The organism is 'Camptotheca acuminata' phytoplasma (assembly GCF_041276565.1).
Classification (GTDB): domain Bacteria; phylum Bacillota_I; class Bacilli_A; order Acholeplasmatales; family Acholeplasmataceae; genus Phytoplasma.
Genome location: NZ_JBGGGR010000023.1, coordinates 1 through 43,486, shown reverse-complemented (window position 1 = coordinate 43,486; position 43,486 = coordinate 1). Strand labels below are relative to the sequence as shown.

Sequence of the window (43,486 nt, the reverse complement as noted above, 5' to 3'; positions counted from 1 at the left end):
CCGCTTCCTGATTTTCCTAAAATAAAAACAATCCCTGTGTTAGGTAATTGAAACGAAATATCTTTTAAAATATCCGTACGATAACCTAATTTAGATGTGTAACTTTTATTTAAATTGATTATATTAAACATAAAGACCCTTATATTGCCGAATTTATTATACAGAAATGAATTAAAAAATAATATAAATATATTATATCAATTTTATTATCCAACAAAGATAAAATAACGTATATTAATTCAATGCATATTAAAAAATTATTCTATTTTATATAATAAAAAAAGTATTGAATAAATTATATATAAAAAAACAAGTTTAACATATATAATGTTTCAACTTGTTTTTTTGATAAAATAAATTAATTTTAAAAAAATAATTTTTATACGAATAAAATAATCATTAATATATTATTTAAAAGTTTCAATATTAAATATAATATATTTCAAAAAATCATTTTATTCTAAATTATTAAATACTTTTTGACCGTTTTCTGTAATAGAGAATTTTGTATTAATCATATCAACTTCTAAACGTGCTACATGTTCGCCTGTTTTATCTTTTCTTATTATTTTAATTTCGTTAGCTTGATTATTTGTTTCAACGAATATACTTCCTTCTAAATCAAATGCTTTAGATTCATTGCGCCATGTTAATAATTTCAAAAGATTCACTACCACAGGACGTTGAACGTCTGTTTGAATTTCTTCTAAGGAATAATAATGACGATTAATATTTCTTCCTTCTTTAGAAGATTCTAATAATTCAATATCATTTTGGCCAGCTAGTATTCCTACATAATAAACTTGTGGAATACCTGGTGCAAATATTTGGAAAATACGACTCAATAAATAAGCAGTATCATCGTTTCCTAAAGCGGAATAATAAGTAGTGTTAATTTGATAAATATCTAAATTATTATATAAATTAGAAGAATAAATTTTTTTAACTTTAGCTCCTACTTTATATAATTTTTCAGAAGTATAATCAATCTCTTCATCTGTCAAAATATCACGAGCGTCAACTATTCCTATACCGTCATGCGTATCTAAAGTAGTAAATTGTCTCATAGGAGATTTTCTTAACCAATCTGCTAAACGTTCAGTATTTTTTGAATATATTGTATAAAGAACTATTAAAGGTAAAGCAAAATCATAAACAAAATAACCATGATTACTAATTTTATTCGCGATAGAATAATGTTCGTGAATTTCAGGTAAAAGTTCTATTTCGAAAGGTTTTAAAATCTCATTTACTTCTTTTAAAGAATCCCATATATCAGGTTCGACAAAAAAACAATTAGTACCTGCTTTTTTACCAATATATGCGAAAGCATCTAAACGTAATAAACTTAAACCATGTTTAGCCATGCTTATTAAAGTTTCTTTGATAAATTCTTTAGCGACAGAATCTTTCACGTTGATATCAATTTGATTTTCATCAAAAGTATTCCAAAGATATTCTTGGGTTCCATCTTCAAACTTGATAGGTTGAATAGGAACTTTATCTTTACGTTTATAAATTAAATCAACATCTTCTTGAGTAGGTCTATTTTTACCATATTGACTCCAAAATTTTTCCCAACGAATAAAAAAATTTTTATACTTAGAATTATCATGATTTTTTTGGAAATCTTTATACATTACAGATTCACGAGAAATATGATTGATCATAAAATCAAACATTAAATAATATTTTTTGCTTAATTCTTCAACATCTTGCCAATTCCCAAAAGCAGGATCAACGATACTATAATCTGATGTAGCAAAACCACGATCACTTGTAGAAGGAAAGAAAGGCAATATATGAATCCCTCCGATAGCGTCACCAAAATATTTATTTATAATTTTAGTTAAATCTTGAATATTTTTACCTAACGAATCAGGATAAGTAATTAACATTACTTTATTTTGAATTTTCATTAATAATTTTTCCTTATATCTTAGTTTATAATTAATTTTTTATTAATTATATCCACCATCTCAGTATATTATAAATTGTTTTTTTAAAAAATGATTTTTATATAATATAAATATGAAATTATATTTGAATTAATATTTCATCAAAGCTTCATGATTGGAAACAATTTTTTTAATACCATATTTTTTATCAAAAACTATAGATAAAACATCTTTGTTATGAGCGACAATTAAACCTACTCCAAATATTTTATGTTTTATTTTTTCACCTATTGTAAAAATATTTTGTGTCTTTTGTTCTTTCTTAAAAGAATGCAACAAATTACGACCCAAAAATTTTTTTTGAGGAAATAATTTCATTTCTTTTAAAAACGATATCGGTTCTGTTTGTATAGATGAACCCTGTAAAAATCTTTTTTTAGCGCTTGTAATGTATAAAATTTCTTTAGCTCTTGTGATCGCTACGTAAGAAATTCTTCTTTCTTCTTTGATATTCTCTGGATCATCTTTACGGTCTTTTAAAAAAAAATTTTGTTCCCAACCGATGGAAAAGACAACTTTAAATTCTAATCCTTTAACTTTGTGTATAGTAGACATAAAAACTTTATTTGGTTGTTCTTCTTCTTCGTCATATTGAGATAAAGAAATTTTATTTAATAATATATTTAATTTTTCTAAAAAAGAACCTTCTTTGTTTTCTTTATTTTCATTAACAAAAATTTTTTGTAAATTATCTAATTGTTTACGTATTTTATGATCGTTTTTTTCTTTATTCTCTTCTAAAAGTTCTACATAATGAATATGTTGATCTATTAAAAAAATAACATTGTCTAAATTACATTTATTTTCATCAAAGAAATCTTTTTGTAAATCTTGAAATAATTTTTTAAAATTATCTATAATTTTTTTATCTTTATCATCATGTGGTAAAAATTCGATTGCTTCAAAAAAAGAAACTTGATTTTCGTTAGCTATTTTTTCTAATTTTTGTATTTTTTTAGCCCCTATTTTACGAGGTGGCATATTAATAATTCTTTTTAAATCTAAATCATTTTTAGGATTAATAAGTGTTTTTATATAAGATATAAAATCTTTAACAGTTTTTGTTTGAAAAAAAGATAAAGTATTTTTTATCATATAAGGAATATTTTTAATAATAAAACTATTTTCAATAGATTTATGTAAGATATTCATTCTATATAAAACTGCTATATCTGAAAAATTATAATTTTGACTGTAAACTAATTTTTGAATTTGTTGAGAAATAAAACTAGACTCTTTTTCGTTGTCCATAAATTCTTTATAAATAACTTGTTCTCCTGGCAGAGAATTATTTTTTAAAAAATTTTGGAAATAATTATTTTTTTGATTATAATTATAACTAATTAAAAGATTGGCTTTATCTAAAATATTTTGTGTAGAACGATAATTATGATTTAAAGAAATAGTTTGTGATTTGAAATCTCTCAGAAACAAATTATTACACAAAATATTAGCTCCTCTAAAGCTATATATATTTTGGTTAGGATCACCTACAACAAAAACGGTATTATTCTGTCCTAGGATTTTGATTATTTGATATTGGATTAAATCAATATCTTGAAATTCATCTATCAAAATATGCTGAAATGTTTTATTATAAAAAGAAGTTACAGCTGAATTATGCTTAGTTAATAATTTATAAGTATAAACAATCAAATCTTCGAAATCTAATTGATTTGTTTTTTTTAAATATTCATTATATTTATTAAAAATTTTGGTTTCTTCAAAAATTAAAATTATCTTATTTTTTCTATAACGAGAAAACCATTCTTCATTTTGCATTGTTCGATCTAATTCATTTAAAATTTGAATTTCTATATCTGAATATTTTTTTTTCGAAAATGTCTTTTTCAAGTAATCCACTTGATAAATGTCTTTACTTAAATTTAATTCTTTAACAGCATTTTTAATAATTTGTTTAGATTCTTTTTCGCCTACTATATTAAAGTAACTATTCAAATTCAAAGAAAGATCGGAAATATATTTTCTTAAAATACTTGCTCCTAAAGAATGAAAAGTTGTAATAGTTAAATTAGAAAATTGACTATTTTCAAAAAAATTGGCTAATCTGTCTTTCATTTCTCTAGCAGCGTTGTTAGTAAAAGTGATCGCTAAAATATTTTTTGTATCTATTTTTAAATCGCGTGTTAAATGAATTATTCTGTTGATCAATGTGGTTGTTTTTCCTGTGCCTGCTCCCGCGTGAAGATAAACAGCTTTTTTTTGAGACATAACAGCCTTTAATTGATTTTTATTTAAACTGTTGAGCCATTCTTTTTTCATTTTTAAAATCCCTTTGTTTTTTTTTGGCATTTTTATTTTGGATAATATTAAATTCTAGAATTGAATTTTATTTTCCGAAAATAAAACTTTTATTGATTTTTGCTTTCTAATACTTTGGAAGCGACTTCTGTAAAGAATAAAAAATCTTCTGTTTTTAAAGAACTATTTCCTGCTAAAACACCATCTATTTCTTTTTGTGTTAAAAAAGATTCTATATTATAAACGTTAGTTGAACCGCCATATATAATTCTTACTGATTGAGATATTTTTTCAGAAAACAATAAAGCTATTTTACAGCGAACACCGGCGATAATTTGATTAGCTTCTTCAGGATTAACACTTTTTCCTGTTCCGATAGCCCAAAAAGGTTCATAAGCGATTATAATTTTTTCCATATGTTCTGAAGGAACATTAGCTAAAATTTTTTCTAATTGTTCGTTTAAAACTTCTTTAGTTCTATTTTCGTTTTTAACTGTAATATCTTCTCCTATACAAACAATAGGATAAATATTCAGTTTTAAAAGTTGTAAAAGTTTTAAATTAACCATTTCATCTGTTTCATTGAAATAAATTCTTCTTTCACAATGACCTAATAAAACATATTTGATTCCTAATAATTGGATACTAAGAGGAGAATTTTCACCTGTAAAAGCGCCTTCGTTTTTATGAAAAACGTTTTGAGCACCAATTCTTAAATTTTTACCTTCTATTTGAGTTAAAGAATCTAACAAAATTGTTTGAGGAAAAATGATAGTTTCAATTTTTTTTCTGTCAGGCACTTTATTATTTATTTGATAAACAAAATTTAACGCTTCGTCTTTGTGTTTATTCATTTTCCAATTTCCAGCAATAATAATTTTTTTCATTTCGTAATTTCCTTTTTTCATTATAATAAATAAAATCCGTTTTATTGACGTAAAATTATTTATTTTTTAAAAATATTTTTTATTTATATATTTATTTTTTGAATGTTTTTTTATCTAACAAATATCCAAAAATTAACTATAAGATGACTTAAATCGGCAGTATTTATCCAAAATAAATATTATTTTATTGTAGATTTTAAAATTTAAAATATTATTATAATTATCAACTACTAACAAATAAAAAATCCTCCTAATTATAAAAAAATTACAATATATTTCAATAATGTATTTTTTTTATAATTACATTTTTAAAAAGTTATATAAACCAATTCTAAATTCCATATAAAATTACTTCAATAACCATATTCTTTCTTTTTTAAGCTTAAATAATTGTTCTATCAAATAACAAATTTTTTATTCTATTTTTTTATCATTATCTCATTTTAAATATAAAATTTTATATTTAAAATAATAATTAATCTTTAAATATATTTAATTCTTCTTTAAGAATATTATATTTGTTTTTTGTAAAATGATACTAAATTATTTTCAAATGAAATATTTTATTAAAAATAAATTTTGATAAAACTAATTTATTTTATCATATTTTTATTATATTTAAAATTTTATCAATTTGCAAAAATATTTTTATTTTTAAATAATATTTATCGTCAAAAAACTATTTATTATTCAATTTAAAGAAAAAAATTTCACTTATAATAATAATTTTCGATAAACAAACAAATAAACGATATTGAAAATTTTATTTTCGTTCTTTTTTTATTTAAAAATTAAAACTATATCTTTCTATTTTAATTAAAAAAAATAAATTCAAGAAATTATATTTAAAAAAAGTAATAATTTCTTGAATTTAAATATTGATAACAGAAAAAAATACATTCCAAAAAGTCATTTGAGTAAATCTATTTTATTAATTGAAAAAATATTTTCATAACTCTTTTTTTAGTATATCGAATTATTTTAATTTAAATTCTAACTTATTGATTTTTTGTTTTAATTTGAGTGATTTTTTTTGATTTTGTTGATATCGTTCTTCAGAATCTTTTATTTTAGCTTTTTCTTCTTTTAACAAATTTATTTCTTTAACAAGGTTATAAATATCCATAAATGAAATATATTTTTCCCTTTGATTAAATTGTTGTATATCATTATGTATTTCGTTATACAATGTAGAACTATTATACAACTTATCATTTAAAGAATTCAGTTTGTTTTGTTCTTGTTGCAAATTTTCTTCTGTTCTTTTAATCTCTTTTTGTATATAATCGAAATATAATTTATAAATGTCTGAATCAATAGCTTTTTGGTTATCTAACTCATTCGGCGACAACGACCTTTGAGATGTTTCTAAATTTTCATCAACTTCATTAAATAAAATTGACATTTCGGAATCTTCAGAAATATAATTGTCTCTTTCGTTCGAAAAAGATTTTAATTCATTAAACGATAAATTATTTTGTTCCGGAATAACTTGATAATTTACTAAAGACGACACAAGTATTTTTTTTAAATCTTCGTTTTCTTTTTTATTAGTTGAAATTTTGGTATAAATATCTGATTTTATTTTTTGTATTTCGTCTTTTCTTTCGTCTATATTCATTATTTGGCACAAAAATTTTTTTTCTTTTTCAGAAAATTCATGAAATAAGTTTTCTTTACGTAATAATTCTTTTGTTTTGAAAACTATTTTTTCATCTAAATTATGTAATTGAGTTGTCCAAAAATTCTTATTTATTTCGAATTCATTTATTTCTTTTTTTAATCTTGTTTTTTTCTCTTTCAATTGTGTTAATTTTAAAATTGATTCGTCCATTTCTGATTTTTTATTAATATTTCTTTGTATATCTCTGGTGGATGACTTATGATTATTTATAACTAAAGAGAAAAAAATAAACAATAAAGCGATTAACATAAAAAATAAGATCAATAATGTAATTTTTTGAAACGAAAAAAAATGACTTTTTTGACATTTTTTTGGTTTTATATCTTTCGTAAGCATTTTAAAATTCCTTTTTTTAAAAAGTTGTTTTTTAAAAATATTCACAAATAAAAAAAATATTTTATTTTTTTAAAAAAAATACAATACAACAAAAGAATCTATATTTGTTATTTTTTAAAATTTTTTTATAACCAAAATCCAAAATAAATAAAAATATTTTTTGAAATAAAACTTCTTATTTAAGTCATTTTTATTCTATATCACAGAATATTTTGTTATCTAAAATTGAGTCTATATATTGAGTCCATATTATGTTCTTTTTTAGTCGTTTTTGTTTTTAAATAATAAAACAGTTTTTTAACTTTTGAAAATAAATTTTTAATTATTTCTAATTATTTATTTCGAACTAATCCTATTTTTTCGTTTAAAACAATATTAAAAAGGATATTTTTGTTTTGTTACAAAAGCCAAAAGATAAAATTCACAATTAAGAAAAATTTTCAATAATTTATTTTATCAACAAAAAAAAGAAAATCTCTTAATTGATTTATTTGAAATATTCAAATTTTTCATAATAAAAATATTATGAAAAATTTTCCATTTGTTATTATACTGTTTTTTCCCAATTTTAAACAAAATATATTGAAACTTTGTTTAATAATTATTTATTTTTCAAAATGAAAACTTTATAAAGTATTCCATAAGTCTAAAGAAAAGAAACAAATTTATCCTAAAAAATTTGTTATTTAGGCTTTTTTACTCATAAATTTCAAAAAAAAAAAAAAAAAACAAATTGTGTTTATGAATCAAAATATATACATTTGATATTGAAGAAATTTGAAACAAATTTCAACTTAAACACAAATCGTTTTTTTAAAAAAACGTTATAAATTATTTATTAATTTTTTAAAAGAGTTTCGTTTAAGAAATTAGTTAGATTTGTTGAGTATTTTTTTCTATTCTTTTAATTAATAAATTAGTTAATAAAATTAAAATTAAATAAATGACACTAATTATAAAGAAAGGAGTGAAAATATCAAAATCAAGACTCATATTTTGTCTAGCTATATATAAAAGCTCAATTGTTCCGATGATCGCAAATACTCCGCTTTCTTTCAAATTAACAATAAACTGATTTAAAATAGAAGCATAAGATCTTTTAAAAGATTGTTGAAAAATAATAAATTTAAAAACTTGTTTTTGATTCATTCCTAAAGAATAAGCAGCTTCAATTTGACCTTTATTTAAAAATTTAATATTTTGTAATATAATAGTTGAAATATTAACAGCACTACTTATTGTCATTACAATCAAAGCGGCATATAAAGCATTAATATCAAAAGGAAAAATTTGAGGTAAAGCGTAGTAAGCTAAAATACCTTGAGCTCCAATAGGAATACTTCTAAAAATAACAATCAAGACATCAATTATTTTAGATAAAAACGTTTGTATATAAAAAACTAAATTAGAAACAAAATTAAAAGCTAATTTATTAATTTTGAATTTATTTTTTTTATAATCATAAAAAATCTTAAATTTTACTAGAAAAATACTCAATAAACAACCAAGAATCAAGCCATTAAGAGATAAAAATAAAACATTATAAAAACCCTTAGAATATAACGGTAATTTTTTGAAAATTTTTTCAAAAAAATTGTATTCTTTTGTTTTCATGTCTGCTTCAATTTGTTTAAAAGTGTTATTATGTGTTGTGTTTTTTTTTGCCATTTTATAAGTTTTTTGTGTTAAGTCTGTCCCAGGACCAAAAAACTTTTCAATAGCTCCGTTAACTTTATTTATGACTTCATCTTTCTGTTGCTTGGAAAAAACAATCTTATACTCTTTAATATCGTTTGCATATTTGTCATCTTTTAATTTGATCGCTTTCAAATTAGAATCTTGCAAAGCAACGTATTGACAATAATCAAAATCTAATGTAAAAAAACCAATCTTTTTGTTTTTTAAATCATTCACTCCCATATTAACAGATGCCTGCATATTTTCAGATCTTTTTATTTTATCTTGACCGTCTTGAACAATTCCAGCTAAAATCTTTTGGTCATATAATGACCCCTGAAAAGAAGAAAATTTTAAATTTTCTGGAATATCACTTAGTGATAAGTTAGCAAGTTTAGTTTTTTGAATAAAGTCTTGTAATTTATCATACTCCAAATCGCCTGGTTTTTCTGCTTCTGGTGGTGACAGATTCTCTTTGCGTGTCAAAATACCAAAATAAGGTTTATAATAGGCATCAGACCATTTAAAATCTGGATTGTTTTTTCTTTTATCTGTGAAACTAACAGTAGAAAGAAAAAGATCGATTTTACCTGTTTTTAAAGCTTCCGGAAAACTATCGAAACTAATAGGTTGAATTTTGATTACTTTATTCATTTGTTTAGCTACAAAACGAATTAATTCTATTTCTGTTCCGTCAACATAAAAACCATTTTCTGCAAGAATTGCAGTGTCTTTGTTAAATGGTTCAGAAGAAGAGAAAACCATAGGTGGAAAAGAATCGTTAATTATACCTACTGTCAAATATTTATCTTTGTTTTCAAAATATTCTTTAATTGAAATTTCAGGAAATATAACAGTCATATTCAAATATAAAAAAAATAAAACAAAAGCACCAAGTCCTAATTTTAATTCGTTTTTTTTAAAAAATAATAATATTTTACTAATTCTTTTTTTCATAATTCTTTTTCTTATCTATTTCGATTATTTTTTTATTAAATAATTTAATTCCATAACAATTTACAAAATTAAATAAATAATTATTAAAAAAATGAATTTATTTTTTTATATATTTTCAAACATTAAAAAAAATATCATTCATATCTTGTATATAAAATTAAAAATAAAAAAATTGATTTTAATTTATATTCAAAAAAAATATTGTTTGTTTATTTTATAAAAACGTTACAATTCCAAACATAAATTTATTATTTCGTTATAACTATTAAAAATATAATATATTTTTAGAAAGAATTACCCAAATAAAAATTATTGTATTATAATCAAAAAAAATAATAAAAAAATTTTTAATTCAAAAAATGAATAAATTAAATTATTATTTTTAATTATTAATTTTAATATAACATAAAAAAAACAACAATTGCAAAAAAATAAAAAATTTTATAATATTTCAAAAATATTCCAATGAAAAAACTATCATTTTCAATTCTTATTTTAAAATCAATTTATTTATTTAAAAAAACCAAAAACGAAATATATCACAAACCTAATTTGAAAATGAAACATCTTTATAAATAAACAAACTTTAAAAAAATATCTTGTTTAATATCATGTAAATATCGTTGATTAAAAACTATAACCGAAATAAATAAATAAATAAATTAAATAAGAATATCTTATTAAAATTTATATTATGTAAATTTCATAATAATAACCCAAAAATAATTTATTTTTTTATTTTTAAAATATAAATAGTTTTTTTTGAAAAAAATATTTTATCGAAAATAAAATTTTACATGTATCAAATATTAGTTTTGTTTTCATATAAAACTTATTTTTTGACAAAAGTTTTATTTAGTAAATATTTTCTTTTTTTTGTCATTATTAATTAATCCAAAAAATAAATTATTATGTTTTTTTTATAAAATGTTTTTAAAAAACTAATTAAAAAACTAAAAAAATTTTGATCATGAATTATTTAAACCTTCAAATTAGATAAAATCGCATTCATCGTTTTCAAATAACACAAATTAAAGACTATTATTTATCTAAAATAGACATAATAAAAAGACTTTCTAAACAAAGAAAGTCTTTTTATTATAATTATTTATTAATTTATCAAAAAAATATACTAAAAACGAGATAAAAGATAATTTATCATCAAAACTTATACTTCTTTTTTTAGGTTTGCCTAAAATAAAAGTAAAAAAAAATATTTAAACAAACCCAAACAAATAAATTCAATAAAAGGATTTTAGTAAAACCAAAAAAAGTTAACGAAAAAGAAACATAACTTTAATAAAACTAGCTTTAAATTTTATTTTTAGTTGTTTTTCGAATAACTAAATTAATAAGAGAAACTAAACCTAAATAAATAACGCTAATCATAATTAAAGGAGTTGTTATATCAAAACTCATATTAATGTCTTTGTCAGCCATCCATTGTAAATTTAATAATCGAATAATAGAGAAAATGGCGGTTTGTTTAACATTCACAATAAATTGTTCTAAAATGGAAGGATAAGTTCTTGTGAGCGTTTGTTCCATTACAATAGAAGAAAAAACTTGTTTTTGAGTCAATCCTAACGATTGAGCGGCTTCAATTTGTCCTTCATTTAATAATTTAATGTGGCTAATCATAATGTCGGTTAAAGCAACAGCTGCATTTAAAGCAAGAACAAAAATAGCAGTGAAAAAAAAGAGTAAAAGTAGAATGTAAAGCTAATAACGGAACAAGTTTAAATAAAGCGTAAAAAATTAAAGCTTGTGCCATTATTGGAATAGCTTTTAAAAAACTCATAAAACGATCTAAACCAAAAACAAAACCACGAACCATTACATTAAGGGTTGGATGTTTTTTCTGGCTGAAGAATCTAAAGAAAGTTTTAGCAACTACAAAAAATAAAGAAAAAGCAAATCCAAGTAATAAACTATCAATGGCTACAATAATAGAAGTTACAGCAGGTCTTGTATATTGAGGTATTTTAGAAAAAAGTCTATAACCCATTTTAATCAAAGCAGGTTTTTCATCAAATTGTTTATTAGCTTTTAATATTTGATTATGAATCTCTTTACCTTTATTGAAAAATTTAGTTGTGTAAGTGTTGTCTCTTTTTTGTTTATATTCTTCTTCTTTTTCCTTAGTAGGATTTTCTGATAATACTTCTATTTCTAAAACTTTATTTAAGGCTTGTTCAATTTCTTTTTTAAACTTTGATTGTTTAGCTTCTTTATCAGTTCCTTCTAGTTTCTTTATAAAAATTGAATAAGGACTCTTTTGAAAAGAAATATCTTTAACTTTAAAAGTTTTTATATTTTTATTTTCTTTAATAATCTGTTCAAGTAAAATTTTTTCAGAAACAAATCAATCAGCTGAACCATCCTTAATTAATTGCGCACATAAAGCTGGATCATCTTTCATTAAAGTAGTAGTATCCTCAAAAACTCGTCCTATTCCTTGAGGAGAATTATCATTCCAATACTTTTCTAAAGCTTTATGAGTACTAATCCCTTTAACAGTTGTCATTTTTAATTTAGTGCCGTCTTCAGGAGTTTCCAAATCTGATAGTTGAACCTCTGGTGGCGTATTGTCTTTGTTTCCGGCTAACAGTTGGCGGAAGGTTTTGCCTGTCTTAAGTTTAAAACGATCTAATTTAGTTTCTAGTATCCCGATGAAAGTATCTGGTTTAAAATAAGGAATTGCAAAAGCCTTTAAATCTGTTTTACGTTGTTCTGTACCTTCCATGAGTCCTATAATTAAATCGGTTTCTGATTATAAATAATTTAACACTCCAGGGAATCCGTAAACTTTATAAACAGGGGTTTTGTGTAAATTTTTAGCGATTTCGTTTATTAAAATAGCATCCGATCCTGTTATCAATTGTTGGTTGGTAGCTAAAAAAGCATTTTCTCCTTTACTTCTAGCTGGCATAGCTAAAGGAGCAACAATATCGATAGTATCCTATCTTTAAAACTTTATCAGAAGATGTTCCTTTTGTTAATGGATAAAATAAATACAAGTGCCCTAATGCCAACAAACTAAACAAAGAAAGAAAGCTAAAAATATGAATTCTTTGTTGAGTTAAGTGTCTTTTAAATTTACACTTCATATTTTTTAAAAAACCTAACTTTTCAAAAATAGCACTAGAAGTTCATTTTTATATAATTTTTCCGTCCGCCATAAAACAAATATTATGAGTTACTTTTTTTAGCAAATTTCATTTCACGAGTAAATCAAATTAATAAAGTCATATTTTTTTTATCATTTGCTATTTTTTTGAAGGTTTATTAAAACATCTTGAGAAGCTCTTTAGGATCTAATTTTAGTTCGATGTTTAAATAAGGGAAAGTATCCGAAACCAAAATAACCAATAATTTTAAAAATTTCTCCTTATATAATGATTCAAAAATAATATTTAGAAAGTCCTTCATGAGAGAATATTTATGGACTTTTTTTAATTTCAATTAATTTTGGAACAAAATTATTTATCTTTTATAGGTTTTAAATTTTTAATAAATAAGAAAGATTCTAATAATAAAAATCTAAGAAAAAATTTTTTTATATGAAATTCTCGAGAAAAATTTAGTGATAATATAATTAATGATGATAAATCAGAGTTGTAATTTTATTTTAGCGAAAATAATCTTTTGAATTTTTTAACAAAGCATAAAAAAATTTAATAATCGTAAAATAACTATCAATTGGCAAAAAACATTTGCTAATTAGTATTATTATACAATAAAAATAAAAAAAGTTAATTTATTTATTAATTTTTTTTGATAAATCGTTTAATTTCAAATAGAACTTAAAACAAGAACTATTTTAGGGTTTTGTTTATAAAATATTCATCCTTATAACCGAAATTACAAAAAATCAATTTGGTGATTAAATCAAAAAACATAAAAAATAATTTTTTTATATTCATAAATAATAAATTTAAAGAACAAAAACAAGTTTTAAATAAATTATATTTAGATATAAAAAAATCCAAACTATTTAAAAATAATTTAGATAAATATATTTTTCTTCAAACTTATAATTACTCTATTCTGTCGATTTCTCCTTTTAAATTATAAAATGTTCTTTTTAACATTGTTCCTGTGTTAGGATCAAATTCAGCTAAAAAATGAAGTTTATTACTGTTTATATAGTAAGCTGTTTCTTTGAATTTTTTACCAGTTTTAGGATGAAATTCTTCGATAAACCAAATTGATGTTCCGTTACAACGATAAAAGGTAATTTTAGATAATTTCTTTTTGTCTTCATCGAAATATTCATGTATTCTTTCAATCCTCTTATCTTGATTATAAATTATTTCTATATTTTTATTAACAGGTTCTTTTTTTTCTTCAGACTCTTGATGATTTACGATTTCATTTTCTTTGGAATTTTTTTTATCAAAAAGCGACAAAACGTTTATATTATTGTATTTGGTAAAAAAAATAATAATTAATCCTAATATAATTAAAAAAAAGAAAACAAATATAAAATTAATTTTAAACATTTTTGAACTCCTTATTTTCGGAAAATAAATAAAAAATATTAATTTATATAATCCAAAAACAAATTAAAAAAAATTATGAGAAAAATAATTTTATTCTAATTTATAAAAAAAGATATAAAAGATATAAAAAAATAATTTTTTAGTTCCAAAAATAAATAAGTTATAATTTATTTGTATTCATTTATCTTAAAATATATCAAGAGTCAAAATTGTTAAAAAAATATTTCTATTTCGAAATTCCATTAAAAAATTAATTTTTAATTTATTATTAAACGCCTTCAAAACATAAAAATAAAAAAATTAAAGAAAGAAATATTATTAAAAAAATGAGAATATTACCACATGAACTTTATCCATACAGTCCTAATTTGTCGCTTTGCGCTTTAAGAAAAGAATTTGGAATTTATGATTTTTGTTTAAATAAACAAAAATATAACCAAGCTATGAATCCTTTTTTACAAAAAGGACGTAATTATTTTAATTTTTCTATTTTCTTATGGGCTCAAGAAATGCAAAAAAGAAAAAATTATGTAAATAGTTTTCATTTATTCTATGCTTTAAATAATCCATATCAACCAATTGAAACAGATTTATTTTTAATTCTAGAATGTTGTATTCAATGGGACATCAAAAAATTTATTCCTTATCTTAAAATAAATAATTTATCATGGTTTAATATTTTTTGTAAAATTTCGAAATCAAGAAATCATAATATCAATTTTTGTAATCAAGATACTTACAATGAACTTTTACAATGGTATAAAATTAATTTTATGAAAGAAAACTCAAAAGGTTTATTAAAACCATATCGTTTAAATATGGAAGAAGTTATAAAATATTTTAATCAAAAAGTAAATTTTGATAATTCCAACACTAAATTAAATCAAAAATAAATAAATTATAATTACGCAACTCTCAACATTTCATGAACAAACGAAAAATTTGATCAAAAAAACAAAAAATTCATAATAAAAAAAATATAAAAAAAGAGAGTGTTATTGACACTCTTTTTTTATAAAAAATTATAAAAACGTTTTCATGTTAATAAATTTAATTCAAATATTTTTTTAAATTGAAATTTTATTAACTAAGAAATTTTATCATTTTTAAATAATCTTAAATTTGTTGTAACTAAATTAATTTTCAAATTTGGTTCACAAGGTAAACTACTTGCTAAAAGTACTTCAGAATCAGATAACAATTGAAATTGCACTTTTCTTTGATTACCTGTTGAACTTATTTGTTTATTAATTTTTAATTGTAAATTTGGTTTATTTTTAAATTCAAATAATTTTTTTTCTATTCCTGTAGAATCTTTTAATACATTAATAGAAGAATTTGGTTTTATTTCATCATTTTTTAACTTAAATAATAACTGTGATTGCGGTTTGTCTGTTAGTATCTTATCCAAATCTGTTATGTCAAATTTAAAATCATTTTCTGAGTGAGCTAATAATTTATCGATTTTATAAAAACATTTTGTTTCGTCATTCACATTTACTTTTTTAAAAAAATCAATTTCGCCATGTAATCTAGCAGAAGCGTCAGATGATTCTGGAGTAGAATCTTTATTAATTTGTTCTGTTTGAGGTATTACATTAGTTTTTACGTCTTTTTCTACCTCTTTTCGATTAATAACCAAAAAATAAAAAATTACAAAAAATGTTGCGATTATTAAAAATATGATTATTGCATATTGAATTTTTTTTGTATTTATTTCATTTTGCATAATAATATACTTTATACCACCTTATATTTTATTTTTTTATATTGAAAAAAATGAACCAAAGATAATAAAAGATAATAAAAGATAATAAAAACAAAATAATAAATAACTCAAATATTAATAACAATAATTAATTTACAATAATATACTTTATACCGCCTTATATTTTATTTTTTATATTAAATAATTCAAAAATAAACGAAAAGATAAATAGCTAAAAACATAATAGTAATAATATTTATAATTACTATTAAGATAGATTATATTATAAAGGCAACTAAAATTAATAATAAATATTTTATAATTCGACATTTTAATCAATAAAAAAAACAAATTTAAGAGATTATTTTTTTATCATAATCTTCAAACTTGTTTTTGAAAAATAATATTATCTTTCTTTAATATTCGATATTTTTAAATAAATAAATATCCATTTATCAATTATTTCTTTTTTTTATTTATTTGACTTTTTTTAAAAAAGAAATATTTAATCAATATCAAAAACAATATATATTTGAACCAATAAAAATTATTTTTAATAATAGCGAAAATAGAGTTATTATCTGAACTATTTTCTTCTTTTTGAATTTTATAATTTTTAACAAAAGAATATACTTTATTATCTATTTCTGTTTTTGTTATTTGATCTTTTTTTAATTCGGATTCAACGATAGATAAAGCTCCTCTATTTATCAATTCGATATCTCTCATAAGGATATTCGAACCTAACATATTATCTATAAAAATATATTTATTTATATCTTCAGAAACTTTTTTATTTAATTGTTGTTCCATTTCTTTTTGTTTGGTATCAGCTTCTTTATTAAGAACATCAATAATCTTCTCTAAAGTTAAATTTTGATAAAACAATTCTTTTTGAGTTTTATTTTTTAAAAATTCAATAATATTATTTTTATCCAAATTAAAAACAATATTTACTTGAGGCAATATCATTTTCCATTTTTTTCGAAAAATTTTGTCATCATGTTTGGATTTTATTTTATTGATATAATTTTCAATATTTTTTAAGGAATATTGAGAAAATTTTATTAAATTTTGATTCATTTCATCATTAATTTTTTGTTGTATCTTTTGAATTTCTGGATCGGAAAATATTTCCTTATTAAAAGGAATTTTTTTAATTAAATCATTAATTTTTTGTTGTAAAAAAAGGTTTTTTTCTTGACTAAATTTTTGTTGCATTTTGAAAATAATTTGATTTTTTATTTCTTCTTCTGAAGCGTTACCTTGTTCCAATAATTCCTTTATATGTTCTTTTATGTCGCTTTTAATCTCTGCAATATTGTCTAAATTAATAAAATTATTTTCTTCGATTAAAACATGATAAACATCATTAAATAATCTTTTTTCCAAATCTTGAATATATTTTTCAATTTCATGTTCCATTTCTATTTTGTTGTTTTCTATTTTTTTGTATATTTGAGGTAATTGATTTTGGAAAACTGGATCTAATTTTAAAAAATTATATTTATCGTGATATTTTTCTAATAATTGTTTCATTATATCTTGATTATATTTATTTTTTTCTATATCCCAAAAAAAATAAATTTTTTGTGATTTTTGAAAAATAGCTTCATTTAAAACATCTTCTAACGAAGATATTTTTTTAGTTTTTTTACTTGAATTGCTCCCTTTTTTGGGTTCAAAATAAAAACCCAATAATTTTTCAGGTAGAGGATTTTCTTCAGAATAAAATTTTTGGATTTTTTGTAATTCATCTTTTTTAATTTCTATTTCGGTTAATTCATTGGAATTACCTTCCAAATAAAATATTTTTTTATTTTGTTCATTTTTTTGTTTTAAAAATTCCAAATATTCTTCTTCTTTACCGATAAAATGACTATCCTTAAAAATATGTTTAATTGGAGTATTTTTGAAGTCTGTTATAGATAATATTTCTTCCAATTGATGTTTGACATGTTGATGGTCGTCCCAATCGATAACTTCTTTATCATTAAGAAACCTACTAAAGATAAATTCTAGATCTATAGGTAAAATATTTAAATGTTGATGTCTTAATAAGGCTGTGATGGACGCTTGTTCAAATAATTCTATTATTTTTCTAGGAGTTCTTAAGAAATCTAATTTAGAATCAATTATTTTTTGTACTATTTGATCTAAATATTTGTAAGCTCTCATATCTAATTTATATTTTTTAGATATTTTTTTGACGAAAACATTCAAACTTTCTTGAGACCAAAAATCAACTTTAATCAATTTATTAAATCGACTTAAAATAGAGCTATCAATCTCATCCTTGAAATTTGTCGTCCCTATAACAAAAACAGGTTTCGTGTCTTCTGTATGAACTCCTTCAATTTGAGATAAAAAAGCTGTAATGACGTTCCCATGATCAGAATTTAAACCGTCACTGTTTCGTTTTCGAAAAGCTACTTCGCATTCATCAATCAAAATTACACTAGGTGAATGTCTACGTGCTTCTTCAAAAAGTTTTTTAATTAATCTTGGCGCTTCTCCTACATATGTTTTAGAAAAATCATCTGAAGTAACACAAAAAAAAGGTAAACCAGCTTCTTTAGCGAAAGCTTCAGCTAAATAAGTTTTTCCTGTTCCAGGTGGACCGTATAATAAAATTCCCTTAGGAGTTTTACGCGTTCCCATATTTTTATACAAATCTAAATTTTTTAAATGTTCTAAACTTTCTCTTAATTGTTCCTTAGCATCTTCCATACCTATTACTTCAGCGAAACTAGCGAACTTATCTGTTTTTTTTAAAAAACTTTGGACATAATCTGATTCGTTATTTTTTTTAATTTCTTGATCTTTCTTTATTTCCTGCATAAAATTTAAAGTTTCTTTATGCATGTTTCCAATATGTTGCATTGTTTTTAAAATTAAATTAGTAAATAAAGTATTATCTTGAATGGAATTTTCTATTTTTTGTTTATATTTTTCTATTTTAGTTTGATTTTCTTCTAAATTTTTTAATATTTTTTTAATTTCTGTTTTTAATTCTTGTTTATCGTTTTCATTCAAAACTTGATTTTTTTTAATTTTTTCTTCTTGTTTTTGGAAATCTATTCTTAATTCAGTGTTTTGTTGTTCCAAAGTTTCTAAATTTTTATTTTTAGAAAATATTTCTTCTTTTAAAGAAACAATATTTCGATTCAGTTCATTAATTTCTTGATTTAAAGAATCTTTTTGTTTTTGTGATAACTCTTCTTTTTCTAATAATTCAGCTGTTTTTTGTTTTAATTGTTCTTCTTTTTTAGTTATCTCTTGATTTAAAGCGAATATTTCTATTTTATTATCTTCAATATTTTTTTCTAAATCAACAATTTGTCTTTTTTTCTGTAAAATAATATTACGTTGTTGTTCGATATCTTGATTTAATTGATCAATTTTATCACGTAAAACATATACTTTATCTTCAGTTTCTTTTAATTGTTTTATTTTATCGTCGATATCTTTTTTTAATTTATTTTTTTCTTTTTCGCTGAATATACGAAAGGAAACTATTTCTTCTTTTTTTTCTTTTAATTTTTGATTCAAAAATGATATTTCTTTTTGATATTCTTGTAAAAAGTTTTCTTTTTCTTCTATTTGTTTTCTAAAAATTTTAATTTGTGATTGTAAAAAATCAATATTTGTGTTTAAATTATGTTTTTCTGTGTCGGATAAAAATTTATTTTCGATGAGTTCTCTATTTTTTTCTTCTATTTTAAGAACAAAAAGATCAATTTTATTTTTTAAAGAAAATATGATTTTTTCTTTAATTTCAATATTAACATTAATTTCATCGATTGTTGCTTGTTGTTGCGAGATGACTTTTTTTTGTCGTTCAAAAGTTTTTTGGTAATTTTCGATATCTTTTTGATTAACAGCTAATATTTCTTCTAATTGATTTAATTTAATAATTTTATTCGCGATATCTTCTTTTAGGATATTTTGTTCTTGTTGGTTGATATTTTGTATCTTTGTTATTTGTTCATTTTTGGTTTTTAATTCAACTATTAAATCAGAAACGTCTTCTTTATTTTGGAATAAAATTATTTCTTGTCGATTCAATTTGTTTTGAATATTTTCTATTTCTTTTTCTAATTTTTGAATTTCATAATTAAATTGAGTTCTTAATTCTTCATTTAAAAAATGTTTATTTTCGATTTCTAATTTTTTAGAAATTAATTCTTCGTTTTTATATTGTATTTGTTGCTTCAAAGAATTTATTTCTTCTTTATTATCTAAAACATTTTGTTCTAAAAAGTTCATTTTTTCTTGTTGTTTTTGGATTTTTTTTTGATAACTTTCAATGTTTTGATTTAATTCATCTATTTTATTTTTAGAGTTTTGTAATATTTTTTCTATGTCTCTAATTTGACCGATTTTTTCATTAATTATAAGCTCAAATTTTTGTTTTTCTTTTTGTGTTAATTTATGAATACTTATAATTTCTTGATTTTTGAATCTCAAATTTAGAATTAATTCTTGAATTTCTTCTTGCTTATCGTTTATAAATGCTTCTTTTTCTTCTAATTTTTGTAATAATTGAAGATTATTTTGATTCAATTTGTTAATAATAGTTTGTAATTTTTGTTTATCTATCTGAGATAAAGAATTAATATCAGCTATTTCTGTTTGTTTTTGATTTAAAATTTTCGTATTTTCTTGAATTTTTAAATTTAAAAAAGCGATTTCTTCTTGATTTCGGCTAATATATAAATTTAATCTTTCTATGTCTTTGTCTTTATCTTGTAGAAATTTGTCTTGTTTTTGAAATAAAGTTTCATAATTTAATATTTTGTCTTGAAGTTGTTTAATATTTTCAAGATAAATATTTTTATTTTTTTGATTAACTAAATCTTTTTCTAAAATTATTATTTCTTCAAAAACATCTATCAAAAAATTAATTTTGGTTTTTGAAACGGTTTCGATATTAGCAGGAGACCAATTTTTCCAATACATTCCTTTAGAACTATTAAAATTATTTTTTTTATGTTCTAAATAAAAATTATAATTTGAAAAATCTGTTAAATTCCCTATAAAAACCAAAACAATATCATTTTCGTCGTACACAGTTTGCGAAATGACATCAGAAAATTCATCTTTTATATTATATTTTTCTAACAATTCGATTCTCTCATTTATATTTGTTTTAATTTCGTTTCTATAATGAGGTTTATCAAATTCTTTTAATATTTCTGTTAAAACTTTATTAAATAATTCTGGATTATTATTTAATTTAGGAAAAATTTGTTTTAATTTTTTAATAATAGGAAAGCGATCAAAACTATTTTCTTCTTGAGCTTTGATCAAAATGACATTTGGAAATAAAAAAAAGCAAAAAAAAATTATTAATATAAAAAAAATATTTGATAATATTTTTTTTATTATTTTCATTTGCGGAAAACTTTCTAAAAAAATTTTTCTTTTTTTAAGTATAAATATACATTAGTTCTTTTTCTTCCTATTTATCCATAAATAGGAAGAAAAAGAACATGAAAAAATATTATTTTTGCAATTCTTTTAACATTATAGCGGTAATATCCTGAATAGATTTATGAGTATCATCTACTTTAATCTCAAAAATTTTATTCATTTGTTTGTAATATTCTACTAATGGTAAAGTTTCTTTTTTATAAACCAATAAACGTTGATTAAAAACATCAATGTTATCGTCTTGTCTTTGGATAAGAGCATTATTATCATTATCACAAAAACCATGTTTTTGAGGTAATTTTGTTTCTTTATGGTAAATCTCGCCACATTGTGGACAAATCATTCTTCCCATAATTCTTTTTTCTAATAATTTTTCAGCCACATTAAAATAAAAAACTTTTGTTAAATTTACATTTTTTTTTTGTAATTCTTCTGTTAAAAATCTACCTTGATTAATATTACGTGGGTAACCATCAAGAATAATTCCTTTGTTTATTTTTTCTTGAGTTAAAAAATCACTTATCATAGAATTAGTTATATCATCAGTTACCAAAAGACCTTTTTTGATAAAATTATTAACAAGTAATCCTAATTTAGTTTTATTTTTATAATTTTTACGAAAAATATCACCTATCGAAATATGATGAATATCTAAAAGTTTAGACAAAATTAAAGATTGAGTACCCTTACCCGAAGCCGGAGGTCCTAGCAGTATTATTATATTCACTTTTCTTCACCTTTGTATTCATGAATAATTTTTTTATTAGATTCTATTTTAAATCCAAATGAAATTTTGAAAATTAAAATTAAAAAAAACAAAAAAAGTATTTAACCTATATCTAAAAGAAACCATTTAGCAATTTATCCTATATATAATATATATACCATATAAAATTTGAATTTGGAATAAAAAATAAAATAACATGCTCGAAATATCGCAGATACATGCCGAAATCAATTCATAAATATTTGAAAATTTAGATACAATCTAGAAACAAAAAACGTCATTTTAGTAATTAAACAAAAATATCATAAATTAAAAAAAATAATATTTTCATCTTATTGATATATTTTGAATTTCTCTTTTAACAAAATTTATTATAAATCATTTTTTTATTTTATATAAATCATCAGGTGTAAATAATAAATATTCTGTATCATAAATATGATTTCGAAAACCGTTAAAAGAAAAAAACCAAATTTAATTTCTTTTTTAGAAAACAGAGGATTTTTTGTTTTTAAGATTTCAGCGCGATGTGTAAAATATTCTATTACGCTATCTCCAATAGGATTAGGAGCGAATTCACACTCAAAAAAATTAATTTATTATTTAGTTGTTCTAAAACAATATCAATTTCTATATTTTCTTTCGATTTATAATTATTATCCCAATAACGACTGACTTGAATAGCTTTTGTATGATGATATTCCTTTAAAAATGTTTGACAAATTTTTTTAAATGTTAATATAATGAAAGGTTCTAAACTATATTTAATATAATTTTTAAAAAATGTTTCATGATCTAAAATGACAAATTCTGATAATTTATTTCTTAAAAAATAATAACAAAAATTAAAATAAGGATCTTTAAAAGAATAATTAGTTTTTTTAGGAGAAAGCGAATTTTCGCCAAAAGAAACTTCTTTTTTTAAAATTTCCATCTCTAATAAGTTATTAATTAAAGGCAAAATAACAGAAGTAGGTTTTTGGGTATAAGAAGAAATATCTTTAATTTGTCTATTTTTCCCAGCGATAAATTTTAAAATAGGAACATAAGAATTAATTCTTTTATTTTCATGACCTAAAATATTTATTACATCAGTATTCAAAATATCATCATTTTGGAAATAAATCTCACTAATATTTTTCTTTAAATCTTTTTTTGGATTTATTTTATTTAAAACAAAAGGCATAACGCCGAAAACACTATAAAATTTAATTTTTTCTACAGAAGTTAAATCGGGATAAAATGCAGAAGTTTCTAAATAATCAAAAGGAAGAATTTGTTTTTGAAACGATATCCTTTGATATAAGGGATTATCATATTTTTGTAAAGATTTCACGATCCCTAAATGGTTTCCAACTAAAATAATTTTAATATTAGAATTATCTAAATATTCGTCAACAATTTTTTGGAAAATAAAATTAATTTCAGGACTTGCGTCTGCTAAATACGAACACTCATCTATTACCAAGATTGTTTTTTTTCTTCTGGAATTTTGTTTCTTGAAATAAATAAACAACTGATAAAAATCTGGAAAAATATAATTAGATTCTCCAAAAAAAATAGCGATTTTTTCACTTAAAAGTTTTAAATTATTTTCCAATCCAGAAACGTCCGCAGAATATATAAATACCACGATTTTTTTTCAACAATTGTTTTAAAATACTAGTTTTTTCTACCCTTCGAACCCCATATAAAATACCTAAATGAGATTCCGGAGAATCGATATAGTTTTGAATTTCTCTCAATTCTTTCGTTTTTCCAATAAATTTTTTTTACTCATTTTAATAATCTTTTTTTATTATTTGATTAAATATTTTAACATTTTTGGCATCAAATTAACCAAAAAAAGTTCATTTTTTAATATAAAAATCGATAAAAAAAATATTTAATAAACTATTTTTAAATCGTTTTAGCTTCTAAAAACTTGATTTTTATATTTTTTTATTTATTTTTTTGATTCTTTTAATTTTAGTATATTTAAAAATATTAAAAATAAAAATATTTTTTTAACGAAATTAATTATATTCAATAAAAAAGAGAGATTATCGAAACAATTATTTCGTCATATTAAAAAAAGAATGTTTTTTTTAGAAAAAAACATAACATAATAAAAATAAATCGTTCCAAATTAATTATTTTTTAAAATTTATTTTTAAAAAATCAAATACATATTTAAAATAAAGAACAAAAAAACAAATATTTAAACTAAATTCAATATTATTTTTTATTTAAAACACATTCAATATGAAATAATGTATATATAATAATAAATAAAAAAATAAAATAAAGAAAAAAAGGTGTATTTTTGAGAATTAAAGAAAAATATTCAAAATTTCAAAATCTATTTATCTTATTAATATTTTTTTTAATTTATTCCAATTTATCTTTTAATTTTGTTTTAGGTTATAATTATTTTCATAAACGTATTCAAATGCCAGTTCATCTTCCTGATTACAAAAATATAAAAAAAGAATGGTTAGAAACCCAACCTAAAACAATCAAACATGATATTTATATTTTAGAACCAAATAATATTAATGTTTTTTTAAAAGAATTTAATGATCAAATTAATTATTTCAATAGTCAAATTCCTTGTTATAACGCCCCTGAAGAAAAAAATCTCATTTATTCTTTCCGCAATCCTCCCAAAGGATTAATAGGAGTCTATTTAAAATATAGATATAATATTTTTAAAGAAAAATATCCATCAAAAAACAATTTTTATACATTAGAAGAAATTTTAGAAAATGATGTTTCTATTTCAGAAGCTTTTGTGTTTTGGGATCAAAAAGAAACAGAAATTAAAAAAGAAAATTATCAAACAGAATTAGTGGAATTAGAAATAGATAATGAAAAAGATATCCCAAATATAATAAATAATTTTTTAAAACAAAAAAATATAATTTCTAATTCAGACAATATTTTTATTAAATTAGGACATTATAATATAGCTCCTAAAAAAGGAACAGTAGCGCCGATACCATATTTTAACATTTTCAATAATCAAAAAATTGAAATTGTTTATTTCAATAAAGGATTCAGAATATTACAGACTTTAGACAAAAATAATATATACGATTTATTAAAATTATCCAACGGAGCTAACCAAATTTATCTTTTTTCTTTCAAAAGAAAAAATATAAAATTTTTTATTGGTACTGTGTTACCAAGAGACAAAATGATAAGAGCTAATGACAAAGACAGTATAATTGAGTAAAGATAAAATTGATTTTTAATTTTTTAAAAACATACAATAAATAAATATATGAATTTTTTTAATTAAAAACATGATTTTGAATAATTCAATATTTAAAAGAAACAAAAAAAATTTAAAATATTATTTATTAATTGTTCCACATTTTTAAATTTTTCTTATCCCTTTAAACACATTTTTTTAAAAAAAACAAACTGTTAAAATTATTTAACAATTTGTTTTTTTTTTTTTTTTAATATTAAATTCAATAAAACAAATATTCAAAAATTTATTTGATTGAATTTTTTTAATAAATGCTTTGAATTAAAAAGAACTTTAATAGTTTTTATTTTTTTTGGTTTAAGCATTTTTATACCTTATTTATTTTTAAGATATAAATAAATTTAATAAATTAACAAAAAATCAAAAAAATATATTTATTCATATTCGTTTTTTAAAAATTTTAAAAAAATATGCTTAAACTTGTTTTTTTTTTTTTTTGTGTATACTAACATTAACTAATAATTAAGTAAATATTAGTTTTTTTTATAACTCTAAACATCGAACAAAAACACAATAAATTATCATTTATTTTTGAAAAGAAATAAAAAATTATTTTATATTTATCACTTTTTATTAATAAAAGGAGATGATAAAAAAATTTAAAATTTTTTTAATACGGTTGAAGCAAAGTTTTAATATGATTTAAAAATAAAAAATAAAAAGGAATAATATGTATGTCTCGTAATCCAAATAACCCTAAACCAAACAAAATAAAAACATTTTTTTCTAATTTGGGTCGCAAAAAAATTATAATCGGAGCATTGATTATTTTATTATTAATTACTTCTATTACTCTTTATTTTGTTTTTTCAAACAAAAAAAACACATTTAAAGTAAATTTACATGATGCATCTGGAAAATTAGTTAAACAATTAAAAATTAAAAAAAATACCAAAATAACAGATGATCCTACAAATAAACAATCATTTGAAGAATTAAAAAACGCTAATAGATGGGTCAAAAACAGAAATAATTAAATAGATAATCAACAAAGAATAGATGATTTTTTGCCTAATTATGAAACAGTTAATAGTGATTTATCGTTATTTCCTCTGGATTTAGCGCAAGATAAAAAAATAGTATCTTTTAATTCTAAAAAAGGAACAAAAGTCAAAGCTTTAGTGGTTCCAAAAGATACTCCAACTAACAAAATTAAAGAAAAAATTGATTCATTAGAAAAAACAACTTCAAACGATTTTAATTTTTGTGGTTGGTTTAGATTCGGTTTTGGTGGAGAAAACATCTTAGAACCTAATGAATTCGGGACACCAGAAGAAAGAGACTTAAGAACAAAAGATAAGAAGTTTTCTAATGAAATTAACGAAGACATAATTCTACATGCTTACTTAGAACCAAAAAACTCTAAGAATATTAATCATAGTGATAACGAAACCATGAAGGAATTTCAAAAAGCTAATGTAGAGCATATTAATCCTTTTGATGCGAATGATACAGCTCAAAGTGGTTTTTTAAGTCGTTTAACTAGTTTATTTATAAATACAGAAATTGATTGGGAACAAGCTATTCAAAAAGGTCATGCTAAATTTGTTAATGATTTTTCTAAGTTTAGTCAAGAACCAAATGAAGTAGGAAAAAGAACACCAAACACACCGGGAGAATTATCAACTAGTGTTTTAAAACCTAAATTTACTTTAGGAATATTAAAACAATTACCACAACATCAAGAATTAAATGGATTATTTGGTAATGCTTATTATGAAAAAAGTAAAAATATATCAGTAAACAAGATTGAGCTTACTTTTAAAGATGGTTTACAATTTGAAAACGGAGAGCCTATTAATGCTGCTACTTTACAATATACTATTAAACAACAACTAGATCCCCAGGTTAAACATATGAGAGCAGAAAATATTTTTAGTGCAAATTATTTAGGTCTTAAAAATGCTCAAAAATATTACTCACAAAAGCCAGAAAATACAATTGACTTCCAAGAAGTAGGAATTAAGAACCAACCTGAAGATCCGTTAACTTTTACATTAGAGTTTGAATCAGCCAAAAGCTTACATGATGTAATAAATAATCTAAATAGTGTAAAATTAGTTCCACCTGTAGCATATGACAAAGCTTTTGTAAATAACGAAAAAACTCAAAACTCTTATGGTACTCAAAAACATCCTTTCCAAAGTTATGGTCATTTTGTAATTAAAGAATGGAGCCCAAATCAAAAATTTGTTTTCAATAAAAACTATCAGCATTTTAATAAACAAAAAAATCCTTTCAAAGCGGTTTCTGTTAGAATAATCAACGAAAAGGCAACTTACCAATCAATGTTTAAAGATCAAAAATTGAACTCTCTTCCTTTAGAAGATGATGAAATTTTTCAACAGTACAAAAATAACCCATTAATTCAAGTTGTTCCTGTTGACTCAAGAAATGTTTTAGCGTTAAACAATAATAACCAAAAACAAAAAAGAGATGAGCCAAACTTATTTCACCCTTTAATAAATGATCTAGATTTTAGAAAAGCTTTATTTTATTCTATCAACAGAAACGATATTTCTAATATGGTTAATTCTTTAGAAGAAGGTAATTTAACTTATTTACCTGAAATTACTTCTATGTTTGGTGAACCAGTTGTTCCTAGTTACAACACTGTGGACACCCATATACAAAATATTAAAAATTTATCACCAGAAACTAAAGGATTTAATCCTAAATTAGCTTATGAATTGTTTAAAACAGCTTATAACAGATTACCTGATTCTTTAAAACAAGCACCAATTAATATTAATTTCCCTATTTATAAAATGCAACTTAGAAAAGTATCATTAGCTAAATTTTTAAAAGATCAATTTGAAAATTGCTTTAATCAAGAAGGTATAAAAATTAAAATTAATATTAATGAAGTAGAAAATTGGAATCTTTACGTTAAAGAATATATTATGATTCATAAATATGATATATTTTTTCACCCCGTAGGAAGTTCTGATACTACCGGTTATTTATTGATGAATTTAGAATCTGATGAACCACAATGGAGTTTTGGAGTTGGTTTTGGTATGGATAAAAAAGAAATAGAATTAGATTTTTCTCAGTTAAAAACTGATTTAGATAGCCAAAATACTAAACAAGAATGGTATCAAAAATTTATTAATGGTTTTGATGCTGATATTGATTCTGAAAATACTGATAACAAAAATGATAATACTAAAAATATTACTAATAAAATAAATATCCCAGGAGTAGAAAACTCAGGAAAATGGAAAGGAACAATCAAACAATTTAAACATTTTTTTGAAGCTACTCTTAAAAATGCTTCTAGATATTCCGAACATAAAGATCAAACTTTAACTCATATTTACGCTACTTTAGAAAAAGTAACATTAGACAATTTACCAGTTATCCCAATTAGTATATCTAAAGGAGCTACTGTTTATAAAAATATGAAATTTCAATGGCCTAATTTTAGTCCTTTTTGGGGAACCGGACCTGACTATTACTCGAATCTAACTACAGATCCTGATTATGTTTAAGTACTTTTTAAAAAGATGTTTTTTTGCTTTGTTATCTTTTATTTTAGTAGTTTTTAGTTGTTTTGTTTTAGTTAAAATGTCAATTACCAAACCAATGCAACCCCCTTTAATGGATGATATCACTTGGAATAATATTTTAGAAAAAGAAGGATATAATAAACCGATTATAAAACAATTTTTTCAGTGGAGCAATAATTCTTTACATGGAGATTTTGGTTTTTCTTTAAAGAGAAACCAAAATGTCTATGATGTTGTAAAAAACAAAATACCTTTAACAATTAAAATGAATTTAATTCCAACTTTATTATCTGTTCCTTTAGGTATTTTTTTAGCTATTTTATCAGTAAACCGAAAAAATTCTTATTTAGATCATTTTATTAGTTTTTTTACAATTATGATTATGACTTTAGGAACACTAGTGATCGCTATTTTAGCTCAATTTTTTTTCGTTCATATTTTTAATTGGTTTCCTTATCAAGTTGCAACTCCTTTAGAATGGCAAGAAAAGGGTTTTTTGTTTGGAGTTTATTCTTATTTATTACCTCTTTTGATAATGGTTGTATTAAATATGGTTTTTTATATTCGCCGTATTAAAGCGGAATTAATTGAACAAACTAATAAAGATTATTTTCTTTTAGCTCGTTCTAAAGGCCTTTCTTTTGGTCAAACAATTAACCGTCATGCATTAAAAAATTCTTTAGTCCCTTATGCTCCTGTATTGCTTGCTGAAATTACGGGATTAATTACTGGAAGTTTTTTAATTGAAAAAATATTTTCTGTTGATGGTTCAGGAAGATTACTACTTGAAGGATTTAACTCACAAGATCAACCTCTTTTAATGTTAGTTTTTGTTTTTTATACTTTGGTTAGTTTAATTTCTAGTATTATAGGAGATTTATCTTATCGTCTCTTAGATCCGAGAATAAAAGTTGGGGGTAAAAAAAATGAAAATGTTTAATCCAGATGATTTTACTTTTGCCTCAGAACTGCCAACTTCTAATAATATCAAAAAAAACAAAACAGAAACGACCCCAAATAAAAAAATAATTGGTTATTATCGAAATGTTTGGTATCGTTTTTTACATAAAAAAAAACTAAATTTATTTTAATTATTATAGGAATTATCTTACTTCTTACTGTTTTTGGTCCTTATATAAATCCTTTACCAAAAAACATCCAACAAAAAGAAAAAGAATTAATCAAATTTTTGCCTCCTAAAATCCCTCTTTTAGAAAAAATAGGAATTTTTGACGGGACTAAAAAAGAAGAATTATATCAAAACGATATTGACACTATTCAAAAAAATAACCCTAATATCATTAAAAAAATAAAAGAAAAAAAAGATGATAAACAAGTAGTTATTTTAGATGCTTATTTATATAGAGAATACAAAAACTCTTTAATTTCGCAAACTTTTACACAAAAAGAAGTTGAAAAAGCTCAAGAAACTAAAAGTATTATCGAACAAACACCTTTACCTAATAATTTATATAAAGTAAAAGTAAATATGTTTTTATATACCTTTAATAAAAACCCAAACAAAACTTATTTTTATTTTGTCACAACCGAAGAAGGAAACGATTTATTTACTGAACTTTGGAAAGGTTCTCGCGTTTCTTTATCATTAGCTTTAATAGTTTCTTTATCTACTTTATTTATTGGTGTTTGTATCGGAAGTTTATGTGGTTATTATGGCGGTATAATCGATTTAATAATAAATAGTTTTGTTCAATATTTAAGTTTACTTCCTTTTATTTCTCTGATGATAGTTTTTATGTTAAAAATAGGATTTTCTTTTTGGAATATCGCTTTAGTTTTTTTAATTAAAGGTTGGATAAGTTCTTTTTATTACACTAGATCACAATTTTATCGATACAAAAACAAAGAATATGTTGTTTCTGCACGTATGTTAGGAGCTTCAGATTTTCGTATTATGTTCAAACATATTTTCCCTAACATTATAGGCTTAATGGTAACTAGTTTCGCTTTATCAATTCCTTCTTTTATTCTTGTTGAATCTGTTTATAGTTTTACTGGTATTATTAAATATCCTGAAGGAATTTCTAGTATCGGAGAATTACTTGATAAAAGTTTTAGTAAAATTCACTCTTTTTCTTATTTGTTAATTTTTCCAATATCATATTTAATTATATTAATGTTTGCGTTTAATATTTTAGGAAACAACTTAAGAGAATCCTTTGAACCAAAAGATAATTCATGATAAAAAAATGAAAAATTTTTTGAATATTTTTTTTTGTAAAAGAAATAAGTGAATCTAAATTTAGAACAGGAGATTTCAGTTTTGGACACAAAAGTTTTAGAAATAATTAATTTGAAAATCCATTTCAAAATTAAAAATAATTTAATTTATGCTTTGCGAGGGCTTGATTTATCGCTTTATCAAAATGAAATATTAGGTTTAGTTGGTGAATCAGGAAGTGGTAAAAGCGTTATTTCTAAAGCTTTGACAGGTCTTTTGCCTTCAAATGCTGTCTTAGAAAACGGTTCTATTTTTTATAATAAACAAGATTCAAACTTGCCTGAAAAACAAGAAAAAATTGATTTAACTAAATCAAAAGATAAAAATTTTAACAAAATCCGAGGAAATGAAATTTCAATTATTTTTCAAAATCCTATTTCTAGTTTAAATCCTTTGTTGAAAATAGGTCATCAAATCAAAGAAAGTTTAAAATTAAGAAATAAAAAATTAAAAACAAAAGAATTAAAAGACAAAGTTTTTAAATTAATGAAGGAAGTTGGGATAAACAATCCTGAAAAAAGATATTATCAATTTCCACATCAGTTATCTGGAGGACTTTGTCAAAGAATTGTAATCGCGATTGCTCTCGCAAATCAATCAAAAGTTTTGATTTGTGATGAGCCAACTACGGCTTTAGATGTAAGTGTTCAAAAAAAGATTCTTGATTTAATTAAAAAAATTCAAAAAAAGACAAATATGGCTGTTATTTTTATTTCTCATGATTTAGATGTAGTAAAATATATTTCTGATAGGATTGCTGTTATTTATGCTGTAAAAATAGTCGAACATGGAACAAATAAAGAAATTTTTTACAATAGTCAACACCCTTATACTTGGGCCCTTTTGCAATCTATGCCTCGTTTTAGTAAAAAAGGAGAAAAATTAACAACTATCGAAGGAACTCCAATTATTTTAAATAAACCAATTGAAGCTGACGCTTATGCTTTTAGAAATCCTTATGCTTTAAAAATTGATTTCGAAAAACAACCTCCAATGTTTTCTGTTTCTTCTACTCATTATGCTGCTACTTGGTTATTGCATGAATTTGCTCCTAAAATTGAAATTCCTCCTTTGATTTTAAAATTAAAAAGGAAAGGTGGTTTTGTATAACATTAATGAATGATAAAAAAGTTATTTTAGAAGTTAACCACGTTTCACATATTTTTTCTAATAAATTTCAAGGTTTAAAAGATATTTCTTTTAAAGTTCATCAGGGAGAAATTTTTGGTATTGTAGGTGAATCCGGGAGCGGAAAAACAACTTTAGGAAAAATTCTATCAGGAATTTTAAAACCTACTTCTGGAGATATTATTTTACATCAAGAAGAAAATAAATATTTTATCGAACAAGGAATTAAAAAAAATTTAAAAAATATTAAAGATAAAAAAAATTTAAAAGAAATCCAAATGATTTTTCAAAATCCAGATTCTGCTCTTAATCCTCGTATGAATTGTCAAAATTTAATTGAAGAAGGATTGATTTACCAAGGAATAAAAACAAAAGATATCAGAGATGAAAAAGTAAAAAAAATTCTTTCTTTAGTAGGACTAAAAGAATATGATTTACCTCGTTATCCTCATGAATTTTCAGGAGGACAAAAACAAAGAATCGTCATCGCTCGTGCTTTGATTATTGAACCCAAAATTATTATCGCTGACGAACCAGTATCTGCCTTAGATGTTTCTATTCAAGCTCAAATTCTTAATCTTTTAAATGATTTAAAAGAAAAATTAGGATTAACAATTATCTTTGTTTCTCATGATTTATCAATTGTAAAATATTTTTGTGATCGTTTAATTGTAATGTATCGTGGCGAAATTGTAGAACAAGGGACTTCCGAAAATATATTTAAAAACGCTATTCATCCTTATACTAAACAATTATTAAAAGACTCTTTACTTTAAAATTTTGAGATTTAAAAAAATTAAAATTATAATAAATTCCATATCCAAGAAAAATTTATTTTAATCCTTATCAAAGAAAATTTAAATTATCATTTCAAAAAGAATGGTTTAACGTTCTCTAAACATAAAAAAACAAACTGTTGAATAATATTAACAATTTGTTTTTTTATGTTTAATGTGATAAAAGGGATAATAAATATAGAAATTCGAAACCTTTTAAAATAATAATTTAAAATTATTTTATTTATGTTTTACTTTTTTTATGTTAATATAAAAGTAATAAACGCTTTGATTTATTTTTTCTTAATCAAAACTATTTTTTGATTAATATTAAAAAATGATTTGTAAAAAAATTAAAAAAAATATCTAAAATAAATTAGAACAATTTTTTATTATAAATAGTTTTAAATTTTTAAAATTAAAAAAAATTATTTTTGCCATAAGATAAATATGCGGAGCTATAAATGAAAAAAAAGGAATTAGGTCAATTTTATACACGGAAAAGTATTTGGTTTAATGAACCTGTAAAAGAATTTTTAAAAGATAACATGAAATCAAACAATATCATTCTTGATCCATTCGCTGGCGAAGGTGATATTTTAAATTTTTTAAAAGAATAATTAAACAAAAATTATCGTAATTTAAAATTTCAAGGATTAGATATCGATAATAAATTTACTAATTGGAAAATAAATGACTCTTTAAAAGAAATTATTTGTCAAAAAAATAAATCTTATTTCTTAGCTACTAATCCTCCTTATTTATCTAAAAATAGTTGTTGAAAGAAAAAATACGAACGAATTTACGAAAAATATTTTAAAAATTCTCTTCACTCTGATCTTTATTTAATAGCTCTTGAAAAAATGATAATGACTCAAAAAACTGGAATAGCTATTGTTCCAGAAACTTTTATTAATAGTAAGTTTAACAAAAATAATATTAATAGAATTGTTATTATTGAATCTAATCCTTTTGAAGATGCCACTATACCTATTTGTGTTGTATGTTTCAATGGTCAAAAAAACGAACAACAAATCATTTATAAAAATGATAAAAAAATTGGTTTATTAAAAGATTTATTAAAATTCAAAAATTTGATTCAAATTAAAAATGATTTTTTAAAATCTTTAAAATTTAATGATATTTTAGGAGCTATCGCTTTATTAGGTGTCGATTCTACTAATCTTCAAAAAAAAATTAAATTTATTAATAAAGCTAATTTATCTTATGATTTAAAAAATGTTAAAATTTCTTCTCGTGCTATTACAGTTATTAATAGCAATATTTTAAATACTTTAACTTCTCAAAAAATAACTCAAACAATTGAAAAAGCTAATAAAATCTTAAATGATTTTCGCCAAAAAACCGAAGATGTTCTTTTGACCCCTTTTAAAGGAAATAATAGTTTAAAACAAAGAAGACGTCGATTAGATTTTACCTTAGCTAGTCAAATCATAACTCAAGCTTTTTTAGAAGTTGAAAATTTAAATAGTTAAAAGGAAATAAAATTGTCAGTTCTCAATTATAATAAAGAATATTTACGCAAATTAGCTAAAAATTTTGAAAATTTTAATATTTAAGATGAAAAAGTTATTTTTAAAATTAAAAATTTTTGTCAAAAATTTGGTTTTAACGAAACAGAAGTTAAAAAATCAATTAAAGAAAATATTTTTTTAAAAGCTTGGTTTGTTTACAGATCCTTCAAAACAAAATTTTTATGAAAAAATATTTGGTAATTTTTTAAAAAACATCAAAGGTGTTAAAAATTTAAAATTTTTAGACAGAAAAAATGGTGTTTATATCGTTAATCAAGAAATAAAAAATCAAAAAGATATAAAAGAATTTCAAAAAGCGGATTTACCTAAACAAATGGATTTTAGTTTTAAATATTACAATTTACCTGTTGTTTTTTTGTTTTTTATATAATTTATACTAAACAATCTGGTGGAGCACAGGACAATCAAAAAAATGATATCAAAAAGGCTATTTTAGCTGCTTCCACACAAGGACAAAATTTTATAGCCAAACATAAAAATTTTATTTGTTTGTGACGGCGATTATTATAATAAAAAAAATGTCAGAATTAAAAAATTTAAATAAAAAAAATAATTTTTTTATTTTAAAATCAGAAGAAATAGAAGATTTTTTAAATAACTTAATTAATTAAAACTTTATAAAAAATTCTATTAATTACTAAATCATTAAAACTAAACTTATTTATTAAAAAAATTTAATAATAAGTTTTTTTTTTTTTTTTTTTTTTGACATAAAAATAAATAATTATTCTATTTATTGTATTTTTAAAAAACTTTCAAAAATATAAAAGAATATATAAAAACAAAAAAATATCAAAAACATAAGTATTTAAGATTTTTTTAAATATGATTTAATTTATGAAAATAAAAAAATTTATAAAAAATTTTTATTTTTTTTATTATTTTTTTGAAATAATAAATTAACTCTTTTTCCTGCTTCTTCTGGCAAAAGTAAAAAAAACTTATCTTTTAATTGAAATTGATGTGTTTCTTTTACATTTTTTAATTCTTCTTCGTAATTAGGTCCTTTCATAGCGATGAATTGACCTTTATTTGTGGTCACTAAAGAAGCTAATTTTAAAATTAATTCTAATTTTCCTAAAGCTCTCACAATAACAAAATTATATTTTTGAGAATGATTTTCGATTTTATCTTTTACAACAAAAATGTTGTTTAAATCCAAATGTTCGATTAATAATTTTAAAAAAGTCGCTTTTTTACTTGAAGATTCGATTAAAACAACTCTTAAATTAGGATATAAAATTTTTAAAGGAACTCCTGGAAAACCTGCTCCGGTTCCTAAATCACATAAAATATTTATTTTTTGAAAATCAACTATTTTAGAAATAGACAAAGAATCATAAAAATGTTTTAAATAAACATCTTTTTCAGATATTAAAGAAGTTAAGTTTATTTTTTTATTATATTCATTTAAGAAAAAATAATATTTTTCAAATTTTTTTAACTGTGTTTTGTTTAAATCAAAATTTTCTTTTAATAATTGATTAAATAACATTTTTATATCTCTGTAAATAAACATTTAAAATAGAAATATCAACTGGATTAACACCTGAAATTCTAGATGCTTGACCTAAATTAGTAGGTTTAATTAATGTTAATTTTTCTTTAGCTTCCATTGACAAATTATTAATGTCTTTGTATTGAACTTCAGAAGGAATTTTTTTATTTTCAAAATTTAAATTTTTTTGAACTTCTTTTTCAGCTTTTAAAATATAATCTTCATATTTAATTTGAATTTCTGTTTGTTCTAACACATCTTTTTCATATTTTTTATCAATAAAAAAATTTATAATATTCATATTTATTTCTGTTCTTTTTAATAATTGATATAAACTTGTTTTTTCTTTAATAATAGAATTATATTCTTTTTTAAGATAATTTAAATTTGTTTCGTTAGGATAAATAACAATTTTTTTTAATTCTTCTTTTAAATTTTCAATATCTTTGCGTTTTTTTTCTACTTTATCATAAACATCTTTGTCGATTAAACCTGCTTTGTATCCATAATGAGTCAATCTTAAATCAGCGTTATCATGTCTTAAAAGCAAACGAAATTCAGATCTTGAAGTTAATAAACGATAAGGTTCTTCAGCACCTTTGTTAATTAAATCATCAATTAAAACTCCGATATATGCTTCGTTTCTTTTTAAAATTAAACTTTCTTTATTTTCTAATTTTAAACTAGCGTTAATTCCAGCTATTAAACCTTGACAAGCTGCTTCTTCGTAACCACTTGTTCCATTAATTTGACCAGCGAAAAATAAATTTTCAATTTTTTTGGTTTCTAAATTATATTTTAACTGATTAGGATTAAAAGCGTCGTATTCAATAGCGTAAGCGTATTTTGTTATTTCAGCGTTTTTTAAAGCTGGTATTGTTTTTAAAATTTCTTTTTGTACTTCTTCTGGCATACTTGTTGAAAGTCCTTGTAAATACATTTCGTCCATTTCTAAACTTTCTGGTTCAATAAAAATTTGATGTTGTTTTTTATCATAAAATCTAACAACTTTATCTTCGATGGAAGGACAGTAACGTGGTCCTTTTCCTTCAGAATAACCACCATACATAGAAGATCTATTTAGATTTTTTTTAATCAATTCATGAGTTTCTGAATTAGTATGTACTAAATAACAAGGTTCTTGAGTTCCTAATTCTTTAATAACTGAAGGAGAACTAAAAGTTTGTAAGATATTATCTCCTGTTTGAATTTGAGTTTGACTATAATCAATAGTATCTTTTTTAACTCTTGGCGGAGTTCCAGTTTTTAAACGAATAATTTGAAAATTATGTTTTCTTAATTGTTGACTAATACCGAAAGTAGTAGGTAAATTATTAGGTCCAGAAACAATTTTTTTATCACCGATTAAAATATTACTAGATAAATAAGTTCCAGTAGTTAAAATAACGATTTGAGAATTAATAACTGTTCCACTAGTTGATTTAACTCCTTTTACTTTATTTTCTTCTATTACAAGACTTTCGACAAAATCCTCTAATAAAGTTAAATTAGGACTTTTTTTTAACATTTGTAAAACAACTTTAGGATATTTGACTTTATCTATTTGCATTCTTAAACTTCTAACAGCTACTCCTTTAGAAGTATTCAACATTTTTATTTGAATTTGGGATAAATCAGCAGCTTTTCCCATGATTCCTCCTAAAGCGTCTATTTCTCTAACAACAACTCCTTTAGCTGGACCGCCAATAGAAGGATTACAAGGTAAAAAAGCAACGTTTTTTAAATTTCCTGTAATCAAAAGTGTTTTATGTTTTTTTGCAAAAGATAAAGCGGCTTCTACTCCTGCGTGTCCACCGCCGATAATAATACCTTCAAAATTCATTTTTTAAATTTTCTCCTTGTTTTTTTAAATAAAAACAATTTACTCTTCTTTTTTTATTTGTAACGAATAAAAATATTCTTTTTGTTTTTCGGAAACATCGTTAAAAGTTTTTTTGCCTAAAAATAATTTAACTTTTTTAATCATTTTTTGAAATAATTCTTTTTTGTTTTTTTCTAAATTTTTTTTTTGTTTAATATTCAAAAAAAGAAAAAAAATAATAAAAAAAATAATAAAAAATAAATAGAATAAAAAATTCTCTCTAAATGATCCTAAAAAATAAAATAACGAAAATACAAACAATAAAAAAGAAAAAATTATATTTTTTTTTATTGTTTCAGAACGTTTTTTTAAAAATAATTCTTCTAAAAAAGATATATAAATAATATTAATTTCTTTTTGATATAAAACTTCAAATTTTTGATAATAAGGTTCATAAACAAAAACTCTATAATGATTATCTAAAAAACTCCAAACAATATATTGTTTCATTTCTAAAAAATCAAAATTATATTTACTTTGTTCTAAAGTGAAAAATTCGATTTTTGTTTCTTCTCCGTTAATTTGATATGTCTCCTCACGGAAAGGAGTTCCTTGAGCTGAATTAAAAATAAAAGAAAAAAAAGATTTTCTCAGTATCCTCTTTTTTAAAAAATTAATCATTTAATATCTTTTTTTTCTTCATTTTTTTACCTTTTTTTCTAATAAAAAAATCTCTTTAAAAATCACCAACCACACACAATCAAAACTTATGGCTGCTCCACTCAAGTTCTAACCAGATTCATTTTTTTCATGTTGATTGATGATTTTTAAAGAGATTTTTTTATTAAAAACTATTTATTTCTTAAAAGAAAGAAAAATTTTTTTAAAATAAATTCACTTTCTTCTTTTAATAAACCTGATTCAAAAGATATTTTTTGAAAAAACTTAATATCTTTTTTAAACAAACTTGTTTTACTTAAAAAACCCGATCTAGGACTAAAAGCGCCATAATATACTTTTTTAATTCTTGTTTGAATTAAAGCACCTGTGCACATAACACAAGGTTCTAAAGTAGTGTAAATTATTATATCATTTAATCTATAACTTTGAAACTTTTTATTTAATTTTTTTAAAATTAAAAATTCAGCATGAGCAAAAAAAACTTTTTCTATTTCGACACTATTATGTGAACGAGCGATAATTTTATCATTTAAAACAGCTACAGCACCAACTGGAACTTCTTTTTTAAAAAAAGATTTTTTAGCCTCTTTTAAAGCTTCTCTCATAAAATAAAAATGTTTATTTTCCATATTTTTTTTAAATTAATTTATAAATTTATGACATTTTCTACAACGAGGTTCATGATAATTTTCTCCACCAATTAAAACGATAGGATCACTTGATTTTGGAATTTTTCCATAAACAATTCTTTGTGTTCGACTAGCTTCTTTCCTGCAAACAGCACAAGAAGATTTTAACTTAATAACTTCATCAGCGATAGATAATAAATAATTCATCGAACCAAAAGGTCTTCCGCAAAAATCTAATTCTAATCCACTCGCTACAATATAAATTCCTTGATAAGATAAATTATTTAAAATTTTTTCAATTTCATCATCAAAAAATTGTGCTTCATCAATAAATATAACATCAATTTCTTTATTAACAAAATTTAAAATTTCTTTACTTTTGTTTACCAATAAAGAAGGTATTGTTTCGAAATTATGAGTAACTAATTCGTTTTTGCTAGAATATCGATTATCAATTATCGGTTTAAAAACTAATATATTCGCTTTATGATTTTGAAAAAATTTAATTCTTTCAATTAATTTAGTTGTTTTTCCAGAAAACATCGGACCACAAATAATTTCGATAAAACCTTCTTTATTTAAATTCATTTTCGATAAATATCCTTTTATTCTTTTGAAATAAAATTAAATTACTTTAAATTTATTTTTTGTCTTTGTTTTTTCCATAACGTTTATGAAATTTATCGACTTGACCAGCTACAGTTACAAAAACTTGTTTTCCTGTATAAAAAGAATGACAATTAGAACAAATTTCAATTTTGATTTTTTTTGCTGTTGTTCCGATTTGATGTTTTTCACCACAAGTAACACAAGTTACTTCAACAGTTGAAAAATCAGGTTGTTTTATTTTTTTTTTCATAAAAAAGCCTCAATAATATTTTTTCAAACACTTTAAATTTTTTTATTTTTAAACTATATATTTTAAATAACAAAAAAATATTTAGTTAAATACATCAATAAAAATTATAACATTTAAAATAAGAAAATTTAAAAAATGATTTATTTTTTTTAATTTTATTTAAAAATAGGAAATTTTTTTGTTAAAGAAAATACCGTTTCTTTAACTTCGTTAATAATTTCTTCATTTTTATAATTTTTTAAAACTTTGTCTATTAAATTCGCTACCATTATAAATTCTTTTTCTTTGAAACCTCTCGTTGTCATAGCTGGTGTTCCTATTCTGATTCCACTAGTGAAAAAAGGTTTTTCTTTATCAAAAGGAATTACGTTTTTGTTTACAATAATATTAGCTTTTTGTAAAACTTCGGAAGCTAATTTACCATTTAAATGAGGATGATTTTTTTTGATATTAATCAAAACTAAATGATTATCTGTTGTTTTACTGACTAAGTAATAACCTAAATCAGTTAAAGTATTAGCTAAAGCAAGAGAATTTTTTAATACTTGTTTTTGATAAATAGTAAATTCTTCACTTGAAGCTTCTTCAAAAGCAACTGCTTTAGCAGCTATAATATGATAAGAAGCACCACCTTGCGTTCCTGGAAAAACAGCTTTATCTATTTTTTTCATAATTTCTTCATTATTACTTAAAATAATTCCTCCACGAGGACCTCTTAAAGTTTTATGTGTAGTTGAGGTAACAACATCCGCTCCAGCTGTAAAAGGAGAATTATGCAATCCAGTAGCGATTAAACCAGCTATATGAGCGATATCAGCTAATAAATAAGCATTAACTTCATCCGCTATTTTTCTAAATTCTTTAAAATCAATTTCTCGAGAATAAGCAGAAGAACCACAAATAATTAATTTAGGTTTTATTTCAAGTGCTATTTCTCTAACTTTTGCATAATCAATCATTTCAGTTTCAGGAGAAACACCGTAATTATAAGAACGAAAAAATTTACCTGAAAAATTTAAAGAAAAACCATGAGTTAAATGACCTCCCTCTTTTAAAGACATTCCTAAAATAACATCATTAGGTTCTAATAAAGCTTGAAAAACAGCCATATTAGCTTGTGAACCGGAATGAGGTTGAACATTAGCGAACTTAACATTAAATAACTTTTTAAGATTTTCAATCGCCATTCTTTCTATCTCATCAATGAATTCACAACCATTGTAATATCTTTTTCCGATATACCCTTCGGCATATTTATTAGTTAAAATACTTCCTTGTGCTTTTAAAACTGCTTTAGAAACAAAATTTTCTGAAGCAATCAAACCTAAATTGTTTTCTTGTCTTTCACTTTCTTTTTCTATAATTTTAAAAACTTTTTCTCCAAAACGATTCATTAGTTACCTCTAAATAATAAATTAATAAAATAAAAACTATATAGAAAAATTATATATTAATATTTTTTTATATAGTTTTTTTCTTTATAAAAAAAAATTTAGTCAAAAAAAATAAAAATATACTAGTTTTTAAAAAATTATTAAAAAATAACCAAAAAACATATAAAAATATTCTTTTTTTCTTTTTAAAAAATTGGAAAAGTTAAAGTTAGTATATTTTTTTTATCAAAAAATAAACAAAATTAACATTTCAAAAATAAAAAAACATAAAAAAAATAGTTATTTTTGCTTTTTTTAAAAAAATAGTTATTTTTTTTATTCATAATCAAATTTTTTTCTAAAAAAAGTTTAACTAAATTGGAAAAAAGTTTAACTAAATTGGAAAAAAGTTTAACTAAATTGGAAAAAAGTTTAACTACTTTTTTTTAAAAAATTTTCTTTTAATTCCTTAAGATGGTTTAAAATAATTAAAATTTTTAAAATTAGTCAATTTTTTTTGTCTTACTAATAATAACAATTTAATAAAAAAAATAATTTAAATAAATTTTTTCAATTAACTTTTTTTTATAAAAAAAATAAATATTCAAAATTTAACTAAAATTAATAAATAAAATAATTTTAATTTAAATCCTATTTTTGGAAATAAATAAAAAACAACACTTAAAAAAATAATTTTTTAAACAAAATAAAAATATTAAAATATAAATATTTTTTTTAATAATTTAAAAAAGAAGGATTTTCATGTTGATGAATTCTTCCAATTTACAGAAGATGAAGATGAAATTAAATCGAATTATGATAATACAGGAAAAATAGTCTGCTGTTGGCCTGAATCTAAAAAAAATTATCAATTTCTTTTAACTAATCAACCAGAATTACATCCTATTATTTTTAAATATGGTTTTGATGATTATTATACAAATGAACGTTATAAAAATTGTAATGCTGATTCTCGAACAGTTCAAGAAAAAATTTTAAATCTTAATTTAACTCCTGCAGAAAAAAGAGAAGTTATAACTTATTTCTCTAAAGTTAAAAAATTAAATAGTATTTTATATCGTTTTTTAGAAGATTTAAAATTTTGGGGAACTATTTTGAAATATAATTTACTTAAAATGCCTTATTTCCGTTTAAGAACTAAAAACTTAGAACTAAAATCAACTAAAAAAACTATTAAATGGAATGAAAAATATTTAAATACTACAACAATAAAAAAAAGGAATAACAACAAAAATAGATGAAGAAATTTTAAAACAACTTACGAATGAATAAATCAACCATTTTGATAATTTTAAACAAAAAAAATAGTTCATATTTAATATATGAAGCTCTTTTTTATGCTTTTTTAAAAAATAAACAAAATATTAAAAACGATTATAATATATTTTTTATATAATAAAATTTTACTAATTTTAATTACTCTTATTATTTTTATTAATAAAAACTTCTTAAAAGGTAAAAAAATAACTTTTAAGAAAAAAATTAGATAATATTTATTGAATAAAAAATATATTTTAACTAAAGTATTAAAAATAACCTAAAATATGAGTTTTGATTTTTTAGGAAAACACAAAAATAAAGAGGCTTTAAACTATCTTTACGCAATCCGAAAAATTAGTTTTGATACAAATAAAAAATTTCAATTAGGTTTAGCCACGAAAGATAATCAAAATTTATATCATTATCTTTTGAAAAAGAGTGTCCCGTTAGATTTATTTTTTGATTTGAAATTATTAATTAAAAATAAAGTATTTGTGGCTTATTTCTTCCAAGATGGCTTTATTATTCCTGTTTATTTTCGTAATCATGTTATTCATTTTTATAAAAATAATTATCACAATAAAATAACAAGATTAAACCCTAAATATAGAACCCTCCCAAATTTAACAAATACAAATATTTTTGTAATACCGTACAGCTTCAATATCGCGAGATCCTATATTTTACAAATGAAAAAAAATATTATTCATGAGTTTTTTTTTTTTTTTTTTTTTTT

General features: G+C 21.8%; 36 protein-coding genes and 1 pseudogene. 15 read left to right on the top strand and 22 right to left on the bottom strand.

Annotation, left to right across the window (positions count from 1 at the left end):
- Window positions 1-455 precede the first annotated feature (455 nt).
- From gtfA to AB6A63_RS01840, 7 genes are all read right to left on the bottom strand, one after another.
- Entirely contained in the window at window positions 456-1,919 is a 1,464-nt protein-coding gene (gtfA, locus tag AB6A63_RS01870; RefSeq protein ID WP_370430998.1) for a sucrose phosphorylase, read from the bottom strand.
- Window positions 1,920-2,048: 129 nt separating this feature from the next.
- Window positions 2,049-4,241, bottom strand: a complete 2,193-nt coding sequence (locus tag AB6A63_RS01865; RefSeq protein WP_370430997.1) for an ATP-dependent helicase — start codon at window positions 4,239-4,241, stop codon at window positions 2,049-2,051.
- Window positions 4,242-4,330: 89 nt separating this feature from the next.
- Window positions 4,331-5,128 carry a triose-phosphate isomerase gene (gene tpiA, locus AB6A63_RS01860; RefSeq protein WP_370430996.1) on the bottom strand — a complete coding sequence of 266 codons (798 nt, stop codon included), beginning with the start codon at window positions 5,126-5,128 and terminating at the stop codon, window positions 4,331-4,333.
- Between the two features lie 955 nt (window positions 5,129-6,083).
- Complete coding sequence (locus AB6A63_RS01855) at window positions 6,084-7,127, bottom strand: hypothetical protein (protein WP_370430995.1); 1,044 nt, start codon at window positions 7,125-7,127, stop codon at window positions 6,084-6,086.
- An 873-nt stretch (window positions 7,128-8,000) separates the two neighbouring features.
- Complete coding sequence (locus AB6A63_RS01850) at window positions 8,001-9,761, bottom strand: transporter substrate-binding domain-containing protein (RefSeq protein WP_370430994.1); 1,761 nt, start codon at window positions 9,759-9,761, stop codon at window positions 8,001-8,003.
- A 1,311-nt stretch (window positions 9,762-11,072) separates the two neighbouring features.
- The gene (locus tag AB6A63_RS01845) at window positions 11,073-11,402 is read right to left on the bottom strand and encodes an ABC transporter permease subunit (RefSeq protein ID WP_370430993.1); all 330 of its coding nucleotides are present in this window, start codon (window positions 11,400-11,402) and stop codon (window positions 11,073-11,075) included.
- Window positions 11,395-11,769, bottom strand: coding sequence for a hypothetical protein (locus tag AB6A63_RS01840; protein WP_370430992.1), 375 nt, complete (start codon window positions 11,767-11,769; stop codon window positions 11,395-11,397). Before AB6A63_RS01840 ends, AB6A63_RS01845 begins: the two co-directional genes overlap by 8 nt.
- A 94-nt stretch (window positions 11,770-11,863) precedes the next feature.
- On the opposite strand from AB6A63_RS01840, the gene AB6A63_RS01835 reads away from it, so the two are divergent.
- Window positions 11,864-12,031 (top strand): hypothetical protein, encoded by a 168-nt coding sequence (locus AB6A63_RS01835; RefSeq protein ID WP_370430991.1) that lies wholly within the window; start codon window positions 11,864-11,866, stop codon window positions 12,029-12,031.
- A 95-nt stretch (window positions 12,032-12,126) separates the two neighbouring features.
- Here AB6A63_RS01835 and AB6A63_RS01830 read toward each other — a convergent pair whose 3' ends face one another.
- The 4 genes from AB6A63_RS01830 to AB6A63_RS01815 all read right to left on the bottom strand — a co-directional run bounded on the left by AB6A63_RS01830 (window position 12,127) and on the right by AB6A63_RS01815 (window position 14,266).
- On the bottom strand, window positions 12,127-12,321 hold the full coding sequence (locus AB6A63_RS01830; RefSeq protein ID WP_370430990.1) for a hypothetical protein: 195 nt from the start codon (window positions 12,319-12,321) through the stop codon (window positions 12,127-12,129).
- Window positions 12,322-12,534: 213 nt separating this feature from the next.
- Window positions 12,535-12,693, bottom strand: coding sequence for a hypothetical protein (locus AB6A63_RS01825; protein ID WP_370430989.1), 159 nt, complete (start codon window positions 12,691-12,693; stop codon window positions 12,535-12,537).
- Complete coding sequence (locus AB6A63_RS01820) at window positions 12,683-12,871, bottom strand: hypothetical protein (protein ID WP_370430988.1); 189 nt, start codon at window positions 12,869-12,871, stop codon at window positions 12,683-12,685. The genes AB6A63_RS01825 and AB6A63_RS01820 overlap by 11 nt, the downstream gene beginning before the upstream one ends.
- Before the next feature lie 930 nt (window positions 12,872-13,801).
- Complete coding sequence (locus AB6A63_RS01815; RefSeq protein WP_370430987.1) at window positions 13,802-14,266, bottom strand: DUF2963 domain-containing protein; 465 nt, start codon at window positions 14,264-14,266, stop codon at window positions 13,802-13,804.
- 326 nt (window positions 14,267-14,592) lie between these two features.
- Between AB6A63_RS01815 and AB6A63_RS01810 the strand changes: the two genes are divergently transcribed.
- The gene (locus AB6A63_RS01810) at window positions 14,593-15,159 is read left to right on the top strand and encodes a hypothetical protein (protein ID WP_370430986.1); all 567 of its coding nucleotides are present in this window, start codon (window positions 14,593-14,595) and stop codon (window positions 15,157-15,159) included.
- A gap of 194 nt (window positions 15,160-15,353) precedes the next feature.
- On the opposite strand, the gene AB6A63_RS01805 is transcribed toward AB6A63_RS01810, so the two are convergent.
- The 4 genes from AB6A63_RS01805 to AB6A63_RS01790 all read right to left on the bottom strand — a co-directional run bounded on the left by AB6A63_RS01805 (window position 15,354) and on the right by AB6A63_RS01790 (window position 23,770).
- The gene (locus AB6A63_RS01805) at window positions 15,354-15,995 is read right to left on the bottom strand and encodes a hypothetical protein (protein WP_370430985.1); all 642 of its coding nucleotides are present in this window, start codon (window positions 15,993-15,995) and stop codon (window positions 15,354-15,356) included.
- Window positions 15,996-16,433: 438 nt separating this feature from the next.
- The gene (locus tag AB6A63_RS01800; protein ID WP_370430984.1) at window positions 16,434-21,287 is read right to left on the bottom strand and encodes an AAA family ATPase; all 4,854 of its coding nucleotides are present in this window, start codon (window positions 21,285-21,287) and stop codon (window positions 16,434-16,436) included.
- Between the two features lie 193 nt (window positions 21,288-21,480).
- Window positions 21,481-22,137, bottom strand: a complete 657-nt coding sequence (locus tag AB6A63_RS01795) for an adenylate kinase family protein (RefSeq protein WP_370430983.1) — start codon at window positions 22,135-22,137, stop codon at window positions 21,481-21,483.
- 544 nt (window positions 22,138-22,681) lie between these two features.
- Window positions 22,682-23,770 (bottom strand): AAA family ATPase, encoded by a 1,089-nt coding sequence (locus AB6A63_RS01790; protein ID WP_370430982.1) that lies wholly within the window; start codon window positions 23,768-23,770, stop codon window positions 22,682-22,684.
- A gap of 672 nt (window positions 23,771-24,442) precedes the next feature.
- Here AB6A63_RS01790 and AB6A63_RS01785 point away from each other — a divergent pair.
- The 11 genes from AB6A63_RS01785 (at window position 24,443) to AB6A63_RS01735 (ending at window position 34,977) form a co-directional block, all read left to right on the top strand.
- Entirely contained in the window at window positions 24,443-25,354 is a 912-nt protein-coding gene (locus AB6A63_RS01785; RefSeq protein ID WP_370430981.1) for a hypothetical protein, read from the top strand.
- Between the two features lie 713 nt (window positions 25,355-26,067).
- Window positions 26,068-26,370, top strand: a complete 303-nt coding sequence (locus AB6A63_RS01780) for a hypothetical protein (protein WP_370430980.1) — start codon at window positions 26,068-26,070, stop codon at window positions 26,368-26,370.
- Between the two features lie 30 nt (window positions 26,371-26,400).
- On the top strand, window positions 26,401-28,887 hold the full coding sequence (locus tag AB6A63_RS01775; RefSeq protein ID WP_370430979.1) for an ABC transporter substrate-binding protein: 2,487 nt from the start codon (window positions 26,401-26,403) through the stop codon (window positions 28,885-28,887).
- Entirely contained in the window at window positions 28,880-29,845 is a 966-nt protein-coding gene (locus tag AB6A63_RS01770) for an ABC transporter permease (protein WP_370430978.1), read from the top strand. Before AB6A63_RS01775 ends, AB6A63_RS01770 begins: the two co-directional genes overlap by 8 nt.
- Entirely contained in the window at window positions 29,838-29,996 is a 159-nt protein-coding gene (locus AB6A63_RS01765) for a hypothetical protein (protein WP_370430977.1), read from the top strand. The genes AB6A63_RS01770 and AB6A63_RS01765 overlap by 8 nt, the downstream gene beginning before the upstream one ends.
- Before the next feature lie 98 nt (window positions 29,997-30,094).
- Window positions 30,095-31,108, top strand: coding sequence for an ABC transporter permease (locus tag AB6A63_RS01760; protein WP_370430976.1), 1,014 nt, complete (start codon window positions 30,095-30,097; stop codon window positions 31,106-31,108).
- Window positions 31,109-31,189: 81 nt separating this feature from the next.
- The gene (locus AB6A63_RS01755; protein ID WP_370430975.1) at window positions 31,190-32,257 is read left to right on the top strand and encodes an ABC transporter ATP-binding protein; all 1,068 of its coding nucleotides are present in this window, start codon (window positions 31,190-31,192) and stop codon (window positions 32,255-32,257) included.
- 5 nt (window positions 32,258-32,262) lie between these two features.
- On the top strand, window positions 32,263-33,051 hold the full coding sequence (locus AB6A63_RS01750; protein WP_370430974.1) for an ABC transporter ATP-binding protein: 789 nt from the start codon (window positions 32,263-32,265) through the stop codon (window positions 33,049-33,051).
- A gap of 464 nt (window positions 33,052-33,515) precedes the next feature.
- Complete coding sequence (locus AB6A63_RS01745) at window positions 33,516-33,671, top strand: hypothetical protein (protein ID WP_370430973.1); 156 nt, start codon at window positions 33,516-33,518, stop codon at window positions 33,669-33,671.
- A 249-nt stretch (window positions 33,672-33,920) separates the two neighbouring features.
- Window positions 33,921-34,547, top strand: coding sequence for a hypothetical protein (locus AB6A63_RS01740; RefSeq protein WP_370430972.1), 627 nt, complete (start codon window positions 33,921-33,923; stop codon window positions 34,545-34,547).
- Between the two features lie 190 nt (window positions 34,548-34,737).
- Complete coding sequence (locus AB6A63_RS01735) at window positions 34,738-34,977, top strand: hypothetical protein (protein ID WP_370430971.1); 240 nt, start codon at window positions 34,738-34,740, stop codon at window positions 34,975-34,977.
- 483 nt (window positions 34,978-35,460) lie between these two features.
- On the opposite strand, the gene rsmG is transcribed toward AB6A63_RS01735, so the two are convergent.
- The 7 genes from rsmG to glyA form a co-directional block, all read right to left on the bottom strand.
- Entirely contained in the window at window positions 35,461-36,102 is a 642-nt protein-coding gene (gene rsmG / locus AB6A63_RS01730; RefSeq protein WP_370430970.1) for a 16S rRNA (guanine(527)-N(7))-methyltransferase RsmG, read from the bottom strand.
- Complete coding sequence (gene mnmG, locus AB6A63_RS01725; protein WP_370430969.1) at window positions 36,092-37,948, bottom strand: tRNA uridine-5-carboxymethylaminomethyl(34) synthesis enzyme MnmG; 1,857 nt, start codon at window positions 37,946-37,948, stop codon at window positions 36,092-36,094. The genes rsmG and mnmG overlap by 11 nt, the downstream gene beginning before the upstream one ends.
- A 39-nt stretch (window positions 37,949-37,987) precedes the next feature.
- Window positions 37,988-38,608 (bottom strand): hypothetical protein, encoded by a 621-nt coding sequence (locus tag AB6A63_RS01720; RefSeq protein WP_370430968.1) that lies wholly within the window; start codon window positions 38,606-38,608, stop codon window positions 37,988-37,990.
- Between the two features lie 170 nt (window positions 38,609-38,778).
- Window positions 38,779-39,237 (bottom strand): nucleoside deaminase, encoded by a 459-nt coding sequence (locus AB6A63_RS01715; protein ID WP_370430967.1) that lies wholly within the window; start codon window positions 39,235-39,237, stop codon window positions 38,779-38,781.
- Between the two features lie 12 nt (window positions 39,238-39,249).
- Window positions 39,250-39,825 carry a thymidine kinase gene (locus tag AB6A63_RS01710; RefSeq protein ID WP_370430966.1) on the bottom strand — a complete coding sequence of 192 codons (576 nt, stop codon included), beginning with the start codon at window positions 39,823-39,825 and terminating at the stop codon, window positions 39,250-39,252.
- Window positions 39,826-39,877: 52 nt separating this feature from the next.
- A complete protein-coding gene (rpmE, locus tag AB6A63_RS01705; protein ID WP_370430965.1) occupies window positions 39,878-40,096 on the bottom strand; it encodes a 50S ribosomal protein L31 in 219 nt (72 codons plus the stop codon).
- Between the two features lie 155 nt (window positions 40,097-40,251).
- On the bottom strand, window positions 40,252-41,490 hold the full coding sequence (glyA, locus tag AB6A63_RS01700; protein WP_370430964.1) for a serine hydroxymethyltransferase: 1,239 nt from the start codon (window positions 41,488-41,490) through the stop codon (window positions 40,252-40,254).
- 1,094 nt (window positions 41,491-42,584) lie between these two features.
- On the opposite strand from glyA, the gene AB6A63_RS01695 reads away from it, so the two are divergent.
- Window positions 42,585-42,731 carry a hypothetical protein gene (locus tag AB6A63_RS01695; protein ID WP_370430963.1) on the top strand — a complete coding sequence of 49 codons (147 nt, stop codon included), beginning with the start codon at window positions 42,585-42,587 and terminating at the stop codon, window positions 42,729-42,731.
- Between the two features lie 303 nt (window positions 42,732-43,034).
- Window positions 43,035-43,486: pseudogene (locus tag AB6A63_RS01690) on the top strand (hypothetical protein); the annotation flags it as partial.

Excerpts from the sequence above, each read along its gene's own strand:
- gtfA (WP_370430998.1), bottom strand. The coding sequence starts at position 1,919 with ATGAAAATTCAAAATAAAGTAATGTTAATTACTTATCCTGATTCGTTA.
- AB6A63_RS01865 (WP_370430997.1), bottom strand. The coding sequence starts at position 4,241 with ATGAAAAAAGAATGGCTCAACAGTTTAAATAAAAATCAATTAAAGGCT.
- tpiA (WP_370430996.1), bottom strand. The coding sequence starts at position 5,128 with ATGAAAAAAGGAAATTACGAAATGAAAAAAATTATTATTGCTGGAAAT.
- AB6A63_RS01855 (WP_370430995.1), bottom strand. The coding sequence starts at position 7,127 with ATGCTTACGAAAGATATAAAACCAAAAAAATGTCAAAAAAGTCATTTT.
- AB6A63_RS01850 (WP_370430994.1), bottom strand. The coding sequence starts at position 9,761 with ATGAAAAAAAGAATTAGTAAAATATTATTATTTTTTAAAAAAAACGAA.
- AB6A63_RS01845 (WP_370430993.1), bottom strand. The coding sequence starts at position 11,402 with ATGATTAGCCACATTAAATTATTAAATGAAGGACAAATTGAAGCCGCT.
- AB6A63_RS01840 (WP_370430992.1), bottom strand. The coding sequence starts at position 11,769 with ATGGGTTATAGACTTTTTTCTAAAATACCTCAATATACAAGACCTGCT.
- AB6A63_RS01825 (WP_370430989.1), bottom strand. The coding sequence starts at position 12,693 with ATGCCAGCTAGAAGTAAAGGAGAAAATGCTTTTTTAGCTACCAACCAA.
- AB6A63_RS01820 (WP_370430988.1), bottom strand. The coding sequence starts at position 12,871 with ATGAAGTGTAAATTTAAAAGACACTTAACTCAACAAAGAATTCATATT.
- AB6A63_RS01815 (WP_370430987.1), bottom strand. The coding sequence starts at position 14,266 with ATGTTTAAAATTAATTTTATATTTGTTTTCTTTTTTTTAATTATATTA.
- AB6A63_RS01810 (WP_370430986.1), top strand. The coding sequence starts at position 14,593 with ATGAGAATATTACCACATGAACTTTATCCATACAGTCCTAATTTGTCG.
- AB6A63_RS01805 (WP_370430985.1), bottom strand. The coding sequence starts at position 15,995 with ATGCAAAATGAAATAAATACAAAAAAAATTCAATATGCAATAATCATA.
- AB6A63_RS01780 (WP_370430980.1), top strand. The coding sequence starts at position 26,068 with ATGTCTCGTAATCCAAATAACCCTAAACCAAACAAAATAAAAACATTT.
- AB6A63_RS01770 (WP_370430978.1), top strand. The coding sequence starts at position 28,880 with ATGTTTAAGTACTTTTTAAAAAGATGTTTTTTTGCTTTGTTATCTTTT.
- AB6A63_RS01765 (WP_370430977.1), top strand. The coding sequence starts at position 29,838 with ATGTTTAATCCAGATGATTTTACTTTTGCCTCAGAACTGCCAACTTCT.
- AB6A63_RS01750 (WP_370430974.1), top strand. The coding sequence starts at position 32,263 with ATGAATGATAAAAAAGTTATTTTAGAAGTTAACCACGTTTCACATATT.
- AB6A63_RS01745 (WP_370430973.1), top strand. The coding sequence starts at position 33,516 with ATGAAAAAAAAGGAATTAGGTCAATTTTATACACGGAAAAGTATTTGG.
- AB6A63_RS01740 (WP_370430972.1), top strand. The coding sequence starts at position 33,921 with ATGACTCAAAAAACTGGAATAGCTATTGTTCCAGAAACTTTTATTAAT.
- rsmG (WP_370430970.1), bottom strand. The coding sequence starts at position 36,102 with ATGTTATTTAATCAATTATTAAAAGAAAATTTTGATTTAAACAAAACA.
- mnmG (WP_370430969.1), bottom strand. The coding sequence starts at position 37,948 with ATGAATTTTGAAGGTATTATTATCGGCGGTGGACACGCAGGAGTAGAA.
- AB6A63_RS01720 (WP_370430968.1), bottom strand. The coding sequence starts at position 38,608 with ATGATTAATTTTTTAAAAAAGAGGATACTGAGAAAATCTTTTTTTTCT.
- AB6A63_RS01715 (WP_370430967.1), bottom strand. The coding sequence starts at position 39,237 with ATGGAAAATAAACATTTTTATTTTATGAGAGAAGCTTTAAAAGAGGCT.
- AB6A63_RS01710 (WP_370430966.1), bottom strand. The coding sequence starts at position 39,825 with ATGAATTTAAATAAAGAAGGTTTTATCGAAATTATTTGTGGTCCGATG.
- rpmE (WP_370430965.1), bottom strand. The coding sequence starts at position 40,096 with ATGAAAAAAAAAATAAAACAACCTGATTTTTCAACTGTTGAAGTAACT.
- glyA (WP_370430964.1), bottom strand. The coding sequence starts at position 41,490 with ATGAATCGTTTTGGAGAAAAAGTTTTTAAAATTATAGAAAAAGAAAGT.